General features: G+C 70.5%; 49 protein-coding genes (2 of these 49 only partly in view). 24 read left to right on the forward strand and 25 right to left on the reverse strand.

The window, feature by feature from the left end; all coding sequences use genetic code 11:
- Positions 1-923: the final stretch of a Xaa-Pro dipeptidyl-peptidase gene (locus tag Mth01_RS05790; protein WP_239089397.1), read on the forward strand. It extends 985 nt beyond the left edge of the window; only the last 923 of its 1,908 coding nucleotides appear in the window; its start codon lies beyond the left edge, outside the window; its stop codon occupies positions 921-923.
- A gap of 61 nt (positions 924-984) precedes the next feature.
- Here Mth01_RS05790 and Mth01_RS05795 read toward each other — a convergent pair whose 3' ends face one another.
- From Mth01_RS05795 to Mth01_RS05830, 8 genes are all read right to left on the reverse strand, one after another.
- Positions 985-2,397, reverse strand: a complete 1,413-nt coding sequence (locus Mth01_RS05795; protein ID WP_239089398.1) for a TIGR02679 family protein — start codon at positions 2,395-2,397, stop codon at positions 985-987.
- Positions 2,390-6,580 (reverse strand): TIGR02680 family protein, encoded by a 4,191-nt coding sequence (locus tag Mth01_RS05800; protein WP_204012419.1) that lies wholly within the window; start codon positions 6,578-6,580, stop codon positions 2,390-2,392. The genes Mth01_RS05795 and Mth01_RS05800 overlap by 8 nt, the downstream gene beginning before the upstream one ends.
- Complete coding sequence (locus tag Mth01_RS05805) at positions 6,577-8,049, reverse strand: TIGR02678 family protein (RefSeq protein ID WP_204012422.1); 1,473 nt, start codon at positions 8,047-8,049, stop codon at positions 6,577-6,579. The genes Mth01_RS05800 and Mth01_RS05805 overlap by 4 nt, the downstream gene beginning before the upstream one ends.
- Positions 8,046-9,713 carry a TIGR02677 family protein gene (locus Mth01_RS05810; RefSeq protein ID WP_239089399.1) on the reverse strand — a complete coding sequence of 556 codons (1,668 nt, stop codon included), beginning with the start codon at positions 9,711-9,713 and terminating at the stop codon, positions 8,046-8,048. Before Mth01_RS05810 ends, Mth01_RS05805 begins: the two co-directional genes overlap by 4 nt.
- On the reverse strand, positions 9,652-14,325 hold the full coding sequence (locus Mth01_RS05815; RefSeq protein ID WP_204012436.1) for a DEAD/DEAH box helicase: 4,674 nt from the start codon (positions 14,323-14,325) through the stop codon (positions 9,652-9,654). Before Mth01_RS05815 ends, Mth01_RS05810 begins: the two co-directional genes overlap by 62 nt.
- Positions 14,326-14,385: 60 nt before the next feature.
- Complete coding sequence (locus tag Mth01_RS05820) at positions 14,386-16,572, reverse strand: hypothetical protein (RefSeq protein WP_204012437.1); 2,187 nt, start codon at positions 16,570-16,572, stop codon at positions 14,386-14,388.
- A gap of 102 nt (positions 16,573-16,674) precedes the next feature.
- Positions 16,675-17,526, reverse strand: coding sequence for a PhzF family phenazine biosynthesis protein (locus Mth01_RS05825; RefSeq protein WP_204012439.1), 852 nt, complete (start codon positions 17,524-17,526; stop codon positions 16,675-16,677).
- 10 nt (positions 17,527-17,536) lie between these two features.
- Positions 17,537-18,271 carry a PP2C family protein-serine/threonine phosphatase gene (locus Mth01_RS05830; RefSeq protein ID WP_204012441.1) on the reverse strand — a complete coding sequence of 245 codons (735 nt, stop codon included), beginning with the start codon at positions 18,269-18,271 and terminating at the stop codon, positions 17,537-17,539.
- A 58-nt stretch (positions 18,272-18,329) separates the two neighbouring features.
- On the opposite strand from Mth01_RS05830, the gene Mth01_RS05835 reads away from it, so the two are divergent.
- Positions 18,330-20,510, forward strand: a complete 2,181-nt coding sequence (locus Mth01_RS05835; RefSeq protein ID WP_204012447.1) for an N-6 DNA methylase — start codon at positions 18,330-18,332, stop codon at positions 20,508-20,510.
- 40 nt (positions 20,511-20,550) lie between these two features.
- Positions 20,551-21,447, forward strand: coding sequence for a serine/threonine-protein kinase (locus tag Mth01_RS05840; RefSeq protein ID WP_204012450.1), 897 nt, complete (start codon positions 20,551-20,553; stop codon positions 21,445-21,447).
- A gap of 161 nt (positions 21,448-21,608) precedes the next feature.
- Here the strand turns inward: Mth01_RS05840 and Mth01_RS05845 are convergent, their stop codons facing one another.
- Positions 21,609-22,238: a hypothetical protein gene (locus Mth01_RS05845; protein WP_204012453.1), complete on the reverse strand. Its 630-nt coding sequence runs from the start codon at positions 22,236-22,238 to the stop codon at positions 21,609-21,611.
- A 388-nt stretch (positions 22,239-22,626) separates the two neighbouring features.
- Here Mth01_RS05845 and Mth01_RS05850 point away from each other — a divergent pair, with 388 nt between their 5' ends.
- A complete protein-coding gene (locus tag Mth01_RS05850; protein ID WP_204012462.1) occupies positions 22,627-22,869 on the forward strand; it encodes a type II toxin-antitoxin system HicA family toxin in 243 nt (80 codons plus the stop codon).
- Complete coding sequence (locus Mth01_RS05855) at positions 22,859-23,476, forward strand: Rossmann-fold NAD(P)-binding domain-containing protein (protein ID WP_204012465.1); 618 nt, start codon at positions 22,859-22,861, stop codon at positions 23,474-23,476. The genes Mth01_RS05850 and Mth01_RS05855 overlap by 11 nt, the downstream gene beginning before the upstream one ends.
- 65 nt (positions 23,477-23,541) lie before the next feature.
- On the opposite strand, the gene rodA is transcribed toward Mth01_RS05855, so the two are convergent.
- The 10 genes from rodA to Mth01_RS05905 all read right to left on the reverse strand — a co-directional run bounded on the left by rodA (position 23,542) and on the right by Mth01_RS05905 (position 34,823).
- Positions 23,542-24,768, reverse strand: coding sequence for a rod shape-determining protein RodA (gene rodA, locus Mth01_RS05860; RefSeq protein ID WP_239089400.1), 1,227 nt, complete (start codon positions 24,766-24,768; stop codon positions 23,542-23,544).
- The gene (gene mrdA / locus Mth01_RS05865) at positions 24,765-26,822 is read right to left on the reverse strand and encodes a penicillin-binding protein 2 (protein ID WP_204012475.1); all 2,058 of its coding nucleotides are present in this window, start codon (positions 26,820-26,822) and stop codon (positions 24,765-24,767) included. Before mrdA ends, rodA begins: the two co-directional genes overlap by 4 nt.
- Positions 26,815-27,414, reverse strand: a complete 600-nt coding sequence (locus tag Mth01_RS05870) for a rod shape-determining protein MreD (RefSeq protein WP_204012476.1) — start codon at positions 27,412-27,414, stop codon at positions 26,815-26,817. Before Mth01_RS05870 ends, mrdA begins: the two co-directional genes overlap by 8 nt.
- Positions 27,411-28,193, reverse strand: a complete 783-nt coding sequence (gene mreC, locus Mth01_RS05875; protein WP_204012479.1) for a rod shape-determining protein MreC — start codon at positions 28,191-28,193, stop codon at positions 27,411-27,413. Before mreC ends, Mth01_RS05870 begins: the two co-directional genes overlap by 4 nt.
- Before the next feature lie 10 nt (positions 28,194-28,203).
- Positions 28,204-29,229, reverse strand: a complete 1,026-nt coding sequence (gene mreB, locus Mth01_RS05880; protein ID WP_204012483.1) for a rod shape-determining protein — start codon at positions 29,227-29,229, stop codon at positions 28,204-28,206.
- 220 nt (positions 29,230-29,449) lie between these two features.
- Positions 29,450-30,463 carry an agmatinase gene (speB, locus tag Mth01_RS05885; protein ID WP_239089401.1) on the reverse strand — a complete coding sequence of 338 codons (1,014 nt, stop codon included), beginning with the start codon at positions 30,461-30,463 and terminating at the stop codon, positions 29,450-29,452.
- 76 nt (positions 30,464-30,539) lie between these two features.
- Positions 30,540-32,159 carry a PH domain-containing protein gene (locus Mth01_RS05890; RefSeq protein WP_204012500.1) on the reverse strand — a complete coding sequence of 540 codons (1,620 nt, stop codon included), beginning with the start codon at positions 32,157-32,159 and terminating at the stop codon, positions 30,540-30,542.
- Positions 32,156-32,611, reverse strand: coding sequence for a PH domain-containing protein (locus Mth01_RS05895; protein WP_239089402.1), 456 nt, complete (start codon positions 32,609-32,611; stop codon positions 32,156-32,158). The genes Mth01_RS05890 and Mth01_RS05895 overlap by 4 nt, the downstream gene beginning before the upstream one ends.
- Positions 32,612-32,704: 93 nt before the next feature.
- Positions 32,705-34,150, reverse strand: coding sequence for an MFS transporter (locus Mth01_RS05900; protein WP_204012511.1), 1,446 nt, complete (start codon positions 34,148-34,150; stop codon positions 32,705-32,707).
- A 118-nt stretch (positions 34,151-34,268) separates the two neighbouring features.
- Positions 34,269-34,823, reverse strand: a complete 555-nt coding sequence (locus Mth01_RS05905) for an ATP-binding protein (protein ID WP_204012514.1) — start codon at positions 34,821-34,823, stop codon at positions 34,269-34,271.
- A 145-nt stretch (positions 34,824-34,968) separates the two neighbouring features.
- On the opposite strand from Mth01_RS05905, the gene Mth01_RS05910 reads away from it, so the two are divergent.
- The 5 genes from Mth01_RS05910 to Mth01_RS05930 all read left to right on the forward strand — a co-directional run bounded on the left by Mth01_RS05910 (position 34,969) and on the right by Mth01_RS05930 (position 36,826).
- Entirely contained in the window at positions 34,969-35,820 is an 852-nt protein-coding gene (locus Mth01_RS05910) for a helix-turn-helix domain-containing protein (RefSeq protein ID WP_204012517.1), read from the forward strand.
- Entirely contained in the window at positions 35,817-36,038 is a 222-nt protein-coding gene (locus Mth01_RS05915; protein WP_204012519.1) for a DUF397 domain-containing protein, read from the forward strand. The genes Mth01_RS05910 and Mth01_RS05915 overlap by 4 nt, the downstream gene beginning before the upstream one ends.
- Before the next feature lie 127 nt (positions 36,039-36,165).
- On the forward strand, positions 36,166-36,306 hold the full coding sequence (locus Mth01_RS05920) for a hypothetical protein (protein WP_204012520.1): 141 nt from the start codon (positions 36,166-36,168) through the stop codon (positions 36,304-36,306).
- Positions 36,307-36,321: 15 nt separating this feature from the next.
- A complete protein-coding gene (locus tag Mth01_RS05925; RefSeq protein ID WP_204012522.1) occupies positions 36,322-36,552 on the forward strand; it encodes a DUF6158 family protein in 231 nt (76 codons plus the stop codon).
- Positions 36,553-36,568: 16 nt separating this feature from the next.
- Positions 36,569-36,826: a helix-turn-helix domain-containing protein gene (locus Mth01_RS05930; protein WP_204012524.1), complete on the forward strand. Its 258-nt coding sequence runs from the start codon at positions 36,569-36,571 to the stop codon at positions 36,824-36,826.
- Between the two features lie 203 nt (positions 36,827-37,029).
- Here Mth01_RS05930 and Mth01_RS05935 read toward each other — a convergent pair whose 3' ends face one another.
- On the reverse strand, positions 37,030-37,179 hold the full coding sequence (locus Mth01_RS05935) for a hypothetical protein (protein WP_204012526.1): 150 nt from the start codon (positions 37,177-37,179) through the stop codon (positions 37,030-37,032).
- 19 nt (positions 37,180-37,198) lie between these two features.
- Between Mth01_RS05935 and Mth01_RS05940 the strand changes: the two genes are divergently transcribed.
- The 11 genes from Mth01_RS05940 to Mth01_RS05990 all read left to right on the forward strand — a co-directional run bounded on the left by Mth01_RS05940 (position 37,199) and on the right by Mth01_RS05990 (position 50,818).
- On the forward strand, positions 37,199-37,801 hold the full coding sequence (locus Mth01_RS05940) for a hypothetical protein (protein ID WP_204012528.1): 603 nt from the start codon (positions 37,199-37,201) through the stop codon (positions 37,799-37,801).
- Between the two features lie 94 nt (positions 37,802-37,895).
- Complete coding sequence (locus Mth01_RS05945; protein ID WP_204012531.1) at positions 37,896-38,591, forward strand: response regulator transcription factor; 696 nt, start codon at positions 37,896-37,898, stop codon at positions 38,589-38,591.
- Positions 38,592-38,631: 40 nt separating this feature from the next.
- Positions 38,632-39,966, forward strand: coding sequence for a sensor histidine kinase (locus Mth01_RS05950; protein ID WP_204012534.1), 1,335 nt, complete (start codon positions 38,632-38,634; stop codon positions 39,964-39,966).
- Between the two features lie 136 nt (positions 39,967-40,102).
- Positions 40,103-42,430: a malto-oligosyltrehalose synthase gene (treY, locus tag Mth01_RS05955; RefSeq protein ID WP_239089403.1), complete on the forward strand. Its 2,328-nt coding sequence runs from the start codon at positions 40,103-40,105 to the stop codon at positions 42,428-42,430.
- 54 nt (positions 42,431-42,484) lie between these two features.
- Positions 42,485-44,317: a malto-oligosyltrehalose trehalohydrolase gene (gene treZ / locus Mth01_RS05960; RefSeq protein ID WP_204012547.1), complete on the forward strand. Its 1,833-nt coding sequence runs from the start codon at positions 42,485-42,487 to the stop codon at positions 44,315-44,317.
- Between the two features lie 289 nt (positions 44,318-44,606).
- Positions 44,607-45,593, forward strand: a complete 987-nt coding sequence (locus Mth01_RS05965) for a transporter substrate-binding domain-containing protein (RefSeq protein ID WP_204012550.1) — start codon at positions 44,607-44,609, stop codon at positions 45,591-45,593.
- 2 nt (positions 45,594-45,595) lie between these two features.
- On the forward strand, positions 45,596-46,603 hold the full coding sequence (locus Mth01_RS05970; RefSeq protein WP_204012553.1) for a hypothetical protein: 1,008 nt from the start codon (positions 45,596-45,598) through the stop codon (positions 46,601-46,603).
- Between the two features lie 59 nt (positions 46,604-46,662).
- The gene (locus Mth01_RS05975) at positions 46,663-47,724 is read left to right on the forward strand and encodes an AAA family ATPase (RefSeq protein ID WP_204012569.1); all 1,062 of its coding nucleotides are present in this window, start codon (positions 46,663-46,665) and stop codon (positions 47,722-47,724) included.
- Between the two features lie 84 nt (positions 47,725-47,808).
- Positions 47,809-49,578 carry a vWA domain-containing protein gene (locus Mth01_RS05980; RefSeq protein WP_239089404.1) on the forward strand — a complete coding sequence of 590 codons (1,770 nt, stop codon included), beginning with the start codon at positions 47,809-47,811 and terminating at the stop codon, positions 49,576-49,578.
- Positions 49,579-49,748: 170 nt separating this feature from the next.
- Entirely contained in the window at positions 49,749-50,528 is a 780-nt protein-coding gene (locus Mth01_RS05985; RefSeq protein WP_204012573.1) for a helix-turn-helix domain-containing protein, read from the forward strand.
- Positions 50,519-50,818, forward strand: coding sequence for a DUF397 domain-containing protein (locus Mth01_RS05990; protein WP_204012575.1), 300 nt, complete (start codon positions 50,519-50,521; stop codon positions 50,816-50,818). The genes Mth01_RS05985 and Mth01_RS05990 overlap by 10 nt, the downstream gene beginning before the upstream one ends.
- A gap of 176 nt (positions 50,819-50,994) precedes the next feature.
- Here the strand turns inward: Mth01_RS05990 and Mth01_RS05995 are convergent, their stop codons facing one another.
- The gene (locus tag Mth01_RS05995; protein WP_204012577.1) at positions 50,995-51,750 is read right to left on the reverse strand and encodes a hypothetical protein; all 756 of its coding nucleotides are present in this window, start codon (positions 51,748-51,750) and stop codon (positions 50,995-50,997) included.
- A 299-nt stretch (positions 51,751-52,049) separates the two neighbouring features.
- Between Mth01_RS05995 and Mth01_RS06000 the strand changes: the two genes are divergently transcribed.
- On the forward strand, positions 52,050-52,934 hold the full coding sequence (locus Mth01_RS06000) for a hypothetical protein (RefSeq protein WP_204012579.1): 885 nt from the start codon (positions 52,050-52,052) through the stop codon (positions 52,932-52,934).
- Between the two features lie 87 nt (positions 52,935-53,021).
- The gene (locus tag Mth01_RS06005; RefSeq protein ID WP_204012581.1) at positions 53,022-53,441 is read left to right on the forward strand and encodes a hypothetical protein; all 420 of its coding nucleotides are present in this window, start codon (positions 53,022-53,024) and stop codon (positions 53,439-53,441) included.
- Positions 53,442-53,493: 52 nt separating this feature from the next.
- Here Mth01_RS06005 and Mth01_RS06010 read toward each other — a convergent pair whose 3' ends face one another.
- Positions 53,494-54,831, reverse strand: a complete 1,338-nt coding sequence (locus Mth01_RS06010; RefSeq protein WP_204012584.1) for an aminotransferase-like domain-containing protein — start codon at positions 54,829-54,831, stop codon at positions 53,494-53,496.
- A 143-nt stretch (positions 54,832-54,974) separates the two neighbouring features.
- On the opposite strand from Mth01_RS06010, the gene Mth01_RS06015 reads away from it, so the two are divergent.
- A complete protein-coding gene (locus Mth01_RS06015) occupies positions 54,975-55,697 on the forward strand; it encodes a LysE family translocator (protein WP_204012717.1) in 723 nt (240 codons plus the stop codon).
- Positions 55,698-55,715: 18 nt separating this feature from the next.
- Here the strand turns inward: Mth01_RS06015 and Mth01_RS06020 are convergent, their stop codons facing one another.
- The 3 genes from Mth01_RS06020 to Mth01_RS06030 form a co-directional block, all read right to left on the reverse strand.
- The gene (locus Mth01_RS06020; RefSeq protein WP_204012588.1) at positions 55,716-56,063 is read right to left on the reverse strand and encodes a hypothetical protein; all 348 of its coding nucleotides are present in this window, start codon (positions 56,061-56,063) and stop codon (positions 55,716-55,718) included.
- Between the two features lie 25 nt (positions 56,064-56,088).
- Positions 56,089-56,778, reverse strand: coding sequence for a uracil-DNA glycosylase (locus Mth01_RS06025; RefSeq protein WP_204012591.1), 690 nt, complete (start codon positions 56,776-56,778; stop codon positions 56,089-56,091).
- Between the two features lie 103 nt (positions 56,779-56,881).
- A protein-coding gene (locus Mth01_RS06030) for a carbohydrate ABC transporter permease (RefSeq protein ID WP_204012594.1) crosses the window boundary here: on the reverse strand, positions 56,882-57,671 show its 3' portion. The gene runs 104 nt beyond the window's last position; 790 of the gene's 894 nt are visible here — the last part of the coding sequence; the start codon falls outside the window, past its right edge — the gene reads right to left on this strand; the stop codon is at positions 56,882-56,884.

Genomic DNA, 57,671 nt, shown 5'->3' on the forward strand with positions numbered 1-57,671 from the left:
ACCAGCATGTCGACCCCTTCGACTTCGAGGGGCGCCGGGACATCTGGGTCGACACGCTGCACCGCTGGTTCGACCACTGGCTGCTCGGTGTGGAGAACGGCATCATGCGGGAGCCGCGGGCCGACGTGCAGATCGGCCCGGATCGGTGGATCACCCAGCGAGACTGGCCCGCGCCGTTCACCATGAAGGTCCCCTTCCGGCCGGCGGCCGACGGCTCGCTCGGTCTCCTCCCGGCCAGGAAGGGGCAGACGGCCACGTTCACCGATATCCGGCAGTCCGAGGATGCGATGATCGCCGACGTCGGTACGGCCAAGCCGGGGCGGATCGCGTTCACCACCGGAGCCCTGCCGCTGGACCTGCGCCTGTCCGGCTCGCCGGTCATCGACCTCCGCGTGGCTCTCGACAGGCCGACGGCCAACCTGACCGCCCTGCTCGTCGATTTCGGAGAGGACGCCCGGGTCGACTGGCGGCGCGGACAGGGCATCACCACCGTCGCCGAGGAGGACTGCCACGGTGAGAGCACCGCCGCCGACGACGCCTGCTACAAGAAGGTGGTCACCAACCTGGCCACCCGGCCCCTCGAGATCGTCGGCCGGGGCTGGATCGACGTGCAGAACCGCGACTCGCTCAGCGAGCCATCGCCGCTGCCGGCTGGGACGTACGGCAAGGTCACGTGGGAGGCACTGCCGCAGGACTACGTCTTCAAGAAGGGCCACCGGCTGGCCCTCGTGATCGCCGGCACCGACTCGACCTACGGCGACGAGGCGGCCACGGGCGCGAACGTCACCGTCGACCTCGCCAAGAGCAGGGTGCTGCTGCCGCTGGTGCTCGCCACGCAGCTCGGTTACCTGCCGAAGGACAAGGCCAGGTGGCACGGCCCCCGGCGGCTCGATCTGCCGGTGCCGGACAACCGTTTGTTCTGATCCCCGCACTGAGGAGCGGCACGCGCCCGGCACCGCGCCGGGCGCGCGGCCGCCGAGGTGATCATGTTGACCGCCGTGCCGTACTGACCGACGGCGCGTCCGATGCCAGGTCGGCGAGGAGGGGCGGGATGAGGCGTTCCTCCATGACCGTCTGACCGCGGGAAGTCATCAGGGCGGCCAGCGCCTCGTCCCAGGGGCTGTCAGCGGGTGGGCCTGCCAGCGGGGTGGACTCGCCCTCCGCCAGGCTCGCCGCGTAGTCGGCCGCGCTCATCCGCCAGGGCTCCGCGCCGTACCGGGCGATGGCCCGACCGACGATGCGCAACCCCGTCCAGTCGAAGTCGGCGCGCCATCGCAGGCGCACGCCCCCGGCCACGGCCGCGTCGAGCAGACGGTGGCATGCCGCCGACGGGATGCCCTCGGTGCAGACCAGCGCGGCGCAGCCGGCCCCGAGCTCGGCCGAGGCGGCACGCAGGACCGCGGGGTTCTCGCATACGAAGATCTCCTCGGCTGCGCAGATCACGGGCGAGACGGCCTGCTGGTGAAGCGTGAGCCGGTACGGAATGCCATGACGAGCTGCCTCGTCGAGCCAGCCGGAGACGACGCCCTCAGACCGGGTCCGGATGTTCAGCACCAGGACCTGGCTGGCCAGATCATCGACGATCGCCCCGGCGGACTCCCACAGCTCCCGCTGCCCCGCCCGGTTTCCCGGCACGGTGGGCAGCCCGGTGCGCAGCGCCAGCGCTCGCAGGACGAGTAGCGCCAGCGGAGATCCGGGCATCAGCGCCTTGGTGTCACCGGTGGCCCGCTCGGCCAGCATCGGCAGAGGAACGGACTGTCCGGGGAGTCCGGTGGAGACGGCGGGCAGGCCGGGGACGGGAATCTCGGGGAGGCCGAGCGTGGGGAGGTGAGCGAGCACGGCGATCGCGCATCCGAGCAGATGCCCGTCGCCGCGCCGGATCAGCCGGGTCAGCGTGCCGTCCGAGGCCAGGCCGTCCAGCCATGCGGTGAACCACGGCTCGGCCGCATGCCGGCTGGTTCCGGCCGTGCCCAGCAGACGTTCCCGTTCCAGATCGAGAGCCGCACGTTCGGCGGCGCGGTCCCGGATCGGGCCGCCCAGCCTGGTCAGCATCTCCCGCAGGCCGATGCCGTACCGCGTGGTCAAAGCGGCGTCGAGCTCGGCCAGCGACACGGTGAGCCGCCGCACCGACTCCGGACGATATCTGCCGGTGAGACCGATGACGACGCGGCGTTCGGATTCGGACGGGTCCTTCAGCCCGATGGAGCCGCCATCGTCGCTGTGACCGTTGACGCTGCGGCCGTCGCCGCCGCCGTCGCGTTCCAGCTTGCGCCGAGCGGCGGCGAGCAATCGGGTCCAGCCCTCGCCGCGCAGCTCGTCCATGGGCAGCTCGTCCATGGGCAGCTCGTCCATGGGCAGTTCGTCCATGGGCAGCTCGTCCATGGGCAGCTCAGCCATTCAGGGCGGCGGCGTCGAGGATGGTGGCGTCGACCTCTTCCGTCCGGATCCGTCTGGTGCCGGGCGACCCCAGCGCGGCGGCGAGCTCCCCCGCGTCGTCGGCGAGCAGTTCCCCGCCGTCCCAGACGAGCAACAGGGCGCTCACCGTGTGTTCCACGGGGGAGTGGGCCAGGTCGTAGTGGGATGCCGCGGGGACCGCCGCGTGGGTCGCCCACAGGTCGTAACCCGTCATGAACAGGTCGAGATCGAACTGGGCGGCCAGGGACATCAGCTCGCCACGGCCGGTGTCGTCCACCCCGGCGAACGCCTCGTCCAGCGCGAGCAGCCTGGGCGCGTCGGGGCGGGCCGAGTTGAGCATCGCGTGGGCCGCCGCGAACAGCGGCAGGTGCAGTGAGACCGACTGCTCGCCCCCGGACAGGCGGCTGTGCCTGGCCCGGGTCAGCCGCTCCTCCGGCCCACCCGGTCGGACCAGTTGGAAGGCGAACTGCCGCCAGCGGCGATAGTCGAGCACTTCAGCCAGCAGCTCCCGGTAGGGCCTGTCCCGGTGCCGAGCTCGGGCGTTCTTGATCTGGGTGGCGAAATGGGCGCGCATCCGGCCCAGGGCGTCCGGGCCCAGGCGGGCGGCGTCGCCGTCGAGCAGGGCGCACACGGCTCGCTGCTCCTCCTCCAGCTTGTCGGCGAGCACCCAGCCCACTCCGACAGTGGTGCCGGAGGACATGCGACGTGACCGCATCTCGGTGTTCATCCGGCGGATCAGGTCCCGGGCGTCCACGGTGCGGTCGTGGATCTGCTGGGCGAGGCGGGTCAACAGCGCGTCCTCCAGGATCCGCTGCTCGGACTCCGACAGCAGCTGCTGCTGGTCCCGGCGGCTTGCCGCGATCTTCGCGGCGAACGCGCCGACCGGCAGCGGCCCCTCCTCGTCGGCGATCCGTACCACGATCACGCCGTCGGCGCCGTCCCATTCCGGGCGGTAGTCCTGATCGGCGGCGGTGAGCTGGGCCTGCAGGTCGTCCAGGGCCTTGGTCAGACGGGTGGTCGACTGCTTGAGCGAGATCTCGGTCGGGGTGAGGTCGCGGGTGACGGAGAGGATCGCCTCGTGGACCGCGCGCACCCCGGCGGGCAGCTCCTCGCCCAGCCAGTCGGCCTCCTGCGCGGGCCAGGCCGGGACCGGCGGGCAGCGCAGGACGTCGAGCAGCTCCCGCCGGGCGTACGGGCCCAGCTCGCGGGCGGTCGCCCGCTCCTCGCGCAGTGCCACCCCCAACGCCTCGCGGGAGGCCTCCAGGCGGGCGCGGGCCCCCGCCGCGACCGACAGCGCCTCGCGCTCGGCCGTGCGGGCCGCGTCCACCTCCCGCTCGGTCACGCCGATCGCGGTCTCCGCCTGCTCGACCTCGGCCAGCACCTGGCTCGCCTCCGCGCCGACCGTCGACCGCAGGGCCTCCAGCTTGGCGGCCTCCTCCGTGTGGCGGCGGCGTGCCGCCTGTTCGGTCTCCGCGGCGGTCGCCTCGTCCTCGGCGGCCTCGGTCAGCCGGTCGGCGGCGGTCTCAACGGTCGCCCGCTGCCGTGCGGCTTCCCGGCGCCGCCCGGTCAGCGCCCCCGCCATGCGCTCGAAGCGCCGGACGGCGCCCGCCACCTCCTCCACCACGTCGGGGGACAGTCCGCGTTCGGCCCCGGTCCTGCGCAGCGCACGCTCAGCCGCGCCGAACGCCGCGACGCCCTCGTCGTGGCCGCGCCGGGCGGCGTCGGCGCTCTCCCGGGTGGCGCGCAGGCGCCCGGCCGCCTGCTCGCGCTTGCGTAGCGCCGCCACGATCGCCCCGGTCCTGGGCAGTGCTGCCCGCGCCTCGGTGAACGCGTCGAGCCTCGCCTCGGTGGCCGCGGCTCGCCGGTCGAGATCCTCGATCACCTCGAAGATCGCGGTGAGGCGGGCGTCGCAGTCGGCCAGGCGGGCCGCGCGGCGGCGGGCCCGGGCGGTGGCGCCGATGTACTCCGCCGTCTGCTTGTGATGCGCGCCGAGCTGGATGCCCTGGAAGAACCGTCCTCCGCCGGTGATCACAGGCAGGGCCGGCGCTCCGGGGTCGGTGCTTAAAACAGCACCATCACCACCGACACCGTCCGCGTCGTCGTCATCGTCTCGGAAGGCGACCGCACGCAGGATGCCGGTGATCCGCTGTGCGGGGACCGGGGTGTCCTCCTCGGGCACGAGCAGGTCGGCCAGGCTCGCCCCCGGCTGCGCGCCGCCGCCCTCGACCGGTTGGGCGCCCTCGACCAGATAGGCGTCGGAGTCGCCGACGCGCACCGGCTCCGGCGTTGGGGTGACCCAGGCGTCCAGCACGCCCGCGGCCTCCAGGGCCGCCTCGACCGAGGCCGCCGTCCGTTCCGGCACCTCGTCCCGGAACCTGACCAGCCGCCACAGCGGCGCGCCCGCCCTGCCCTCGCGTGACGCGGTACGCGCCGGATGGGCGGGCGGCGCGTCGTCGCGTTCCGCGGCGATCAGCCGCCGCTCCTCCTCGACGGCGGTCCGATCCAGCTCGGCCCGGCGCCGCTCGCCGCGCAGCCGCGCCTGCTCCTCGCGCAGTTCCTGTACGGCCGGCGCCGTGATCTCGGCGAACACCGCTTCCAGGGGCGGGGCGTCCGGCTCGCCCACCTGTTCCAGCGCGGTGGCCAGCGCGTCAGGACCCGCCTGGGCGTCGGAGCCGGCGAGGAGATCCCGGTGCCGTGCCAGCCAGGCCGAAAGCTGGTCGCGTGCGTCCGCCCTGGCCTGTTCCACCTCCGTCTCGGCGGCCGCGGACTCCCTCTCGGCCGCCGCCATGACCTCCAAGGCCCGGTCCAGCGCCTCGCGGGCCAAGTCACGGGCCTGCTCGGCCTTGCTAACGGCCGCCAGCGCGGCACGCACCGCCCTGACATCGTCGTCCCTGGTCGCGATCCGGGCGGAAACCCGGGCGGCGAAGTCGTCCTCCGCGGCGTCGGCCGCGCTCCACGCGATCCCGGCCGCGGACGCCACGTCGGCCAGCTCCGTCGCCGCCCGGGAGACCGCGGCGTCCAGCTCGGTCAGGCTCCGCCGGGCGGCGTCCAGCTCGCCGGCCGCCCGGGCCTTCGCGGTTGTGCGGCGCGTCAACTCGCCCCGGGCCGTGGCCTCGGCGTCCGCGCAGGTCCGCACCAGCCGCTCCAGGTCGGCGAGTTGCTGCAGCGCCTCGTAGGCCGCGCTCGCCTTGAGCTGCTCCAGCCGGGCACGCAGTCCGGTCAGCTTGTCCTCCGCCGTGGCCAGCCGCGCCTCGGCCTCGGCCCGGGTCTGGTCGGCCGCTGCGACATCCTCGGCCGCCTCACCCTGGCCGGTACGGCGATCCGCCACCTCGTCGCGGCGACGGGTCAGCGCGTCGGCCGCCCAGCGGGCGTGTGTACGAAGGTAGGTGGCGTAGCTGGACAGGAAGGCGCCGGTCGCCTCGTCGGCGGCGACCAGCCCCTCCAGAGTGCGCTGCACCGACTCCATGTCGTCGAAGGACCGGGCGGCCTCGGTCACCAGGTCGTCGTCGATGGGGCGGAGGCCCTCGGTGAGGGTGTCGGACAGCTTGGCCGGGTCGAGGTTCTTGGCGAGCTGGGGTCGGCGCAGCGTGAGGATCAGGGTGATGAGCTGCTCGTAGCGCTCCCGGCCCAGGCCGAACAGCCGCTGGTCGATCGCGAGGCGGTAGTCGGACGGCGTGGCGAGCAGCGCGTGCTCGCCCAGCTCGGCGGCCAGCTGCTTGCGGGTCATCGGCCGGTCGTCCGCTGTGAGCAGGGAGAAGTCCACCCCGACTCGGCCTTCGGCGACGAAGTGCCAGCGCACCGGGGTGTCGCGGTGCCGCTGGGCGTGCAGTCCGATGCCCACCGTGACGGCCTGGCCGGTGTCGGCATGGCGGAACTCCAGCCACACGTAGCCGAGCCCGGTCTCCTGTCCCCGGAAGAGCAGGTTGGACTTCATGGTCCGGTCTTCCGACGCGAACGGGTTGAGCCGCTTGGGATCGATCCGGCCGTCGAGCACGAACGGGAAGAGCACTTCGAGTGCCTTGGTCTTGCCCGAGCCGTTGGGGCCGCGCAGGATCAGCCACCCGTTCGCGAAAGTGAACTCCTCATCGCGGTAGTCCCACAGGTTGATGATGCCCGCCCTTGTGGGCACATAGCGGCTGCTGCGCTGGGTGGCTCGCTCGCTCACTCAGGAGATCCTTCGAAGAGGGTGGGTTGGGAGAGTTCGGCGGCCCGGGTGGGCGCCACGGTGGGTTGAGCGCGGGGTTGAGTGTGGGGTTGAGCGCGGGGCTTCACCTCGGCGGTGACGCCCCGATATCTGGCCAGCAGGGGCAACGCGAGCACGCCGCCCTCCACCACGGCCACCAGGCGCAGCGCGGCCAGCAGCGCCACGGCCTCGTCGAGCAGCCGGTCGGGGTCGGCGCGCCAGTTCGCCCCGAACGCGCTGCCGTACTCACCGGTGATCTGACGCATCGCGCCGCGCAGCCAGGCGTCGGGGAGGAACGGATGGCCCGCCGGCTCCGTCTCCGGCGCCCGGTCCGATGCCCGGTCCGATGCCGGGTCCGGGATCCGTGCCTCCGCCGCCGGGCCGGCCGGGCCGGCCGGATCCTCCAGGGCGGCCAGGACGCCGTGGTACGGCAGTGCCGAGTCGATCCGGGCGGCCGACTCGGCCAGGCGTTCGGCGGCGGTGGGGGCCGGCAGCCGGGCGGGCCTGCTGCGCCGATTGCTCGGCCCGCAGTAGGTGGCGATGCGCGCGGCCAGCAGCAGCGCGGCCTGGGCGATCGTGCCCGCACCGGGAAAGCGGACGTCGGACAGGCGGCCGGAGGTGTCGATGATGGCGACGCCCTCGGCACGCCGCTCCACGCCCAGCCCGGTCAGCCGCTCCAGGTCCTCGATGAGGGCGGGGGAGCGGAGCTGGCCGCGCAGCGACTCGTCGACGTCGGCGTAGTAGACGACGGGCTGTTCCAGCACCAGCCGCCGCGCCCTGCGCGCCGCGGTGCGGCGCATGGTCGCCTGCCCCTGGGCCAGGCCGTGATCGGTGTCGAGTAGGGCGGTGACCGAGCGCAGGTGCTGCAGCACCCGGCTCGGCCGGTAGACCACGCCGACGATCTCCCGGTCGATGTCGTAGAGCGCCTCGGCCCGGTCGGGGTTGTTCACCCAGTCGGCGGCGGAGCCGTCGGCCAGGGCCAGCGCGCCGCGCTGCTCCAGCCAGGCCACCGCGTCGACGAAGGCGTCCCGGTCGGCCTTGCGCTCGGTGTCCATGCCGAGACCGTCGATCCGTACGGCGTCGGCGGCCACGGCGTCGGCCAGCTCGCCCAGCGCGATCTGGGCGCCCGCGCGGCCCAGCGCCGCCAGGGTGAGCATGAGGTAGGCGTAGCGCCTGCGGTCGAACGGCCTGCCGGTCCTGGTGAGGGCGGGCCTGGTGGCGTCGAGTTCGTCGTGGACCCGAAGCAGCCGGGCGGTGTCACCGGTGGTCAGCAGCCGGTAGCCGAGCACCTCGAACAGGTCGGTGCGCAGGTGCGCCGCCCACCGCCGGACCAGCGGCAGCGCGCCGCGGTCCGGGTAGGCCGCGGTGATCAGCGGGTGCCGCAGCAGCAGCCGTACCGCGCGCTGGTAGTCGGCCAGCTCCAGCGTCCCCACATCGGCGGCGACCCTCACGAGGCGGACACCTCCAGACGCAGCCCGGACAGGTGCAGCCGGCCTCGGACGGTCCTGACCGTGGTCGACCCGTCGCAGGGACGCAGCGTCAGCCGGGCGCCGTGCGCCGACCCGCTGGCGCTGCGGCTCACCGCGACCCGCGCCGACAGAGCCAGGTCGAGCAGGCTCAGCAGAGCCTGCGTCTCCGGCTCGTCCAGCGTCCGCTCGTACACCCCCTCGGCGGCCAGTGCGTTCGTGGCGGCCCGCCGCTCGGCCTGCGCCTTGAGTTGCTCGGCGCGCAGCCGCTGACGCTGCGCCTCGTTGCGCTCGATCCGGCCCACGCCGTGCAGCCGAGGCGCCCGGCCCGTCTGCACCAGTGTCCGTGCCACCCGCACCGGCTCGGCCTCCCACCACGAGAGCCGGCTGGGGATCAGCTCTGGCTCCTCGTACGGCACGGCGATGTGCCGTGGTGAGCCGAGGTCGAAGGTCACCTGGAACAGCGCGTGCGCGTCCTTGTCAGAGGGGCAGGAGACGAACCACTGGGCCAGATGGCGTAACTGGCTCTCCCGGCTCACCCCGCCCCGCCGTGCCTCGGTCACCCGGCGCAGCAGCGCCAGCACGCCGGCGATCGCCGTGACCGTGGCGTTCTGCAATCGCTCGGCCTCGTTGTGCGTCTCGGCCCCGAACCAGTGGGTCAGCCCCGACCAGCGCTGCCGCCAGTCGTGCTCGCGTTCCTCCGCCGAGCGGAACAGTCGTTCATCGGCCCCGGCGGCGGCGGCGATCATCCGATCCACGCCGGTCTCGGCCACCTCGGCCACCGCGGCGGCGAGCAGCGGCTGGTAGCGCGCCAACTCGGCGGTGAACTCCCGCATGTGGGCCAGCAACGCGTCCTTGTGGTTCAGGAACACCTCGGGCCGGGCGTCGTTGGTGCGGGCCAGGTCACCGAGCATGAGATAGAAGCGGGCGGCCCGCATCGCCATGTCGGACAGCACCTGGTCGAGGCGGCCGAGCTTGCGGTAGACCTCTTCGCCGTCACCAGCCCGGTTCGCCTCGGCCAGCGCCTTCAGGTCGGTCAGGATGTCGGGGAACACCAGCCGGGAGAGCTGGGCGTCCTCCAGGCCCGCGCCCAGCACCTCCTCCACCGCCTGGTAGGCCCGGTAGCCCGCCTGGGTGAACTGGTAGACGTAGTGACGGTTGCGATATTCGGCCAGGTTGGCCGCGCGGGTGCCGTCGTAGCTGCGGTCCAGCAGTCGCCAGTCGGTCAGGGAGTCCAGCAGCGGCTGCACGTCGACGGCCTCGGGGCATCCGGGATGTTCGGCGCGCAGCGCTTCGAGCAGCTCCCGGGCCTGGGAGGCGTGCAGCAGGACCTGGTAGTTGGCCCGGCCGCGGTCGAAGGCGCGCAGCAGCCACAGGTACTCGTGGCGCTTTTCCGCCGCGGCGAAGTGGAACAGCCGCAGCCGGTCGTCGAGCGTGAACGCGTCGATCCCGAACGCGCCCGGCTCGGCGTCCGTCTCGGCGTCCGTCTCAACAACCGTCTCAACACTCGTCTCCGTGCCCGTCTGGGGTTCTACCGTCATCACCGTCTCATCCATCTCGTTCAGGATGCCGCATAACACGGGCGGATCATGACAGTTCACCCAGACCGCGGAGAACGCCCAGGGCCGCGCCGCGGCTGAGCTGATCATGATAGGCCTCGTTGCGACGCGTCCGCAGGCAGCCGTAGCAGGAGGTCTCCTCGCCGCAGTCACACGACGCGACCCGGCGCAGGGCGGCGTCCACGACCACGTCCAGCGCGCCGGCGACGCGCAGCACGCTGCCGGCCCCGCCGGGCACGGTGTCGAAGAGCACCACGCCGGTACGGCCGTCCGCGCCGGGGTTCACCGTGCCGTCGATGTCGTCCCGGTTGATCTCCAGCCCGTCCGCTGCCCCCTCCAGCAGGGCGTACAACGCGGACCGCCACGCGCCGTGTCCGGACAGTCCGGGCGCGTCGAACCGGAGCTCCAGAATGTCGGTCTCGTAGCCGTGGGCCAGCGAGCGCCAGCGCAGCGGGCCGGTGCACGGGCTGCGGCGCAGCGGATGGACGTGCGATTTCGGCGTCCTGCCGAGGTTGGGCGCGCCCCAGCCGCACCAGTCGCAGATCAGGAAGCCGCCTCCCCCCGGTCCCTCGGAGATCGCGACAAGCCGGCCCCGGGACCCCGACCGGCACCAGACGGAGGCGCCCCCCGGCGTCGCCCAGCGGCGCTCGGCCAGCTCCACTCCGAGCGACACGACATGCGTGGAGCCGCGCCACACCGCCTTCGGTGGGGCCGCCGCGGGCCTGGCCGTACGGTGATCGGCGACGAAACCGAACTCTGGCACGTAGTATTCGCGCAGCGTTCCCCGGCCGGCAGCGCCGCACGCCGGGCAGGCGACTTCCAGGGTCTCGTCGCCCTCCCGGTAGTGCTGACATTCCCGGCAGACCGTGTAGAAGCGGCTGATCAGCTCGCGTCCGGGCAGCCGATAGACGCCCGCCGAGCGCCACAGCACCCCGCCCGCCACGACCTCCGCCCCCGGGGCGTACTCGTAGATCGCCGTGGTCAGGTCGCGTGACAGCTCGAGGCGGGCCCCGACCTGGCTGTCACAGTGCGCGGTGCGCAGCTCGACCGTGTCCACCGGAAAGCCGTACTTGGGCAGGACGTTCCGGTTGGCCAGGTACCCGATGAGAGACCGCCTGGTCAGCGTGTTCACGGTCCGTTCGAACCGGGCGGCCAGATCGCTGCGCCGCTGCTCGAAGGCGGCCGTCCGCCGTTCCTCGAACGTCTCCACGTCCTGGCCGAGCTCCAGGCGCACCTTGTCCAGGTGATCGCACAGCTCCAGCGCCCACACGCCCTCGCCCACCCCGAGCTCGGCCTGCGCGGCCGGGGGCAGCACGGCACGCAGCGAAGCGGTCACCTGCGATGGGATCGGGGACAGGAAGCGCCGCACCCGCTCCGGGCCGTCGCCGAGGAAGAAGTCGCCCGCCGTCTTCCACACCGTGCCCGAGGTCTGCTTCGTGTGCCGGAAGAAGGCCGCCAGCGCCACCGAGTGCGCGTGCCTGCGGTCGATCCGCGCGTTGCCGAGTGGCACGTACGGCGCCCGCAGCCGTCCGGCGATCATCGTCTCCGGCTCCTGGTAGCGCGACAGGTCGTGGGAGCGGCGCTGGGCATAGGTGACCACCAGCGCGGCCGAGTCCGCGCGGCGGCCCGCCCGTCCGGCCCGCTGGATGTAGTTCGCCGTGCTCGGCGGCATGTTGCGCAGCAGCACCGCGCTCAGCTCGCCCACGTCGACGCCCAGCTCGAACGTCGTGGAGCACGACAGCACGTTCACCTCGCCGCGGACGAAGCGCTGCTGGATATCGGCCGCCTCCAGGCTCGTCCACTGCGCGGTGTGCTCCCTCGCGACCAGCGGCGCGGGCGACATTTCCTGATAAAGGGCCCGATAGTGATCAGAATCGTCCAGTACGGCGGGGCGCAGCGTCCCGGAACAGCCCATCGTGGGGCAGACCCCGCGCAGTGAGACCGCGGTGATCCGGCGGCACAGATCACAACGATGGATGGCGGGATCGGCCGACAGCACCAGCCAGGTGTGGTCCACCTGGTACACCTGACCCAGCTTGGGCAGCGCTGCCGCGGTCAGCCAGCCGTCACGGTGGGCGGACAGGAAGCGCCAGCAGCCGTCGAGCACCCGCCTGGCGTCGATGTCCGGACCGAAGAGGCGGCGGAGGTAGTCGAGGCGACGGTTGGCTCCCTTGGTCGGCAGCCAGCTCAGCACCTTGAGCTTCGCCTCGGAGCCGTCCCTGCGCACGTGGATCGGGCCGCGCCGCGGATCGAAGATCTCATCACGCGGGTCGACCTCCTCCGGCATGCTCAGCACGCCCTGCTGCCGCAGCGAGCCGGCCAGCTCGCCCAGCAGCAGCCACGACTCCTCGGCCGTGAGCCCCAGATCCAGCAGCGGCTCCGGGGCGGCCCAGGCGGGATCGACGTCGAGGGCGACGCGCATCAGGCCCACGCCCTCCAGGGACTGCCGCTCGTCCAGGGCGACCAGCTCGCGCAGCACCCAGCGGGCCACCTCACGCCGCCGCTGCTGCCGCGAGTCGCGCCGCTGGAAGACGCCCGCCTCGGTCGCCGCCCTCGCCGTCTCCTCGATCAGGTCGTCCACCGTCGCCGTGGCATCCCTGGCGGTGGCCCGGCGCAGACCCGTGAGGATCAGGCCGCGCCGCTGGATGGCGGCGTGACTCGACTCCAGATATGGCGCGAAGAACGCCGCCGCCTGTCTGCTGTCACTGAAGGCCAGCAGCTTGCGGCCGCCGCCCGGCCGGTCCGCGTGCTCCTCGGCGGACGGCAGCGCCTGGTAGAGGGTGCTCGCCAGCACGGCGGCCGACGCCTCGTTGCCGCTCTCGAACTGCCGGATCATCCCGGCGCCGCGGGCGCCACAGGCCAGGCACCCGCTCGGAGCCCCCGCTCTCGTGGTCAGCCGCCGTACGGCCCGCCGAGCGTCCGCCGCGCCGCAGCGGCACCGCGGCTCCTTTTCAGCCGTCCCTTCGGCCTGGTTGTGCGAGGTCTCGCGCAGCGCGCCGCACCGGCCGCACAGGAACGCGTCCACGGCGGTGGTCTCCGGAGCCTCCGCGAGCAGTTCGTCGTCCTCGTCGGTCACCTCCGGCGCGCCGTCGCCGAGAAGCAGCCAGACCCGGGCCTCCTCCCGGGTGAGGCGCGGGGAGAAGACCTCGCCGCCACCCGAGGACTCGATAGCGCCGATCAGGTGGACGGCCCCGCAGCGCTTGCACGCCGCGAACTCGAACATCGTCCCCGCGCATCCGGGGGTCGTGCAGACCTCATGGCGCCCGAGCGACACGTGCGGGCCGAGCAGGCAGGTGAACGCGCCCTCGGTGGCCCGGACGAACAGGTGGTAGCGGGCCGACAGCACCGGCCTGCCCCCGTGATGAAGCCGCCCGCCCAGCGCGACCAGGGCCGTCAGGGCGAGCTCGTCCCCGTCGAAGAGGGCCGCCGCCAGCTCGGCGAAACCGCGTGGGCCGCCCGACAACATGCCGCGGAGCGTGGCCATGGTGTGCTCGTGGGCCAGTGCCGTGCCTGCCATGCCGGCCGCGTCTGCCGCGTCTGCCGCGTCTGCCGCGTCTGCCGTACCGGCCGTGCCGCTGGCATCGGCCTCGCCGTACCCTCCGCCCGCATGGGCCGCCAGCTCCTTCTCCGGAGCGGCGCAGGCCGCCAGCTCGCGGTAGTCCGCCGCGGTGAGCGGCCCCCAGAACGGCCCGCGCGGCATGTCCACCCGGCTTGCCCCGACCAGGTCCTGGCGGCCGGGGTCGCCGGGCACCCACTCGAACGGCGCGTCGAACAGCTTGCCGGCGAAATCCATCACCGCCTCCGGCCGGTCGCCGACCGTGGCGCTGGTGGCGATGCACCGCAGGTCGCGGCCCGGCGCGACCCGGTCACGCAGCCGGCGCAGCAGCATCCCGAGCTCCTCGGCCTTCGCGCCGTCGTAGACGTGCGCCTCGTCCAGCGCGACGAACCGCCACGTCGACCCGTCACCCGATCCATCAGCTGGGGGCGTCTCGAACAACTCCAGGTCGGCCGGGCGGAGCAGCAGATATTCCAGCATCGCGTAGTTGGTGACCAGCAGGTGCGGCGGGGCCGCGCGCATCTCCTCGCGGCTCAGCAGCTCGTTCGGCAGCCGCTCGGCCCCCGGGTTGAGCTCCTCGAACAGTGCCGCGCCCTGGGCGGCACGCTCGGGGGTGTCACCCGTGTAGCGGCCGAACGTGATGTACGGCACGGCGGCCAGCAGCTCGCGCAGCCGTTTGAGCTGGTCGTTGGCGAGCGCGTTCATCGGGTAGAGCAGCAGGGCTCGCACGCCCGGGCCGAGTCTCCCCCGTGAGCGCTCGGCGGCCAGCGCGTCCAGGATCGGCAGCAGGAAGCTCTCGGTCTTGCCGGACCCGGTCCCGGTGGCCACGACCAGGTTTCGCCCGGCGGCGGCCTTGCGCAGCGCCTGCTCCTGATGGAGGTAAAGCGGCCGGTCCAGGGGGAGCGCGGGACCGCCGAGCTGCGCGAAGGCGGGGTCCAGCACCCCCTCGGAGAGCAGCTCGCGCAGCGTGGCCCCGGTCTGGTACGGCGGGGTCGCCTCCAGCAGCGGACCCTTGCTGAGCAGTGGGCTGGTCGCGATCTGCTCGGCCAGCGCCGCGCCGATCGCCGGGTCGCGCACCGGCAGCAGCGAGCTCAGATACCGCCGGTAGGCTCCGGTGATGCGCGCACTGGTCTCCAAAGGGTCCACGCGGGCTCCGTTCGATGCTTGGCAGGTACTTCGATGCTTGGCAGGTACTCGGTCAGGGGCTTACGGGGTGGTCGCAGGGCCGGGGTTCGCGCAGACGAGTGGGTCCGGCGGCCAGTTCGGGCCGGTCCACGGATCCGGTACGGCCAGCCGTACGTGCAGCGAACCGGCGGCGGCCAGTCGTCGCGGCAGCGTCAGCACCCCGTGCGGCGGCACCGGCACGATCTCGGCGGAGCCCCCGTCCAGGTCGCAGCCCGGGCGGATCTCGGCCACCAGGCCCTCCAGCCACACCAGGTCCGTCAGGAGCAGCCGATCCCCGAGATGCGTCACACCGGAGACGGCGCCGGCCGGCCGGACGTACGCCACCGGCACGTCAGGCGGGAGGATCAGGTCGGCGCCCTGACAGGCGGTGACCGTGTCGAGCGCCCGCCGCAGGCTGTAGCGGCCCCGGGCCGAAGGGGTCAGCTCCTGGACGGCGCGGCCGTCGGCCCGAACCTCCAACGGGCCGGCCTCGGCGCCGTCGATCCGCAACCACTCGATCGTCTCGAGTTCCTCCACGGCCAGGCGGAGCGGGCTCGCCCGCCATTCGTGACGATCGGTGGCGACGCGCATGTGCGGCGGGGTGAGGACGAGCCGTGTGCCGCCATAGGTGAACACGTGCGCGGTCTCGTCGGCGGCGAAACTCAGCGTGGCGTTCCCCTCGGACCCGCTGATGTGGGCCCTCGCCGGCGCCAACCCGTCCGGGGCCAGCGGCCGCGGTTGCGGATCGTGCCGTACGGCCAGGCCTCCGGCGACCATGACCTTCCTGCGGGAGGCGAGCCCGATCGGCCCGCGCACCATGACGGTGATCTCGCCGACCCCATCCCACAGATCAGTGATCTCGACGGGCTCGCCTGGTGTGAACGAGTCGCGGAAGACGGACCGCCCGGCCTGCCGTACCTCGACGGACCAGGTCAGCCCGCCACCGGGAAGCCAGACGGAGACACCGGTGAAGACCGGGGCGTCATCGGGAGTGGTGACACCGGTGATCGCCGCGCCCGTGCGCACACGCGGACGGTCCTTGCCGCGGATCTGGCGACGCGGCCCCCCTGATCCGGCTGCTCCGCCGTGGGAGTCACTCAGCGCGATCCACGTGGCCTGCCCGGGGGAGATCTGGACCAGTCGCCAGCCGGACCAGCCGACCGGCGGCGGGCTTTCCACGATGATCCGCAACGGTCCGTCCGCCGTCGGTTCCCGGTCCTTTGGAAACATGCACCACACGGCGTCGGCGGGCAGCGAACGACCGGGAGGAAGATGACGGCCGTCCTCGGTGAAGACCAGCAGCGGGTCGGCTGGATCGACGATGTCCAGCCGGATCTCGCGGGTCCCGGCACGCCAGCTGACGCGGGCCGACCGAGTGGGTCGGACGATCGGGACGAGGTCGCCGGGCCGGACGTCGATCGTCTCTTCGCCGGTGCCGGTGCCGGTGCCGGTGCCGGTGTCGGTGTCGGTGTCGATGGTCACGGCCGCCGGGCCGATCGCGGCCGGCAGGCGCAGCCGTACGCCCTGTCCGAGCGGGGTGAGCAGGAGTTCCGGGCGCTCCTCGTCGGGGGTGGGATCCAGCAGCCGGTCACGGACCAGAGCCCGAGCGTGGTCCATGATGCGGGCAGGCAGTGTGAGACCCGCCAGATCGGGTTCTGGGGAACGTAGCCGGTCGAGCAGATCGAGGCAGCGCTCGGCCAGGTCGGCGGCGTAGTCCCCGCCGTGCTCCAAGAAGCGGCGCACCGGCTCGTCGAGAGCGTCGGACCGGCCGTCCAGTAAGAACCGGAAGAACCCCAGCAGACAGGACGTGGGAACACCCGCGTGCATCAAGATCTGACTGATGTGCCGATTCGCGCCCGCCTGTTCCGGGAGACGGGGGAGGCCGAGCCGGTGCAGCGCGGACAGGAACGCCTCGCCGAACGCGGCGGCATCCGACGTCCTGCCCCGGAAACGGGTGGCCGCCCACCATGAGGGCCAGCAGGACCCCGACCGGTAACCGGTCGCGGCCACGCCCGACAGGGCCACGACAAGGCAGGCGGGCCAGCGACGGGCGAGCTCGAGATGACGCCCGCGCCGTAGTTCCCGGTACATCTCGCCCAGCGCGCCCGCGGCGGCCTCGACCATCGTCTCGTCCGCATTGACCTCGGCCGCCAGCGACACCTGGCCGAGCCGATGCGCCCAGTCCCGCTCCAGCAGATCGAGGAGCGATGCCGCGTGACGGGTGAACATGTGCGGTGCCGAATCCAGGGGTTTGGGGAGGACTTTCCAAGATTACCCACTCGGCCGGGCTACTCGGCCGGGCACCCGCCCGCAGTCGGAAGATCGGGCCGGTCAGACGTGCAGCTCGCCCGACCAGATGGTGACGGCCTGACCGGCCAGCTCCACCCGGTCGCCCCGCAGCGTGGTCCGGATGGTCCCGCCCCGCTCGGAGAGTTGCGCGCCGACGAGCGCGTCCCGGCCGGACTTCGCCGACCAGTACGGCGACAGCACGCAGTGGGCGGAACCGGTGACCGGGTCCTCGGGGACGCCGACCCTGGGAGCGAAGAATCGGGACACGTAATCGGGACGTCCCCCGTTCCTGTTGTCGTCCCTGTCCCCGTCGTCGTCCCCGTCGCCGTCCCTGTCCCCGTCGTCGGCGGTCGCGGTCACGATGACGCCGCGGGCGTCGACGGCGGCCAGTCGTTCGAAGTCCGGCGCCGCAGACCGTACGGCCTGTGCCGACTCGACCTCGACCAGCAGGTCGAACCGGCTGCGCCCGACCCAGACGGGCTTGACCCCCAGCGCCTCGACCAGGCCCTCGGGGGCGTCGACGGCCGTGGCCCGGGTGGCGGGGAAGTTCATCGCGATCAGCCCGTCGGCGGTCTGCTCGGTGGACAGGACGCCGCTCCTGGTGGAGAACTCGAGCCGGCCGGACCCGCCGAGGGAGTAGAGAACGTGTGCCGCGGCCAGTGTGGCGTGTCCGCACAGGTCGACCTCGACGGCCGGGGTGAACCAGCGCAGCGGGCGCGGCCCGTCTTCCTGATCATCCCTCGGTGCGGGGACGAAGGCGGTCTCCGAATGCCGCATCTCGGCGGCCACCGCCTGCATCCATTCGTCCGGCACGGTCTCGTCCAGCAGGCAGACCGCGGCGGGATTGCCACGGAAGGGCCGGTCGGTGAAGGAATCGACGGTGAAGATGCGCATACCGCGGATTTTAGGAGGAGCCGGCCTCGATGTCGGCGACGATGCAGGAGATGTTGTCGGGGCCGCCGCCCTCGTTCGCCAGGTCGATCAGGCGACGCACCGCCTCCTCCGGATCGTCGACCGTCGTCAGCACCTGGTGCAGCGCCTCCGGATCCAGCACGGCCGTGAGCCCGTCGGAGCACAGCAGATAACGATCCCCCGGGCTGGCGTCCCGCAGCGAGAGGTCGGGATCGGCGGTGCCGCTGGTCTCGAGAGCCCGCAGCAGCAGCGAGCGGCTCGGGTGCCTGGCCGCCTGATCCGCGCTCATCCGTCCGTCGTCCACCAACGACTGGACCAGCGTGTGGTCTCTCGTGATCTGGTAGAGGTTCCCCTCGCGCAGCATGTACGCCCTGGAGTCGCCGACGTGCGCGAGCGCGAACCTGTCCTGGCCGTCCCACAGCATGGCCGTGACCGTCGTGCCCATCCGCTCCATCGCGGGATCACGCTCGGCCAGCTCGCTCAGCCGTCGACCGGCCTCCAGCACCGCGCCTTCGAGGGCGGCGACGGGGTCCTCGGGCGGCTGGCCGTCTTCCAGAGTCGCCAGAGCACCGATGGCGACCGCACTGGCGACGTCCCCGTGGCCGTGTCCGCCCATGCCGTCGGCTATGGCGAGAACGCGCTCGCCCACGTGCACCGAATCCTCATTCTTGCTGCGGGAGCGCCCGACATCAGTGCCGGCGGCGTAGCGGATGCGGTTGTGCGTCATAGTTTTGAGTAAACCACTGGTTGAATCACTTCACAAGTATGATGCTAGCCTGAGCCTCATGAGCCACGAGATCCCGGCTGCGCGTGAGGCCTCGGTTCCTGAGGCCTCGGTTCCTGAGGCCACGATACGAGAGGCCACGGTGAACGCCGGCGAGATCGCCCGCCTGGCCGGTGTGGGCCGGGCGGCGGTCAGCAACTGGCGTCGCCGCTATGAGGACTTCCCGCAGCCGGTGAGTGGCACCGCCTCCAGCCCGCTCTTCTCCCTTCCCGAAGTAGAGGCGTGGTTGCGCCGCAACGGCAAGTCTTTCGAGCTGTCCATCGGCGACCGGGTCTGGCAGCGGCTGCGGGCAGCGGCCGACGACCTGAGGCTGGGGGAGATGGTCGGCCACGCCGGGGCGTTCCTGCTCTACCTGAGGCGTGATCCCGCCGGATGGCGGCGGCTCGCCCGCGATCCCGGTGGCCTGGCCGTACGGCTCGGGCCCGCAGTCGAGGCCGCGACCGGCGATCTCCCGGCCAGGATGGCGGGCCCCGGCCTCATCGATCCGGAACTGATCCGCCTGATCGCGGAGATGGCCGAACGGCAGGGCGACGCGGCCACGTTCGAATTCCTGTGCGACCGCTACGCCGAGGCGCACAGCCGGCGGCTGGCCGTCACCCGGGCCGACCTGGCCGAGCTGATGACGCGGCTGGCCTGCGCCGACGCGAAATCCGTCCTGGACCCGGCCTGTGGCATGGGAACCCTGCTGCTCGGCGTGCCCGAGCAGACCCGGCCGCTCGGCCAGGAAGTCAACGAGACCGTGGCCGTCCTGACCGCCGTACGGCTGCTGCTGCGCGGGCACAGCGCGCGGATCGTCGCGGGCGACACGCTCAGAGACGACGGCTTCCTCGAGGAGCGGGCCGACGCCGTGGTGTGCGACCCGCCGTTCAACGAGCGGGCGTGGGGACACGAGGAGCTGGTCGGAGATCCCCGGTGGGGGTACGGCATGCCGCCGCGGGGCGAGTCCGAGCTCGCGTGGGTCCAACACTGTCTCGCCCATGTGCGGCCGGGCGGGCCCGTCGCCATTCTGATGCCGGCGGCCGCCGCCGGGAGGCGCTCCGGGCGGCGGATCCGGGCGAACCTGCTGCGCGGTGGGACGCTGCGTGCCGTGATCACGCTGTCCGCCGGGGGCCCGGATCTGTGGCTGCTTCGCCGTCCGATCCCCGGCGAGCCGCAGCCCGCGACGTTCCTCGTGGCCGATGCCGCCGACGACCTGTCGATCGTCGAATCGGTATGGCGGGCCTGCCTCGCCGGGGCCGAGCCGCCCGGGTCGCCTGAGCTGCCCGGGTCGTCTGAGCCACCCGGGTTGTCTGAGCCACCCGGGTTGTCTGAGCTGCCCGGGCTGTCTGAGATGCCCGGGTTGCCTGAGCTGCCACAGGGCGGCCGCACCGTCCGCATCATCGACGTTCTCGATGACGAGGTGGACGTCGGCCCCGCACGGCATCTGTCGGCGCCAGGCGACGCCCGGAGGTTCCCCCTCGTGCGCGACCGGTTCCGTACGGCGGCGGCCGCGCTGGCGGACGCCGTGCCCGACCTCGTCCTGCCCGACCTCGCCCTACCGGACCTCACCGGGTCCGGCGAGGCGAGCGCGCAGGGCCCGGGTGGGACGCGCGGCGCCGACGCCTGGGACTCCTCCTCCTCTGCCACCACCACCGTCGCCGAGCTGGTCAGGGCGAGGATGGTGACGGTCCGCCACTCTTCGCTCAAGGCGCTGCCCGAAGCCCATGGGCGGGTCCGCGTGCTCACCGTCGACGACCTGGCGACGGGCGGGCCGCCGTCCGGATCGACCCCGTCCGCGGACGGCCTGGTGACGATCCGACCCGGGGACGTCGTCGCGTCCGCCATCACAGCGCGGGTCGCCGACGTCGAAGGCGTGGTGCTGGGCCCGCACCTCAGCGTCTTCCGAGTGGACCCCGCCAAGCTCGACCCGGAGTTCCTCGCCGGTCTCCTGCGGTTCGCCGCGAGCGGGCCGGGAACGGGGACGAGCCGAGTCGGCGCCAGCAGAGTCGGCGCGAGCAGGGTCGACGTTCGCCGCGCCCGCGTGCCACGGCTGCCCATGGCCCGTCAGCGGGCGTACGGCAGGGCCTTCCGGCAGCTTCTCGCCCTCGAGGACGGCCTCAGGGAGGTGACCGCCGCGGGGGAGAAGCTCGCCCGCGCCGGGGTCGAAGGGTTGATCGCCGGCACTCTTCTTCCACCTGTCTGAAGGTGTAGTTTTTTCCGGTACAGGCCGACGGGAGGGTGCATTGGTCATCGGTGACCGCTATGAGCTTGACGACCTTCCCCTGGGCCAGGGCGGGATGGGTGCGGTCTACGGCGGTCATGACCGGCATCTCGACCGCAGGGTGGCGGTGAAGTTCCTGCGGCTCCCCGGCGGTCAGGACGAGGAACTGGAGCGCAGGTTCATCCGGGAGGCGCGGATCCTGGCTCGGCTGGAGCACCCGGGAGCGCCGGTCCTCTACGACTTCGGCACGTACGAGCAGCGTCTTTTCCAGGTCATGCAGTTCATCGAGGGAGTGACGGTCGCCGACCTGCTCGGCGAGCACGGCCCGCTTCCCGTGCCCTGGGCCGCCGCCATCGTCGCCCAGGCATGCGCCGTACTGACGGCGGCGCACAAGTTGTCGATCTGCCACCGCGATCTCAAGCCGACCAACCTCATGCTCTGCCCCGACGGCAGCGTGAAGGTCCTCGATTTCGGGCTCGCCATGCTGCGGGAGGGGGAAACCCGTCAATTCACCAGGATCGGGCAGATCCTCGGCACCCCCGCGTACATGTCGCCCGAGCAGATCCAGAGCGGGATCGCCGGGCCGGAGAGCGACCTGTACGCCCTCGGCTGTGTCCTGCACGAGATGCTGACCGGCAGGCAGCTGTTCACCGGGCCGACGGAGTACGCGGTCTTCGACAAGCAGGTGAAGGCGCGACCGCCGCGGGTCCCGAATGTGCCCGCCGCGCTGGACCGGCTGATCGCCGAACTGCTGGAGAAGCAGCCGGAGAACCGGCCGGCCGACGCCTGCGAACTGTACGAGCGGCTGCAGCCCTTCGCGGTCGACCTTCCCACACTGCCCGGCTTCCTCAACCCCCCGTCCCTGCCGAGCCCCGGCCGGATGTACGCCCGCATGGTCGGCCGCGTCGGAAAACAGTAGTTCGGGCGTCTCGAAGGAGTCGTCTGGCCGTCCTGTCTGGCGCTGCTCGCGGCGACGGCGAGATCGCTGGAGACCGGCCGGCCCATCCGCGGCCGGTGCCCGCCCGTGGAGAAGGGCGATTTGGAATGGGAGAGCACCTGTTGACGGCGGCGACTTTGCCGTCATGCGTGCCCCTGCCCTCTGTTCAGTGGAAACTTCACCGACCCAGCAGCCCGATCCGTTTCGTCGAGGTCTCCATCTTGGCGTAAGCGGAGTTGTCGCCGGCATTCATCGGCGAGTTTGGGGTAGGCGCGAGCGATGGCGGCGTAGATGCGCCCTCTCAGTAGTCGTTCTCCTTCCGCACGGCCGACCTTGCCGAACAGGCCTTCCAGCTCATCGTCATAGCCTGTGAGTGCGTGACGCAGGTAGTTGACCACCCACCTCTGCAAGGTCGGCTCGTCCACCTCCTCCACTCGAGCCGATGCCGGGATGTGGTCCAGCCGATACCGCGCCCGCTCTGCGTCGATACGGTTTCGATGAGCTACCGCCTTACGGGCCAGTTCGTTCCAGTCGAGGACGGGCACCGTGATCCGCATGCGGTTGACATGTTCGAGCGTTTCGCCGCGCCTGCGCTCGACAGCGGCCAGCGCCGACCGCGATCTCCGCTCTGCCTCGCCGCGCAGCACCGCGAACGCTTCCGAATTCTCGGCGAGAACCACCCTGTCCACCTCGTACAGGCGCATCGGTGACGCTGAACGGAAAACCGGATTGGGCGCCAGCCGATCTGGCGGCCCGAGGAGCACCCGGATCATAGCGGGGCTCCATCCCCTCTCCCGCAACTCCGCCGCCGTGAAATGTCCACCGGCCATGCCACCCCTATCTGTCATGGAGCCAGCGTGGACGAGCACGGCGGGCCCACCTGGACCCGAAACACGTTCTGTGGATAACTCGGGGGATGCGCACGAAGAAAACTCTTGAATATCTCTTCTTGATCGCGTGTTGGTCAGGGTCCGAGAGAAGCTCGTGGTTCACACGTCCCAGGACGTGGGGCCCACGGGTGGAACCGTGAGCGGCCTGGGCCGCAAGTATGTGCAAGCGGTCCCCTCGATCGGAGACCATGAGAGACAAGGTCAGCGAACTCGACGCCATCGATCTTCAGATGGGCCAGGATAGATCCCTCATCAGGAGGGAATCAGACGAGTGCCCAACCCGTTTCCGTCGCTGAAGGCGAAGCAGATGCTTGCTGTCCTCCTCAGCCTTGGTTACGAAGAGCGGGCCCGCCGGGGGTCGCACCGTAAGCTCGTCTGCGAGGGACGACCGCCCCTCACCTTCGCGTTCCACGACGGGGTCAGCCTTGCACCGGGGGTGGTTAAGGACATACTAGTCAAACAGGTGGGATTGGACATCGAGGAGGCGTTGAAGGTGGTGCGTGGTGACGACTGAGGCCATCAACGTGATCATACGCTCGGATGGGAACGACCCAGATTTTTACGCCACATCCCCCCAGGCGCCTGGCCTTGTCTTTGGCCGCCGAACGACGCAAGACCTTCGAGCCGAACTTCAAGACGTTCTGAGCTTCCATTTTGGTCGGCCTGGCCCGTTTGACATGGTGGTGCATCACGAACGGCACTTCGAGATCGCCGATGGCGAACTGGTTACACGAATGGCTCTGGACGGGCACGCCGAAGACCGGCGCGCCGTCTACATGGCACTGGGCCGCGCCGCAGGTTATGAGGACCAGGCAAGCGGTCTGCTGGCGGCTCCCCCCAATATGCTCGGGGAGGTGGTGTATGTTTGCACAGTAATGTCAGATACTCTCGGATGGATCGTCAATCAATTGGATCCCCGCGGTGACACCATAAACATCGCGGTTTCCGTAGCCGACATCATGATATTTACAACATCATTTACCTATAACCAACACCGCGAAGGCATGGTCGCGATCAACACCAAGTCGTATGACTTCGATACCACCATCTCTCAGGTTGTCAGAGAGATAGGAATCGTTAAGCCGACAAGCAGGGCAGAGGAGCCGCCTATTTGCGTCTGAACCCTTCCGTTGACGGCAGGCAGCCTGAGCTTAACGGCCCGCTGGTGCTTGTCCGCGGGCGACGCTCAGCCGGGCAGAGCCGTACGGCGCCGGACGGTGCTGAGGAAGCCGACGGCGGTGAGGGTGGAGATGGTGGCCGAGCCGCCGTAGGAGACGAACGGCAGCGGCAGCCCGGTGATCGGCAGCAGTCCGATGGTCATGCCCACGTTGACGAACGTCTGGAACGCCAGCCAGCAGACCACGCCGCCCGCCAGCACCGTGCCGTACGGCGTGGCGCTCCGCGCGGCGATGAGCAGCCCGCGCCACAGCAGGAACAGCATCAGCAGCACGATGAACGCGCAGCCGAGGAAGCCGAGCTCCTCGCCCGCGACGGTGAAGATGAAGTCCGTGTGCTGCTCGGGCACGAAATGTCCGGCGGTCTGTTCTCCCTGGAACAGCCCCTTGCCGAGCAACCCGCCGGAGCCGACGGCGATCCGGGCCTGGGTGGCGTTGTAGCCGAGGCCCATCGGGTCGGCGTCCGGGTCGGTGAGCACCATCAGCCGTTGGATCTGGTAGGGCTGGACGAGGTCGAGCAGCCACACCAGGAGGACGGCCAGGCCGCCGGCCGCGGCGAGCCCGGCCAGCCAGCGCTTGGGCGCCCCGGAGACAAGGATCATCCCGGCCGAGATTGCGGCGAAGACGAGGATCGTGCCGTAGTCCGGCTGGAACATGATCAGGCCGATCGGCAGGCCGGCGAGCGCCAGGGCGAGCAGCACCGCGCCCCGGCCCGGCCGCCGTTCGCCCTCCCGCAGTTCCCCGAGAGCCGCGGCCAGCGCGAGGATCAGCGCGATCTTGGCGAACTCCGACGGCTGGAACTGCAGCCCGGACCCGAGGAAGATCCACGCGTGTGAACCGTTGACGGTACGGCCCAGCGGGGTGAGCACGGCGACCAACCCGGCGAGCGCGATCAGATACAGCACCGGGACGTACGCCCGCAGGACCCGTGGGTCGCGGCGGGACACGAGCCACATGAGCGCGAGGCCCAGGCCCACGCTGAGGGCCTGCCGCGTGAGCAGGGAAGAATCCGGCTCATTGCGGGTGGCCGACCAGACCAGCAGCAGGCCGATCCCGCACAGGACGGCGGCCGGGATCGTCACCCACCAGTCGAGGGAGGCCGCCGCGGACCGCCGGGCCATATGCGCATCCGCCCGGCGGGAGAGGACGCGGCGGGAGAGGACGCGACGCCAGAGGGGGCGGCGCGAGGCGGCCCGGCCGAGCGGAGGCCGGGTGGCAAGGGGGCGCGGGATCGTCATCGCTCACCACCACGGCGACGCGAGCTCGCCTTGGAAGACGGTTTGGCGGACGCCTTGGCCGGGAGGCGGTAGATGCCCTCCCAGATGTCGCGGGCGGCCGGGGCGGCGGTCGACCCACCGGTGCCGCCCTGGGACACCACGACGACCACCACATACTTCGGGTCCTTGGCCGGGGCGAAGGACGCGAACCAGGAGGTGTCCTGCCTGCCGTACGCCTCGGCCGTACCGGTCTTGCCCGCCACGGCGAGCCGGTCGAACGGGAAACCCGCGAACGCGCCCGCGGCGGTGCCCGCGCGGGGGACGTCCGCGAGCGCGTCGCGGATGTAACGCAGGGTCTTACGGGAGACGTCGACCTTGCCCACCACGGACGGTTTGATCTTGCGGACGACCGTGCCGTCCGGCCGGACCACGGCCTTGCCGATGCGCGGGCGCAGCAGCTTGCCCCCGTTGGCGAGCGCGGCGTAGCCGCGGGCGAGCTGCAGCGGTGTGACCAGCACGTCACCCTGGCCGATCGCGAAGTTCGCCGCGTCGCCCGCCCACCAGACGCCCCCGCCACGGCAGTTGTCGGCCGCCAGCGCCTTGAGATAAGCGGCCCGCCGCCGGTCGGACTCCTCCGGGTAGCCGGTCTTGGCCCGGCGGCAGGTGTCCGCCTTGGTCCGCTCCCAGAAGGCCCTCTTCCAGGCTCGGTCGGGCACGCGACCGGCGGCCTCGTTCGGCAGGTCCACCCCGGTGCGTTCGCCGAAGCCGAACTCTCCGGCCATCGCCTGCATCGGGTCCTTGGGGCGGCGGACGGGCTTCACCCCGCCGTCGCGCCGCCACATCTCATACGCGAAGCGGTAGAAGATCGTGTCGCACGAGACGACGAGCGCGCGGTGCAGGTCCATGGGGCCGAGCGCGGCGCCCTCGAAGTTGCGGAACGAGCGCCCGCCCACCTGGTAGGAGCCCGGGCAGTCGTAGGAGGCGCCCGGCCTGCGGCCGGCCTTCACCGCCGCCGCCGTCGAGACGATCTTCCAGGTGGAGCCGGGCGGCCACTGTCCGAGCACCGCGTTCGAAGCCAGCGGCAGCGACTCGAAGTCCTGCTGGGACAGGTCGCCGCCCCACACCTTGGGGTCATAGCTGGGATAACTGGCGAGCGCCGTCACCCGCCCGGTCCTGGCCTCCAGCACCACGGCCGCGCCGATGTCAGCGGGCTCGCCCCGCTTGCGCGCCTTGGCGATCGTTTTGGCCAGCGCGCGCTCGGTGAGCTTCTGGATCCGCGCGTCGATGCTGGTCACCAGGTCATAGCCGGGTTCCGGATCCCGCTCGCCGAGCACGCCGGTGACCCTGCCCGTGCTGTCGACGGCGATCTCGCGCACCCCCGCGTGGCCGGCCAGCACGTCGTCGTACTCTGCCTCCAGCCCGTCGCGGCCCACGAGCTCCGCGCCCCGGCCGCCGCCCGGCGCCGCGGTGGCGCCGGCCGCCGCCGGCTGCAGGTAGCCGAGCAGGTGGGCGGCCGCCGTCCCGAGCGGGTAGGTCCGGACCGGGCGCATCGTCGTACCGACCCCGGGGAACTCGTCGTGCCGTTCGGCGATGGACAGCGCCGTCCTGGCGTCGACGTCGTCGGCAACGATGATCGGCTCGTACGGCGAGCCGGGCCAGCAGGGCCGTGGCACGTCCCTGCCGCACAGCCGCGCCCGGTTCGCGATCTCCTCGTACGGCCGGCCGAGGGCCTTGGCCAACCGGGTCAGCACGGCCCTGCCTCCGTCGGGTTGGTGGCGGAGGGCCATGTAGTCCACCGAGACCTGTGGCCTGGTCCGGTTGGTCACCAGGGGACGGCCGTGGACGTCGAGGATCCGGCCGCGCACCGGCGGAAGGGAGACCGTCCGGACGCGCGCCTCGGTGGCCGCCCTGGTGTACTCGGGACCGGTGATCATCTGCAGGTACCACAGGCGGCCGAGGAGCGTCAGCATGAGCGAGGTCACGATCGTGAACACGACCGCCAGCCGTCCCCTGGGCCCCTTGGGACCCCTGGGTCTCTTGGGCCCGCGATAGGTGCCGTGCGTCCGGTTACGCATGGCGGCTCCGGAACGGTGACCGTCGACGCCGGGGGAGCAGGGCGATCGCGGCCGAGACGGCGACCGCGCCGAGGACGGTCCAGACGAGCGAGCCGGGCAGCGAGGCGAGGACCGAGGCCTTCGGCTCGTCGCCCAGCAGCACGGCGAGCAGGGCGTCGAGCAGCGCGGCGCCGAGGGCGACCGGCGCCGCCATGATCGGGGCCATCATGCTCGGGGCCGTAATGACCGGGCGCGGTGCCGTACGGAACCCGGCCCGGCCCGTCCCGCCCGCCCACGCTGTCCACCCTGTCCGGCCTGTCCGGCCTGCCGTGCCGAACCCGGTCGGCCTCTCCGGCGGGATCCTGGCGAGGAACCATCCGGCCAGGCACAAGACGAGCGCGTGGCGGCCGATGGTGTGGTCGGCCGGCGGCGCGATGTCGGCGGCCAGCCCGGCGGCGAACCCCAGCAGGGCGCCGTGGCGGGTCAGCGGGGCGAACGCGACGACGCCGATCAGGACGAGGTCGGGGCCGCTCCACGGCAGCGCGTTCACGACGGCGGCCTGCACGACCGGGGCGAGGATGACGAACACCGCCGCGAGCAGGAACGCCCTCACAGGGCCTCACTCCCCAGCACGACGGTGACGAGGTCGAGGGCGCTGAAGCGCGCGAACGGCCGGACGAGCGCGGTCCGGGTCGGCCCGCCGGACGCGTCCTCCACCGAGACCACGCTGCCGATGGGAACGTCGGGGACGTAGGGCCGCAGGTTCGGCGATCCCAGCGTCACCACATGGTCACCCGGGGAGACGGACGCCTCGGGGTTCAGGAGGCTGAGCCGGATCAGGCCCCCGTCGGCACCATGGTCGGCCACGCCCTTCACCACCCCCACCTCACGCGAGCCGGCCAGTCTGGCGCCGACCGAGGCGGACGGAGAGGTGATGAGCTGCACGGTCGCCGTCGCCGGTCCGGCCTGGATCACCCGGCCGATGAGGCCGTCGGAGTCGAACACCGTCATGTCGCGGGCCACCCCGGCGGCGCTGCCCACGTCGATCGTCACGGTCCGGTCCCGGCCGAAGCCGATGGCGTGGGCGGGAACCACGCGGTAGCGGTCCATCGGGCTTTTGTCGCCTTTATCGTGCTTGTTCTTTTTCGGTCCGGACGGACGCCCGGTGGCGAGCAGCGCCGCGCGCAGTCTGGCGTTCTCCCGCTCCAGACGCTCGATCCGCCCCGTGTCTGCGGGCCACCGCGTCGCGGAGGAGGCGACGCTCTCCAACGAGCCGAAGACCGCCGACCCGAGCGCCCGGAGCGGGGTCGGCGACGCCCACCGGTCGGCCGCGATCAACGCGACGGACAGGACGACCAGCAGCATCGGCAGCCGTCGGCCGAAGGACCTCATCAGCAGGTCCTTATCGGCGGGTTTCGGGAAGGAACGCGTCGCGCATCTCGTCGAACTGCTCGACGCAGCGCCCGGCGCCCAGCACGACCGAATGCAGCGGCTCATCGACCACATGGATCGGCATGCCGATCGCCTCTCTCAGCCGATCCGGCAGTCCGTCGAGCAGCGAGCCGCCGCCGGTGAGCACGACGCCGTTGTCCAGCAGATCACCCGCAAGCTCGGCGGGGCACTGGTCGAGCGTCGTCTGCACCGCGTCGACGATCGTCTGGACCTGGTCCTCGATCGCCTCCCGCACCTCGGCCCGGGAGATCGTGGCCGTCTTCGGCAGCCCGGTCACCAGGTCCCGGCCGCGGATCGGGATCGTGGTGTCGTCACCGCCGGACCCGGTCGTGCCGAGGGTGAGCTTGATGTGCTCCGCCGTACGCTCGCCGAGGAGCAGGGAGTGCTGCTTCTTGACGTGGCCGACGATCGCCTCGTCGAGCTCGTCGCCGCCGACCCGGACCGATTTGGACACCACCACGCCGCCCATGGAGACGATCGCGACCTCCGTCGTGCCGCCGCCGATGTCCACGACCATGTTGCCGGTCGTCTCGCCGATGTTCAGCCCGGCGCCGATCGCGGCGGCCATCGGCTCCTCGATGAGCTCCACCCGCCGGGCCCCGGCCTCGTAGGCCGCCTCCTTGACCGCGCGCTGCTCCACGCTGGTCGTGCCGCTCGGCACGGCCACGACGACGCGGGGCTTGGCGAGGTAGCGGTTGGGATGCGCGAGCTGGATGAAGTGGCGGAGCATGCGTTCGGCCGCCTCGAGGTCCGCGATCACACCGTCTCGCAGCGGGCGGAGCGTGGTGACGTGGGGCGGCGTGCGCCCGATCATCTCGCGGGCCGCCTTGCCCACCGCCATCATCTTGCCGGTGTGCAGGTTGATCGCCACCACGGAGGGCTCGTCGAGGACGATGCCCTTCTTCCGTACGTATACAAGCGTGTTCGCCGTACCGAGATCCACCGCGATGTCCCGGCCGAGGAACGCGAAACCCATCGGCGACCAGCTTTCAGTTGAGGTGAGCACGGCTCGCCGCTGCCCGGCGCCTGAGCCACTTAAACAACCATGAGTCCCCGAAACCCATAATGATCAGCACGTTGCCGATCATTCCAGTAGTGTGAAGCACCGAGCGGCTGAAATCAACCGGATCAGGGCTCTCCGTGATCGATCGGATACCCCCTGACACACCCACCCCGTAAGGTGTCGGGGGGTGAGGTCAGCGGTTGTCGAGGAGGGGCTGGGAGGGATCCCAGCTGGTGCCTTCGGCGGCGTCCTTGCGGCGGCGGGCCATGGCCGAGAGCGCTTCGAGGACGACCCGGTTGCCGAGATACGCGGTGATGTCCGCGTGGTCGTACGGCGGGGCGACCTCGACGATCTCCACCCCGACGACGGGCAGCTCGTAGCAGGTCCGGCGGACCGCGTCGAGAAGCTGACGGGCCGACAGGCCGCCGGGCTCGGGCGTGCCGGTGCCGGGCGCGTGTCCGGGATCGCAGACGTCGACGTCCACCGACAGATAGACGCCGTCGCAGTCGTCGAGGGCGATGCCGTACGCCTCGGTGAGGCACTCGTCGAGGCCTCTCGTCACGATCTCGGTCATCTCGTACGACCGCATCCGCTGGCCGGCCATCCAGTCCAGGGTGTCCGGCTCGGGCCAGTAGCCGCGCAGGCCGATCTGCAGGAACCGGTCGCCGCGGACGGCGCCCGACTCGATGAGCCGCCGCATCGGCTGCCCGTGGCCGTACAGGTGGCCGAACTCGATGTGCCCGGTGTCGGCGTGGGCGTCGAAGTGCAGCATGGAGATCCGGCCGAATCCGTGGTGGCGGGCGACTCCGGTCGCGTCGGGCAGGGCCACGGTGTGGTCGCCGCCGAGCACGATGGGGATCGCGCCGGAGGCCGCGATGCGGGCCACCGCATCCTCGATGGCCCGCAGGCTGCCCTCGATGTCGCCGGAGTACGTCTCGACGTCGCCCGCGTCCAGCACGCGCAGGTCCCGCAGGGCGTCGACGCGCATCGCCAGGCTGGGGCGTGATCCGTCGTGTGGCAGATAGCAGGTCTGGCGGATGGCGTTCGGCCCGAAGCGCGCCCCGGGCCGGTGCGAGGTGCCGCCGTCGAACGGCGCCCCCAGGATGATCACATCGGCGTCCGCGTAGCCGGCGGGATCGTCCAGATCGCAGCGGTCCACGCCGAGGAAGGTGATGTCGGGGCCGAACATCTGGCCGTAGCGGGTCAAGCCAACTCCTTTGGGCGGCGGTGGCCGCGCCTCACAGCGCGCCTGATATGCCCAGTCCTATCGTAAGGAGGGCAATTTATGCCATTTCCCACGAAAAGCCTTCGGGGATGATGAACGGGTCGAGCAGCCCCGGTGACCCTTCGGCGGCCAGTCGCAGCGCCTCGGCGAGGTCGACGTCCGATACGTGGTAGCCCTGGCGGCCCGCCGCCGTCGTGGCGGTCAGCGTCACCAGCCCGGCACGGCGCTGGAAGAACGAACGCCGCACGTTCCACCCGATGATCCCGTCGCATTCCAGCATCACCCGCCGGCGTACGAGCGACCCCCAACGGGTGACCAGATGGCCGGAGACGAGCGTGTGCCCGAGGGAGCGATAACGGTCGGCCGCCAGCAGCGCCGTGACCGGAAGCAGTGCGAGAGCCGACACCCACGGCCACGACGGCAGGTCCGCCCATCGCCCCAGGGCGAAGAGCGCGGCCGCGAGCAGCGCGTTGACGCCCAGGGCCCGGGTGAACCGGCGGCGCAGGGCGGCGGGTCCGTGCGGCATGAGAGGCGCCGTGGTCGGCGGCGGCCCGGGGCGCGGCGGCGAGCCTTCCGCCGTGAGCACGAGACCGGCGACCGTCTCGGCCTCGCCCCGCGGCGCGGGCGGCAGCAGCATCGACCCGCCACGCTGGGCGCCCTGGCCCACGCGCAGCCCGGTCGTCACCGCGATGAGCCGCGCCCCGCGCACGGCACGCAGCAGCAGCGGCTCGCTGATCTCGACGCCGCGCAGCCGCCGCTCCTCGATGGTGGTGGCTCTGGTGGTGATCAGACCCCGGGTGACGTGCAGCGTTCCGCCGTGCCTGCTGAGCCGGAAGTTCCAGAACGCGAACACATATCCGAGCGTGGAGGCGACCGCCACGAACACCACCAGGATCAGCACGACGGTCGCGACCTGCAGCGGAAGCGACAGCGTGCCGAACCACCGCCATCCCTCGCGCAGTAGCCGGAACCGGCCCAGGTCCACGTTGCCCTCGGAGGCCAACCGCGAGACGAAGCCCGCGATGACACCCACCGTGATCAGTCCCGACAGCGTGAACGGCCCGAACCCGATCCAGGCCGGCCGCAGCGTCGCGAGCACGATGTCCCCGGGCGCATTATCCCCGGGCGCGACATCCCCGCGTGTCGCGTCCGCGGCCTGGGCGTCCGCCGTACGGCTCGAGCGGTGGAGGAGCTCGACCCGCAGGCGGGCCGCCTCGGCGCCGCCCAGCGCGTCGAGCCTGAGACCGCCGCCGCCCGCCTTGTCGGACGTGCCGGTGCCCACCTCGACACGGGCGAGGCCGAGCAGGCGGTGCAGCACGTGGGAGGTGACGTCCACGGTACGGACCCGGTCGCGCGGCACCGTGAGCACCTTGCGCTGCAGCACGCCCTTACGTACCTGAACGTGCTCGGAGGTGATCCGGTAGGTGGTGGTGAACCAGCGCAGGATGCCGTACACCACCATGAGGCCGACGGCGGCGAGGCTCCACAGGTGCCCGCGCCCGCCGCTGCTCGACCCGGCCACCAGCAGACCGAGCAGGGCCGGCGCCGCCCGTACGACCTCCTGGACCGGGTGGACCAGCAGCATCCGAGGGCTCAGCCTCCGCCAGACCGGCTCCTGCTCCGGTTCGGCCGCGCCCGCCTCAAATCCACGCGGGCCGATCTCGCCGGTCTCGGTCATGTCGCGTCACCTGCGGTGGCCTGGGCGGTCGCCGTCAGTTCGGCGACGAGTCGCTGCGCCGTGTCCTGGCCGAGCCCGCTGATCTTCAGTGGTCCGGCGGCCGAGGCCGTGGTCACCGTGACGTTGGCCAGTCCGAACAGCCGCTCCAGCGGCCCGCGCTCGCTGTCCACGGTCTGGATCCGCGAGACCGGGGCGATCCGCCATTCCTGCTTGAACCAGCCCGACTGGGTGTACACGGCGGTGGGGGTGGTCTCCCAGCGGTGGACCCGGAAGCGCCACTGGGGCATGACGGCCAGATGCGCCGCGGCGACGACGACCGTGATCACGAGACCGGAGACGCGCACGCCGAGGTAGTCCCCCTGTGCGACCAGCCACCCGACCTGGGCGGCGATGAGGATCAACCAGCCCAGGGCGGCGCGCACGGTCCAGTACCAGATGGCGGTACGGCTCACACGATGCAGGGGAGGGCGCAGGGTCGGGGTCTCCACATCTCAACTCTGCACCATCGACGCCGGCCTGAAGCAGTGGCATCGCTCCGGGGTCGCCTACGACGAATGTCGTACCTCGTGGACGCTCAGCGGCGCGGCGATGTCCTCCAGCGACCGCCGGGCCGCCTCCACACCCATGAACCACTCGATCAGGCCGGCGAGGATCATGAGCGTGGCGCCGATCGCGTATCCGACGACCACGTTGCCGACCACCTGGCTCTCGACCAAGCGGCCGAACAGGACCGGCCCGATGATGCCGCCGAGGCCGGTGCCCACCGCGTAGAACAGCGCGATCGCCAGGGCCCGGGTCTCCATCGGGAAGATCTCGGAAACGGTCAGGTAGGCCGAACTGGCGCCGGCCGAGGCGAAGAAGAAGACCACCATCCAGCAGACCGTGAGCGTCCCGGCCGACAGGACCCCGCTGTTGAACAGGGCGGCCGTGCCGAGCAGCAGCACCCCGGACAGGATGTAGCAGCCAGAGATCATCGCCCGGCGGCCGATCGAGTCGAAGAACCTGCCCAGCAGCACCGGTCCGCAGAAGTTCCCGATGGCGATCGGCACGAGGTACCAGGGGGTGCTGCCGTCGGGCACTCCGAAGAACGTCGACAGCACCAGGGCGTACGTGAAATAGATCGAGTTGTACAGGAACGCCTGGCCGACGAACAGCGCGAGGCCGACGAGCGTCCGTTGCGGATAGCGGCGCAGCAGGGCGGCCGCCACCTCGGTCAGCGGGGTGTGCCGCCGCTGGTTGATCCGGATCTCCCGGCCCGGCGGGTCGAGCGGCCGGCCACCGGTCTCCTCCAGGACCTGGGTCTCGATGTCGCGGACGATCTCCTCGGCCTCCCGCTCCCGGCCGTGGATGAACAGCCACCGGGGGCTCTCCGGCACGAGCCTCCTGACCAGCAGGATCCCGATGCCCAGCACCGCGCCCATCCCGAACAGCACCCGCCAGCCGACGTCGACGGCGAGCACGTCGGGGTCGAGCAGCGGGATCGCGATGGCCGCGCCGATCGCGGTGCCCAGCCAGAACGAGCCGTTCACCACGAGGTCGACCGTGCCGCGCACCCGGGCCGGGATGAGCTCGTCGATCGCCGAGTTGATCGCGGCGTACTCCCCTCCGATGCCGGCCCCGGTGAAGAAGCGGCACAGGTAGAAGTACCAGACCTCGGTAGAGAAGGCCGTGGCGACGGTCGCGACGAGATAGACGACCAGCGTCGCCAGGAAGAGCTTCTTGCGACCGAAACGGTCGGTCAGGTGGCCGAAGTAGAGGGCGCCGAGGCAGGCGCCGGCGACGTAGACGCCGGCGGCGACCCCGACCTGGCTGTCGGTCAGTCCCAGCCCGCTGAGGGGGTCCGTGACCCGGGGACCGATGACGCCGACGATCGTGACCTCGAGTCCGTCGAGGATCCACACCGCGCCGAGCCCGATCAACACCAGCCAGTGCCAGCGGGCCCAGGGCAGACGATCGAGGCGGGCCGGAATATCGGTGCTTATTTGCGCCATACCGTCCCCTTCTTAGTCCGATATGGCGGCGTCTACCCGAAATCAGCCCTAATAGCGGCCAAGGGACGGTATTACCGTCTCGATGGCCCCGAGTGGCCGGGGCGGCCCCCCGGTAGGGTCAGCGCCGTCGGGGTTCTCCGGCGACTCGCTCGGTACGGACGTTGTCCGTACCGGCGTTGCCCGTACTGACATGGTCCGCTCCCGCCCGGTCAGGGGGCGCGTCGGAGGCGGCGGCCGAGGGGGCGTTCTGGTGTCCGAGCTCGAACCAGACCGAGACCCCGCCACGGCTCGAGGTGACGCCCCACCGGGCGGTGAACAGGTCGACGAGGTGGACGCCCCGGCCCGGCGTCAGCTCGGGGGTGGTCCAGCAGCCGCAGGCCTGCGTGGACAAGGTCACCCGGGTCCAGTCCGCGGTGGCCTCGACGGTCACCGTGTAGCCCGGACGGCTCCCGCAGACATAGGCGTGGCGCAGCGACTCCGCGATCAGTTCGCCGATCAGTTGTACGGCGTCGTCGCGGCAGGGGTGCCCGCCGAACTTGCGGGCCTCCCCGGTGGATCCGCCGGGGGAGTCAAGGTGGTCGGCGACGAACCGACGGGCCCGGCCGGCCTCCGAGGGCTCTCCCGCGTAGGGCCGCGAGATCGCGATTCTCCCCGGGAGGTTGAGAATTGTCATCCTGCGATAACTCCCTGTATACCCGCCTGCCTACGACCGATCGCCGTCCGTGCCAGACTTCATTCATCCTGCACTTTGGAATTCGGCTACGCAATAGTGCGAATGCACCATTGCACACTTCCTGACAAAGGGGGTATTCGGTCTCATGCGGACAGGACGAAGTCCGACCGTACGGCTGCGCCGGCTTTCCGGTGAGTTGACGCGCCTGCGGCGTGAGGCGGGATACAGCCGCGAGGACGTGGCCCAGCGCCTGGGCATGGCGGGTTCCACGGTGTACCGGATCGAGACCGGACACACCCGGCCGCAGGGCCGGACCATGCGCGACCTCCTCGATCTCTACGGGGTCGACGGCACCGAACGTGAGGCGCTTCTCGCCCTCGCCAGGGATGCCGGTCGGCGAGGCTGGTGGCACGCCTTCGGGGACGTGCTCCCCGGGCCGTACGTCGGGCTCGAGGCGGAGGCCGCCTCGGTCCGGAACTACGAACCCCTCCTGGTGCCCGGGTTGTTCCAGACCGGGTCCTACGCCCGTGCGGTGGTCGGCGCCGCACTGGTGAAGGACCCGGCGGAGACCGAGCGGCGGGTCACGGCCCGGATGGAGCGGCAGCGCCGCCTCACCGGACCCGACGCCCTGGAACTGTGGGCCGTCCTCGACGAGGCCGCGCTCCGCAGGCCCGTGGGCGGCCCGCCGGTCATGGCGGAGCAACTGCGCAGGCTCGGGGAGCTCGCCGTCCAGCCGAACGTCACCATCCAGGTGCTTCCGTTCGACGCCGGCGCCTACCTCGGGATGGGCAACTCCATGGCGATCCTCACCTTTCCCGACCCGGAGGACGCCGACGTGGTGCTGCTGGAGAACATGGGCGGCGAGCTCTATCTGGAGAAACCAGAGCACGTCCGCGGATATGTCCAGGTCTTCGATCACCTTCGTGCCGCCGCGCTCGGCCCGGAGAAGTCCATTGGAAAAATCGAGTCGGTCGAGAAGGAGATGGCAGGAAGATGAGGGGAACCCAGCCGGCGGACGACCTGGCCGGAGCCACCTGGCGCAAGGCGACGCGTTCCAACACCGTGGGCAACCAGTGCGTCGAGGTCGCCCGCCTGCGGAGCGGCATCGCCGTACGGGACTCCAAGAACCCGGAGGGCCCGAAGCTGCTGTTCACCAACGGTGAATGGGAGGCTTTCGTCGACGGCGTCAAGGGCGGCGAGTTCGATCTGTCCTGATGTGCCCAGGTCGTGCGGCTCGCGCTCGTGACGTGGCGCGGGCCGCACGGCACTGACGATTTCGAGGATTTCGGCCAATGCTCTCCATCTCGTGCATGGTGGGTCGGCAAGGGGGCAGAAGTCCGGCATGCGACGTGAGAACGATCCGGACATCGAGGATGAGCCGGACTTCGCTGAGGAGCACACTCCGTCGGCGACCGATCCGCCCATCGCGCAGCCCGATGACGGAAATCCCGACGAGCGGTGGGACAAGCCGACAGAGGTCTGAGGGGGAGGACACGCGATGACGACAATGGGCGTCGACCCGCGCGCGCTCGAGGACGAGGACCTGTTCCGTGAGCTGCGCCACATCCACGAGACGCGGTCGGAGGCCCTTTTCCACGGCTCCGACGACGCGCTGGAGCGGCATACCTCGCGGACGGAGGAACTGGAGCGGGAGTACCTCGAGCGGTTCCCCGAGCGCCATATCGACCCCGAGCGCCTGCGCAGCGGGGCGAGGATGCGCGGCCTGTAACGGCCGGTGATGCCCCGTGCGTGAGCGAGATCGTGATGATGAGAGCCTCGAGGACACCCAGGAGATGTCCGGGACCGACCTGGCCGTCTACGAGGCCGCCGCCGCGCTGAACGTGGCGGACCGGCCCGCCACGGTCGGCGAGATCACCGGAATGACCGGCCTGCCGGAGGAGACCGTACGGCACTGCCTCGACTCCCTTGTCGGCGGCGGGCGCCTCGTACCGCGTGGTGAGGCCTACCAACTCGGCCCGCACGACTGGGGCCTCAGCTACTGACCTGACCATGAAGTCGCAAGGGAGTGCTCCCAGGTGGGTTTTGCCCTGACGTCGAAACGGATGCCGGCAGAGGCACCACTCCCACCCGTGATCTTGCAGTAGAGACTTACTGGTAAGTGCGAGAAACTGCAAGATCACGAACGGGCTTTTTCCCGCTCAGGGCATGTGGCCGCGAGAGTTCGCAAGATCACGGCGGGGTCTGTTCAGTTCTCGTAGGTGTCGAGCCGGGGCGGCAGGGCGTTCCAGGTGCAGAACGCGGACGATTCACTCGATCCGCGCAGGAAGGTGACGCGCAGCCAGTACGGATCCTCCCAGACCTTCACCTCGTAGCCGTCGTTGGGTGACGCGGTCACCACCCGGCAGTCTTTGCCGGTGACCGCGATCGTCGCGCGTCCGCCCCTGAGCGAGAACGTGTGCAGGGTCTCGCCGTTCGAGGCGGCGGCCGGTGCCGCGACCGCTGTCGTCGGTCCCTTCGTCGTGGCCGTGCTCGCCGTCGTCGGTCCGTACGCCGTCGTCGGTCCGTGCGCCGTCGCCGGGTTCTTCGCCGTCGTCGGGTTCTTCGCCGTCGCCGATGTCGTCACCGGTTTGGGGCGCAGTCCGATGACGCGCGGCGGCCGAGGTGAGACGGGAAGCGCCTTCCGGGTCCGCCCGTCGGTCGAAGCGGCCCTACCCGTCCGCCGAGCGGTCGGGGCGGACCCGTTCACCGCGGGTGTCGCGTTCGCCTGGGCGTTCGAGGCCTCGGGCGAAGCGGGTCCGCCGGTGACGAATCCCGTCGGAGGCGGACCCGGTGAGATGGGGCCCGGTGAGATGGGGCCCGGTGAGGCGGGGAACGGCGAGGGGGTGCCGGATCCGGCCGCGGCCACCACCGGTGCCAGGGGTGCGTCGTCCAGGATCGTGCTGTACAGCACGTCGCGTACTCCCAGCCAGGACACACCTACAGCCAGTGCGGTCGCACCGCACCAAGCAAGCGCGTAGCTCAAGGGCCGTTTCATTACCCGATGATTTTAACTTCAACTGCCCTAGCAGATACCACTGCACCCCATGTAACACAGGTGTACCGTTCTGCCCCATGGCGACCGTTTTGGTGGTGGAGGACGACGAGTTCGTCCGCTCCGCGATCATCCGTGATTTGGCCGGCCGAAGCCATGCCGTACGCAGCGCCGGCCGGGCGCTCGACGCACTGCGCGAGATAGCGCAATCCGCCCCCGACGTGGTCATCCTCGATCTCGGCCTGCCCGATCTGGACGGCGCCGAGGCGCTCAAGATGCTCCGCGCGATCTCCAACGTGCCCGTCATCGTGGCCACGGCACGTGACGACGAGGCCGAGATCGTGAGGTTGCTGCGGAGCGGAGCCGACGACTACCTGGTCAAGCCGTTCTCCGGAGACCATTTGAACGCTCGGCTGGAGGCGTTGCTGAGGCGGGCCAGATCGGGGACCGTCGCGCCCGCCACCGTCATCAGCGTGGGCGGTCTCGTCATCGACGTCGACGGCCGGGCGGCCCAGCTGGACGGGGTCGCGCTCGATCTGACGCGGCGGGAGTTCGATCTGCTGGCCTACCTGTGCGCCAGGTCCGGGCGGGTGATCCCACGCAAAGAGCTGCTGGCCGAGGTATGGCGGCAGTCCTACGGCGACGACCAGACGATAGACGTCCACCTGTCGTGGCTGCGCCGCAAGCTCGGGGAAAGCGCCTCCCGGCCGCGCTACCTGCATACAGTCCGGGGAGTCGGCGTACGGCTCAGCCCACCCGGCGATCCCACGCCATGACTCCTCGCACGACTCCCCCCACGATGGGGTGGCAGCGGCGGTGAGACGCAGCCTGGTCCTGGTGGCGCTGGCGGTGACCGCCATGGTGGCGCTGGCCTTCCTGATCCCACTGGCCGTCGCGGTAAAGGAGATCGCCGAGAGCCGTGCGCTCGGCGAGGCGGAACGGCAGGCCAGCATGATCGTCCCCGCTCTGGTGGTCACCGATGACACGACCGCCCTCGAACGGGCGCTGGCCAGCACCCCGGCCGGGACCGGCCGGCTCGCCGTGCATCTGCCCGGCGGAGGCGCGATCGGTTCGTCGCGAGTTGGGACCGTCGATATCGCCGCCGCGTTCGAGCGGGCCAGGACCGTGCATGTCTCGGATGGCTACGTTCTGCTCAGACCGGTCGCGCTCGGCGGCGGGCGGCGAGCGGTCATCGAGGCGTACGCCCCTGATTCGAACGTCACGAGAGGCGTCACGACGTCCTGGGCCGTGCTGACGGCCGTGGCGCTCGCCCTGGTCGCCGCGTCGGTCGTGGTGGCCGACCGGCTGGGAGCGCGGGTGGTCCGGGCCGCCCGCCGCCTCGGTGAAGCGGCGACCTCTCTCGGATCGGGCGATCTTTCCGTACGCATCAAGCCGGACGGTCCGCCCGAGCTCGTCATGGCGGGGCAGGCGTTCAACACGATGGCCGACCAGGTGGCCGGTCTGCTCGCGGCCGAGCGCGAGCTGGCGGCGGATCTGTCTCATCGGTTGCGCACCCCGTTGACCGCGCTGCGGCTCAACATCGGCGGCACCGGGCCGGAGGCGGAGCAGCGTCAACTCGCGGTCGAGCGGCTGGAACGGGCGGTGGACGAGATCATCCAGGCGGCTCGCAAGCCGTCCCGTCCGATGCCGGGCGGCTGTGACGCGGCCGACGTCCTGCGGGAGCGGTTCGTCTTCTGGTCAGCCCTGGCCGAGGACCAGGGACGCCCGTGGCAGTTGGTCGGCGCCGACGTCCCGGTCCGCGTCCCGGTCACCGCGGCCGATCTCGGCGCGGCCCTCGACGCGCTCCTCGGCAACGTCTTCCGGCACACGCCGCAGGGGGTCGCGTTCCGGGTCACCCTGCACCGGGGCGCCGGCACAGTCGGCATCCTCGTCGCGGATGCGGGGCCGGGCATCGACGATCCCGAAGGCGCCCTCAGGCGGGGGCACAGCGGCGCGGGCTCGACCGGCCTCGGTCTCGACATCGCACGTCGCCTGGCCGAGTCGACCGGCGGCGGAATGCGGATCGAGGGGTCCGCGCTCGGCGGCGCGTGCGTGCAGATGTGGCTGCGCAGCGGCGGCGTCACGTTGAACCGCACCCCCCGCCGCCTGCTCTCCAGGCGCCTGCTCGGCCGGCGCCTGCTCGGCCGGTGAACTCGCGCCCACCCGGCGGGTGGCGGGAATGTCGTTGCCGCGCAGGAAGCCGCAACTGGCTACCGGCACTCCCGGGAGGCAGTATGGAATCGGCCGGAGCGTGTCCCCCACCGAATCCGTGAGGAAGGACGGTGCCGTGACATCCACCTACCGCGTGCAGCTGACCCCGGACTTCGGCTTCGCGGAGGTGGCCGGGCTGGTGGGATATCTGCGGGAGTTGGGGATCGGTCATCTCTACCTGTCGCCGATCCTCCAGGCGGTGCGCGACTCCCGGCACGGCTACGACGTGGTGGACCACGGCAGGGTGCGGGCCGAGTTCGGCGGAGAGCAGGGGCTGCGCGAACTGGCCGCGGCCGGGCTGCCGCTGGTCGCCGACATCGTGCCCAACCACATGACGATCCCGGTCCCGGAGTCGCGCAACGCCCAACTCTGGTCGGCACTGCGGGACGGCCCGCGATCCCCGCACGCCCGGTGGTTCGACTTCCGGTGGCCGGTCGCCTTTCCCATCCTCGACCCCGGCGACGATCCGTACGGCACGACGGTCAAGGCGGCCGACGGGGTCCTGCGCTATCACGATCACGTGTTCCCGATCCGGCCCGGTACGGAGCACCTCCCGCTGCCCGAACTGCTGGAGGCGCAGCACTATCGGCTCGTCGGCTGGCGCGAGAGCCCCGGCTACCGGCGCTTCTTCGACGTGTCCTCGCTGATCGGCCTGCGTGCCGAGGACCCGGAGGTCTTCGCCGCCACCCACGCCGTGACCCTCTCCCTGATCGAGGACGGGGTGCTGGACGGGCTGCGCGTCGATCACCCCGACGGGCTGGCCGACCCGTGCGGCTATCTGAGGCGGCTGCGACCCCACGTGCCCGGGCCGCTGTGGGTGGAGAAGATCCTCATCGACGGTGAGCGGCTGCCCGGCGACTGGCCGTGCGACGGCACCACCGGCTACGACGCGCTCAACATGATCACCCGGCTGTTCGTCGACCCGTCCGGCCGGGACGCGCTGGTCGAGACGTTCGGCCGGATGACAGGGGTGTCCGACGACTACGAGGCCGTGCGGTACGAATCGAAGAAGCACGTCATCGAGCTGTTCTTCCGGGGCGAGGTCGACCGGCTGACGTCGGACCTGGGAGACGCGGACCTGGGAGACGCGGACCTGGGGAAGACAGGGTTGCGCGACGCGGTCGTCGAACTGCTGGTGGCGATGCCCGTCTACCGGGCGTATGTCAACCCCGGCGAGCGGCCGCCGGACGAGACGGTGCGCATCATCCGGGGCGCCGCACGCGAGGCCGCCGCCCACGCCGATCCCGACGCCGTCGCCAAGGCCGCCGACCTCGTCCTGTACGGCCCGGCCGAGGCGGTCACCCGGTTCCAGCAGACCTGCGGCCCGGTCATGGCCAAGGGGGTGGAGGACACGGCCCTCTACCGGTGGTACCCGCTGGCCTGCCTGAACGAGGTCGGCGGCGAGCCCGACAGGTTCGGGGTCTCGGCGGCCGAGTTCCACGCGTTCTGCGCCGGTCTGCCGCCGAAGACCATGACCACGCTGTCCACCCATGACACCAAGCGGTCAGAGGACGTACGGGCTCGCCTGGCCGTACTGTCCGAACTGCCGGGGGAGTGGGCGGAGGCGGTCGGCTCGTGGACGGCCGAGGTGTCGTTCGACCAGAGGCTCGACTACCTGGCCTGGCAGTCGCTCATGGCGGCGTGGCCCATCTCGGTCGAGCGGTTCGCCGACTATCTGCTCAAGGCGGCCAGGGAGGCCAAGACGGCGATCTCCTGGATGGAGCCCGACCCGCGGTACGAGTCGGGGTTGCGGGACTTCGCGCGGCGGGCCGTCGAGGTCTGCGGCCCCTCTGTCGCCTCCTTCACGGCTCTCGTCGACCGGTATGCCCGGGTCAACTCCCTCGGGCAGAAGGCCGTCCAGCTCCTGATGCCCGGCATTCCCGATGTGTACCAGGGCAACGAGATCACCGACTTCTCGCTGGTGGACCCCGACAACCGGCGGCCGGTCGACTTCGAGCGGCGGCGCCGGCTGCTGGCGGCGCCCGACGACACGTGGGACGGTCAGAAGCTGCTGGTCACGACCACCGCGCTCCAGTTGCGGCAGCGCATCGACCCGGCCGGGCCGTACGTGCCGATCGCGACGGGGGAGCATGCGGTCGCCTTCGCGCGGGGGATCAACGCGGAGATCAACGCGGGGACCGGCGTCTCGGGAGACACCTCGGCGGCCGTCGTGGTCGCCACCCGGCTGCCCGTGAAACTGGAACGGCGGGGTGGGTGGGGAGGCGAGACGATCACCCTGCCGCCGGGCCGCTGGCGCGATCTGCTCGGCGGAAGCGAGCACACAGGCTGGGAGCACACGGGCAGGGAGCGAACAGGCTGGGAGCACACGGGCGGGGAGTACACGGGCCGCGTGCCCCTGGCACACCTGCTGTCGCGCTGTCCGGTCGCGATTCTTGAGAGGTGATCCCGGCGGTTCGCGGGGAAAGGTCCATCGTGACGACACCCGGGAGGACATGTAGTGAAAGGCACCTTCGAGGGCTGCGCTGTCGAAGCCTGGGCTGTCGAAGTCTGGGCGCCGAAGGCGGCGCAGGTCGAGGTCGAGTTCGGTGGGGCCAGGCACGGCATGTCGCCGATCGGGGGCGGCTGGTGGCGTCATCCCGGCACCGGGCTGCTACATGGCGTCGACTATTCGTTGTACGTCGACGGCCACGGGCCGTACCCCGACCCGAGGACGCGGCGGCAGCCGTACGGGGTCGAGGGGCCCAGCCGGGTCTACGAGCACGAGAGGTTCACCTGGGGCGACCATGGCTGGCGTGGCCGTGACCTGCGCGGGTCGGTCATCTACGAGCTGCATGTCGGGACGTTCACCCCGGAGGGGACGTTCCTGGGCGCGGTGCGCAAGCTCGACCACCTGCTGGATCTGGGCGTGGACTTCGTCGAGATCATGCCGGTGGCGCCGGTCCCCGGCAGGCGCAACTGGGGGTACGACGGCGTCGATCTCTACGCGGTCAACGAGGAGTACGGCGGGCCGGACGGGCTCAAGACCTTCGTGGACGCCTGCCACCGGGCCGGGCTCGGGGTCATCCTCGACGTGGTCTACAACCACCTCGGCCCTTCGGGGAACTATCTGGCCAAGTTCGGGCCGTACTTCCACGACGCGAAGGGGTCGTACTGGGGCGACGCGGTCAACCTGGACGGGCCGGGGTCGGACGAGGTGCGGCGCTACTTCATCGGCAACGCGCTGCAGTGGCTGCGCGACTACCACGTGGACGGGCTGCGCCTCGACGCGGTCCACGCGCTGCACGACAAGCGCGCCGTGCACCTCCTCGAGGAGCTGGCGGCCGAGGTGGACGCGCTGGCGACGGTCGTCGGGCGGCCGTTGACGTTGATCGCCGAGTCCGACCTCAACGATCCCCGCATGATCACGCCGCGCGAGGCCGGCGGTCTCGGCATGCACGCCGCGTGGAACGACGACGTCCACCATGCCGTCCACGCCGCCGTCACCGGCGAGACGGGCGCCTACTACGGCGATTTCGGCCCGCTGTCGGCGCTCGCCAAGGTGCTCACCCGCGGTTACTTCCACGACGGCACCTATTCGACGTTCCGCGGCCGATCGCACGGCAGGCCGGCGGCTCATGTGCCGGCCCATCGCTTCGTCTGCTGTGTACAGAACCACGACCAGGTGGGCAACCGCCCCGAGGGCGACCGGATGGAGCCCGACCAGCTGTGGATCGCCGCCGGGCTGCTGCTGACCTCGCCGTTCACGCCGATGCTGTTCATGGGGGAGGAGTGGGGGGCGAGCACGCCGTTCTACTTCTTCACCGACCACTTCGAGCCCTCACTGGCGGAGGGCGAGGGGGAGCGGCGCAGGCGGGAGTTCGAGGGCTTCGGCTACGAATGGAAGGCGCCCGACCCGCAGGAGGAGGCCACGTTCCTGCGGTCGAAGCTCGACTGGGGTGAGCTGGCCGAGGACGGCCACGCCTCACTGCTCGGCTGGTACCGCGACCTGATCGCGCTGCGCAAGACGTGTCCCGACCTCACCGATCCACGGCTCGACCGAGTGCGGGTCGACTTCGACGAAGACGGGCGAAGCCTGGTGATGGAGCGCGGCTCGCTGCGGGTCGCCGCCAACTTCGGCGCGTTCCCGGTCTCCGTACGGCTCTCGCCCGCCGCGAGCACAGGCGTTGAGAGCACAGGCGTTGAGAGTACGGGAGCCGAGAACGCGGGTGCCGGACGGATCCTGCTCGCCTCCACGGAAAGCGCCCGGATCGCCGGCGGCGACCTCCATCTTCCCGCCCAGTCCCTGGTCATCGCCCAGCTCCCCCCTTCTCCCTCCACACCTCCCGGGTGATCTTGCAAATACTCACAGAGGGTGTCGCTTCGGATCGCGCACGGCGCACTGATGGCCGTCGGCGGTCTCTGGCTCGCCGCGGACCTGTGGCGGGCGGGCCGCGTCGGCTCCGTCGAGGCCCTTCGCCGATGAGGGTGTCGCACCGGGCGTGGCGTCGCTAGCCTGCCATCAATGATCCAGATTTGGCGGAGGCGAGCGGACGTCGATGGGTGACAGCCGGATGGACCGGATGAAAGCGTGGCGATTATCGCGCAGGCCGAAGGTGGCACCTACGGCCGAGGACGCCGACGTGACGGAGGATGAGCCACCGCTGGATGTCGACCCGGTGGTGCCGCCCGAGGAACGCGGTCGCACCCTGCGTCTGGCCGGGTGGCTCGCGGCGGTCACCCTGGCCGGCGTGGTCGCGGCCTGGACGATCTGGGCCACAGGATCGCCCACCGAAGCCGACCTGCGCGAGGAGGCCCGTCTCGTCGGCAAACAGGAACTGCTGATCGGCGTGAAGGACGACTCGCCCGGCGTCGCCCTGCTGGACCCGAAGACCGGCCGGTATGAGGGCTTCGACATCGAGATCGCCTACATGGTTGCGGCGGAGCTGGGTTTCTCTCCCCGTCAGGTGAGGTTCCTGGCGATCGAGACCGAAGACCGGGGCAGGATGCAGGCCATGGACCGCGATGGCCGGTTCGCCACCGTCGATCTCGTCGTGGCGACGTTCAGCGTCACCGCGGAACGGACCGCCCAGATCTACATGTCCGAGCCGTACCTGGAGACCGAGCAGACGGTGGTCACCCGTCGCGACCATGAGGACGTGTCCTCACTCGGCGACTTGGCCGGTGAGAAGGCGTGCACGCTCGCCACCTCGACGTCGGAGGGCAAGCTCAGGGAGGCCAGGGCGACCCCGGTGAGCAAGAACAGGATCAGCGAGTGCGTCGCCGGCCTGCGTGCCGGCAAGTACGACGCGGTGACCACCGACGCGGCCATCCTGGCGGGCTTCGTGGCGAAATACGCCAATGAGCTGCGCGCACACGACATCGGGCTGACCACCCCCGAGCGGTGGGGGATCGCCACCGGACGCAACCGCGCGCTGCGCACCCTGGTGAACCTCGCCCTCTACCGCTCCTACGCCAATCCGCAGGACCGTCGCTGGGAGAAGGCGTTCGACACCTACCTGGCGCCGTTGCAGCAGGCCAACGGCAGGCAGCAGGTCGCCATGGCCGAGCAGCCCTTGATCGACGAGCCGGACGTCCGGCGCTGGCCGTGGGAACGAGACGTCCCCTGACGATGGCCGACGGCTCCGACGACTCCCAGGACCGCCGAGGCGGTCGCGCCAAGTCGAGCAACCAGGAGTGGCTGCTCGCCGTGCTGCCCGCCTTTCCGCTGGTGCTGCTGGTGTTGCGGCTCTGGTACGCGGGCCGCCAGGACACCCAGACGCTGCTCCTGCTCGTCCAGCACGTCAGCCCGCTCGGCCTGCTCAGCTCGGTCCTGATCCCCGGGCTGTGGATCATTCCCGCGGTGGTGCTGCTGATCCGCGTGCTCAGCGCTCTCTACGTGGTCAGTGCCCGCCGCTCGTCGCTGCTGGTCCGGGCAGCCGACCGGATCCCCGACTGGGTGCTGGTCGTGGCCGTCGCGGTCGCCCTCCTTGCCTGGCAGCTGCGGTTCCTGCCCACGCTGCTGATGCTGACCCTCGCCGTCCTCGGGCTGACCGTCCGCGAGCGCGGCCACCGTCGCTCCGCCGTACGGTTCGTCGGTGCGGTGCTGCCCCTGCTGGCCGCCGTGGTCTGCTACGTGCTGCTGGCCCCGGCGATCGCCGACGCGATGCACGAGGGGGATCGGGTCACCCTGCTGCTGCTCGCCATGCCCCCGGGCCTGAGCGCGCTGCTCACCGGTCCTGTCCCGCGGGCATTCGCATGGGTGATCAGCCATGGTGTCGCTCTCCTGGTCGCCCTGGTGCTGCCCGTCGTCGTGGGCGTGGTCTTCCTCCGGGTTCCGGTCATGCCGCTGGTCGCCGTGGAGACGACGGGGGAGGACGGCCTCCCACCGGTGATCGTGGGGTACACGATCACCGTGGATGACCGGATGACCACGTTTCTGTCCACCGACGGCATCGTGCGGTTCGTCGACAACGATCACCTTGGCGTCCAGACGCTCTGCCCCGATCCCGCGGAGATCCCGAACAGCCGCGTCGACCTGCGCGGATGGTACGTGGAGGAGAGCATGATCTCCTGGCTCGCCCCCGAACGCGCCACGACCCCCGACGACCCTCGCTGCCAGGGCCGCCGCGCCGGCTGACCCGTATCCGAGCGTAATCGAGTGGCGAGGCGCCTGCCGTCTTTGCGAACCTTGTGCCCGTGCAGGCGATCATGACAGTCACTCCGGCGCGCCTCCCCGAGGTGCTGCTTCACGTCGCCGTCGTGCGGCCGGTGTTCCTCTGGGGCGCCCCGGGCATCGGCAAGAGCTCGCTCGTGCGGTCGTTCGCCGAATCCCTCGGTCTGCCCTGTGTCACGTTGCTCGGCACCCAGCTCGCGCCGGAGGACCTCATCGGCGTGCCGCAGATCGTCGGCGACCGCAGCAGATTCGCCCCGCCGGAGACGATCGCCAGGGCCGAGCCGTACTGCCTGTTCCTCGATGAGCTCAACGCCTCCTCGCCCGAGGTGCAGAAGGCCTTCTACTCGCTGATCCTCGATCGGCGGATCGGCGCGTACGAGCTCCCGGAGGGGGCGGTGGTGATCGGGGCGGGCAATCGGGCGACCGACAACGCGCTCGCCAGGCCGATGGCGTCCGCGCTGGTCAACCGTATGATCCACATCCACCTTCGGGCGTCGGCCGACGACTGGCTGACGTGGGCCGCGAACAACGGCATCCACCCGTGGGTGGTCGACTACCTCGTCCAGCGGCCCGACCACCTGTGGAGCCCCCCGCCCAAGACCGAGGAGCCGTTCTCCACTCCGCGCGGCTGGCACATGCTCTCCGACGCGATGCACTCGTACGGCGAAGGCCTCGACGACGAGACGCTGGCCATCCTGGCCACCGGCACGCTCTCGGCGAGGCACGCGTCGGCCTTCCGCGCCTACGTCAAGACCGTACGGCACGCCTACGACCTCGACGCGGTCATCAAGGGCGACGCGGCCTGGCCGCGCGGACCGGAGGACCGCGACCTGCTCTACTTCCTGTCGGAGACCTTCCGGGCCAGGCTCGTCAAGGGGCTGCCCAAGTCGAAGGAACACGCCTCCCCCACCGGGAAGCAGCTGGCCTTCCGGGCGAAGACGCTGCTCACGGAGTTGGCGGAGATCTCGCTCGAATGCGCTCAACTGGTCATCGCGACGGACGACGACGGAGCCCCGGTGCTGCCGTCCTGGTTCCTGGTCGAGGTCAGCCGGGACCTGCCGCGCCTGGCCGCCGCCCGTGGTTGACATGGCCCGAAACCGACACGACGCGGGGTTGACATGAAACGGCGCGGTGGCGGCAGGCGGAAATCCGATCCATGGCGTGACGCCGTGAACCAGGGATGGGAGCGGGTGCGGTCGCAACCGCTCTTCCAGCACATCGGCGGATACCTCTACCCGGCCCGCGACGGCGAACTGCCCAAGGACCGGTGGGCGTACATAACTCCGAGCGGCAGCGTGTATCACCATCCCCGCCTGCGGGGCGAGGCCGCCGAGTGGGCCTGGGCGTTCGCGCACTGCCTGCTGCACGCCGGGTTCGGGCATCTCGATCCGGCGACGGCGACCCCCGACGATCTCGGTCGCGAGGAGGCGCCGGGCCAGGGGGAGCCGTGGCGGTCCCCGGGGCATGCGTATCTCGCCGCGTGCTGCGTGGCCGTCGACAGGTTCCTCACCACGCTCAAGATCGGCCGACCGCCTGAGCGGCTGCCGCATTTCCCCGCCGAGAACGAAGGGACGCTGGCCGGCCTGTGGCGGAGCTCCGGTGTGCCGACCGAGTTCGACGTGCCGTCATTCCCGGACTTCTTCGTCGGTTCGGCGGAACTGGCCGCGCGGGTCGACCATCAAAGGGCCTTCGCCATCGGCGTCTCCGCCGCGGCCACGCTGGCCGTCGAGATGGCCGGGGGCGCGCACGGCTCGCTCAAGAGCCACATCAAGAAACCCTGGGACCTCGCCCTCGGCTGGTTCGTCTCGTCGTACCCGCTGCTGGGCGCCCTCGCCGCCGGGATGACGATCGTCGCGGACGCCGATCTGGCCCGCGGCTGGGACATCTCGATCGCCGCGGTCAACGCGCAGTCGGCGGAGATATACATCAACCCCCTCGCGGGCCTGACGGAGCAGGAGTGGCGGTTCGTGCTGGCACACGAGATGCTGCACGCCGCGCTCCGCCACGGCGACCGGGTCGGCTGGCGGGAGCCGTACCTGTGGAACGTGGCCTGCGACTACGTCGTCAACGGGTGGCTGGTCGAGATGGGCGTCGGGCAGATGCCGGAGGGCCTGCTGTACGACCCGGACCTGCGCGGCCTCTCGGGAGAGGCCGTGTACGACCGGATCGCGGGCGACCTGCGCCGTCTGCGCAAGCTCGCGACCCTGCGCGGGCGGGGCCGTGGTGACGTGCTGGGCGAGCCGCTGCCGCGCCCCGGGGCTCCCGGCCGTTACGTGGACCTGGACACCTACTACCGGAACGCGCTGGCCGCCGGTCTCGTCTACCACCGCGACAGCGGACGAGGTGACGTGCCGGCCGGCTTGGAGCAGGAGATCAGAGCCCTCGATCAGCCGCCGCTGCCGTGGGACGCCCAGCTGGCGCGGTGGTTCGAGGAGCACGTTCCCACGATCGAGCGGTGCCGCTCGTACGCCAGGGCCTCCCGCCGGCAGGCGGCCAGTCCTGACATCCCCCGTCCCGGCTGGGTGCGTCCGGAGGAGACGACATGGCGGTCGACCTTCGGCGTCGTGCTCGACACTTCAGGCTCCATGGACACGAAGCTCCTGGGCAAGGCGCTCGGTGCGATCGCCTCCTACGCGGCGGCCCGCGACGTGCCACGCGCCCGAGTGGTGTTCTGCGACGCGGCCGCCTACGACGCGGGATATCTGCCCGTGGCGGACATCGCCCAGAAGGTGCGGGTGCGGGGACGCGGCGGAACGGTGCTGCAGCCCGGGGTCGACCTGCTCGAACGGGCGGACGACTTTCCGCCGGACGGACCGATTCTGATCATCACCGATGGCGAGTGCGATGTCGTCAGGGTGCGGCGTGAGCACGCGTTCCTGATTCCGGCGGGCGGGCATCTCCCGTTCCGCCCCCGTGGACCGGTCTTCCGCATGCGGTGAACCCGGCCTGACGGGATTGCGGCTCTCCTGCTGTCGATTTTCGGCCACGGACGGCTCCAACTTGACTACTCTCTGTTTGTAACCCGTCACGGACCGGAATTTCACCGATCGCGGGCGTGGTCGGACCCTGTCGTTGGGCCCTGCCGTCAACTCCGGGCGAAGGAGGCGTTGTGGTCGATGCCTATTCACCACAGGCGATCTGGGGCAGGGAGCTGCGTCATTACCGTCAGGAGGCGGGGCTGACCCAGGCGCAACTCGCCCAGAAGATCCACTTCAGTGAGTCCCTGATCAGCGGTGTCGAGACCGGTCAGCTTCCGGCCAGTCCGGAGTTCGCCCAGTGCTGCGACGACGTCCTGTCCACGGGTGGCGCGCTGCAGCGACTCCTCGACTGGCGGAAGGGCCAGGTCTTCCCCTCCTGGTTCGGTAAGTGGCGCGACAAGGAGCAGGAGGCCACGACGCTGCGGACGTACGAGCCGCTCGTGATCCCCGGACTGCTGCAGACCGAGTCGTACGCACACGTGGTCCTGCGAGGCAACGAGACGGCCGTGGCGGCTCGGCTGCACCGGCGGCTCATCCTCACCCGGGAGGATCCGCAGCCCCCGATCTTCCGCTGTGTCCTCGACGAGGCGGTGCTGTACCGGCCGATCGGTGGGCGGGAGGTGATGCGCGAGCAACTCGATCACCTGATCGCGATGGCCGGTCCACGGCTGAGCGTTCAGATCGTCCCGCAGGGCATGCATTCGGGGCTGCTCGGCGGGTTCGTCATAGCCACGCTGGATGACGGATGCGACGTTCTGTACGCGGAGACCGCCATCCGCGGCATCACGACGAGCGATGCGGGCGACGTCTCGGCGGCGATCGAGCGTTTCGAGGCCATCCGGACCGAGGCGCTTCCGTTGAACATGTCGCTTGAATTGATCAAGAAAACGATGGAGGAGAGATGGACCTGAACAGCGCGCTGTGGCGCAAGTCAAGCTTTTCCGGCGACAACGGCGGCAACTGCGTCGAAGTCACCGAGCTCGAGCACGTCGCGCTGACCCCTCATCACATGAGCGGGCAGCACGTCGACGGCACCGCCCACAAGGCCGCCCACAAGGCCGGTCACGGGAGGTTGATCGCCGTACGGGACTCGAAGGACCCCGACGGCCCCAAGCTGTTCTTCACCTCCGACGAGTGGTCCGCCTTCCTGCAGGGTGTGAAGGCCGACGAGTTCGACCTCACCTGTGGCGACGTGCACTGACCCTCGGTCGGGTACTGCCCTGCCCGGTCTTCGGTATGACTCGATCTCGGGGATGTCGCCGACAATGTGAGTCGGCCGGGCTCGACGATCTCGTGGCGGCGATGGAGGGACAGACGCCGCCACGACGAGCGTCCCTCGGCGGATCAGCCCGTCGTCGTTGCCGGGCGGGACACGACCTAAGCCATCTTCTTGAAGAAGGTGACCGGGTTCGCTGTCTCGCTCCGGCAGCCGAGCCTGATCGCTTTGAAATCTCCCCCATATCGGATATCGACCTCCTTGAGCATATAAGCTTCTCGCCGTCTCGCGTCATCCGCTAACTTGCCATGTACCGTGCCAAGTGCCATGTAGGCGACATAGTTGCAGAATCCTTCGATGGCTTCCTTGCCATCATTTCCCGTGCGGTAGGCCCAGACGTGGGTGAGTTCGTGTGCCAGGGTCTCCAGGAAAGGCACCACCCGCAGCTTCCGGATGATTTTGATCTGAAAATCGGTTGAGCCGCGTGTCCATATCGCGCGGCCCAGGATGGTGCCTTTCTCTCCATCGCCGGTCGCGAGTGTCGCCGCGTCGACGAGGGTGACGGAGATGGAGAGCTTGGCAAGGATCTTCTCCTCCTCGCCGTGACGGGCGAACCACTTGTCGAGCCAGTTCCTCGTCGAGTACAGCACCTTGTCGGCCGCGTCCTGGCTCTCGACCAGGCTGGGGGAGGCGCAGTAGGAGCAGCGGTAGTCGCGGTCATCGACCTTGACTGTGCCGCGCAGCAGGCGGCCGTCCGAGAATGCCGCACGGACCTGGCATGAATAGCATCGAATGTCTGCTTTGATACATTCGTCGCATAAGTTGAGTCTTGAATAGGCGGACGGTGCGTACCTGCTCTGCCGTCGCGGCTCCCTGATGCAGCTGTCGCACGTAGGGGGGGTTTCCGGCGGGTACATGGTCTTGTTCCTCCAGAATCTTTTCCGTCTCCCGTATCCCGGGACGCGTCTGCTTCTGCAGCGTATATCAGGCGAGGAATCCAAGGAAGAGATCTTTTTCTGTGATTTTCGTCCTATTATCGGCCCGTCCGGAAATGGTAATAAAATCAGCTTGGGAGTCCTCGACCTGCCTCTGACTCCCCTCTGACTCCGCATGATCTGTGGATAAGCGCCCTTGTCCACAGAACGGCGTTCGGCGGAGATTTTCTGGACGTGATCGGCGCAGGCTGGGGACCTCCAGGCGTTCTGAGGAGGAACCCATGAAGATCACATATCCGGTGCCGGCCGAGACCACGAGCGTTTTCGTCGTCGTGACCGACCGCACCCCGACCGAGCTGTCCTCGATCGTGCCGTGGCGGATGGGGCGGCCGCACCGGCGCACGGCGATGGAGGCGCTGGGCACGCCCCGGCTCGAACTGGAGGCGTTCCGGGCCGCGCAGTCGCCGTGGCGGCGGATGGACCTGGACGGTGACGACATCCGCAAACAGGTGCGCAGGGCCCGCCACCACATCGTCGTCTCCAGCATCGCACCCGTGACCGCCCAGCCGGAGGCGGCGCAGGTCGCCCGGGCGGCCGCTCGCGGGGTGGCCGAGGCCTACCACGGAGTGATCGTCGACCCGCTCACCGGCACCGCCTTAACCCACTGCCCCCAATGCCCCGGGGAGCGGCAGGAGTTCCGGCTCGGCGACGACTGGCTGGGCTGGACGTCGGAGGTCGACGAGACCGGCTCCTGCCCGCCGTGGGAGCCGGCGGCCTCCGGGCTCTGCTCGTGTCTGCGGGTGACGACCCGAGGCCTGCGCCGGTTCGGCCTACCTGAGATCATGCTGGACGGCGCCGCGTGCGCGCACAGCCTCTGCACGGTCGACATCCTGCGCGCCGTCGCCGATCGGCTGCTGCTCGGGCATCTCGACTGGATCACCGGTCACCCGGGTGCCCCATGCCGGACGATCGGCGAGCACCTGCGGATCGGCCAGGCCGACTTCGCGGTGTTCTCCGGCAGCCCCGATCTCGATGACGAGCCCTTCCGCGTACGGCTGACGCGGGACGCCGCCGACCGGTCATGCCTGCGGATCGGCCCGCCGGACGGCTTCGACGGCACGGTCAACGACTGGCTCTGCCGCACCCCCGGCATCCTGGCCGCCTGACGACAAAGATGTTCAAATCTTGACTAAATTGGTCGAGTGGGTGACGGTGGCGCTTAAGGGATCTTTCGCTCAGGATCGGAGGAGATCATGAGAAGGTTCAGAACATCCGTCGCGGTGTCGGCGATGCTCGCCGCCGCACTGGCCGTGATAGCGCCGGGCGGCGCGGCCAACGCCGACACGACGATGACGAGGAACGACGTCCCGGAGTGCGTGGTCAACGTCACCGAACCCGTGTCGAACGGCGAGACCATGACCGTGAACGGGAGCGTCATCTGCCCGAAGGGATCCGTGGACCACGGTTGGATGCTGCTCTGGTTCAACGGGTCGGAAGGGGTGGAGAACGGCGTCGCAGAGCTTCAGGAATCCGGCCCGACCTTCCAGGCGACCGTCGTCGCGCCGTGCGTCGAGGGGACCTTCCGAGGTGAGCTGTTCATCAGCCTGCACCGGACCTCGGGGGGCGGCGGTTTCAACGTAGGAGTTTCCAAGCTGGTGACCATCACCTGCTGACCACCGTCCCGGCGCCCCCATCCCCGGGCCTACCTGGCACGGTGCCCTGCCCTCAATCGGTCAGGAGATCGTCCGGGGAGGAGCGGGCGAGGCCGCTGAGGGTGGCCAGAGCGCGCGCCAGCGTTTCGGCGGGGGGCGACGCGAGGCCGAGCCTGACGGCGTTCGGCGCACGGTAGTCGCCCACGGCGAAGGCCGCCGCCGGAGTCACGGCGATGCCGTGCCGTGCGGCGGCCGCCACGAACGTGTCGGCCCGCCACGGCGGCGGGAGCTCCCACCAGCAGTAGTAGGAACGCGGATCGCTGCGCACCGAGAACTCGCCCAGGTGGCGGGTGGCGATCTCCTGCCGGACGGCCACTTCTCGCTGCTTGCCGCTGGTCACCGACCGTACGACGCCGTCCGTCCACCACTGGGCAGCCGCCTCGAGTGCGAACCGCATGGGCGTCCAGGCCCCGGAGTGCAGCGCCGCGGTGACGTTCGCGACCGCCGCCTCGGGAACGACGGCGAATCCGACGGTCAGCCCGGGCGCGAGCCGTTTGGAGAGGCTGTCGATGAGGATCGTGTGCTCGGGCGCCCAGGCGGCGAGTGGTGGCAGGTCGTCCCGGAGGAACGACCAGATCGTGTCCTCGATCGCGTGGACGCCCAGCCGCGTGAGCACGCTCGCGAGCTCGGCCCGGCGTTCGACGGGCATGCTGAGCGACAACGGGTTGTGCAGCGTCGGCTGGAGATAGATCGCCTTCAGCGGAGCCTTGCGTGCCGCGGCCGCCACGGCGTCGGGGACCAGCCCGGCCTCGTCGACCGTCAAGGGGACGAGGGTGACCCCGAGCCGGGCGGCGATCGCCTTGAGCACGGGATAGGTGAGCTCCTCGACTCCCAGCCGCGCGCCCGGAGGAACCAGCGCGGCGATGGCGGCCGCGATCGCCTGACGGCCGTTGCCGGCGAAGAGCACCCGCGCCGGGTCCGGGCGCCAGCCGCCGCGTGCGACCAGATCCACGACGACGTCGCGGGCGAGTGGCGTTCCGGCCGCACCCACCGGCCGCATGGCCGACAGCAGGACGTCCGGGCGGAGCAGCGGCTTCATGGCGTCCCCGAGCAGGCGGGCCTGTTCGGGCACGACGGGATGGTTGAGCTCGAGATCGATTCTGCTGTCGCTGGGTTCGGCGAGGGCGGTTCCGAGCTGCCGGGCGGAGGCCCGTACGAACGTGCCGCGGCCGACCTCGCCGACCGTCAGGCCGCGGCGGCCCAGTTCCTTGTAGACGCGGACGGCTGTGGAGTTGGCGATGCCGCGCCGCCGGGCGAAGTCCCGCTGTGGAGGCAGCCGGTCTCCCGGTCGTAGCCGTCCGGCGGCGATCTCCGCGGCCACCTCGTCCGCGACCAGCCGAAAGCTCTCCATCGCCGTCTCCTCTCGCGGGGGCCCGTGAAGACAATCCAAACAGAGAATTGCACCGAGTGCAATATTAATATTGCACTCGAATATGCTCGCGGAATACGCTGAGGAGGTCGTGATGAGAGCGTCATGGAAAGGGGGTGGCATCGATGGTGGAGCAGGGCGCGATTCTGGGCGTCGTGTCCATCTCGCTCGGCATGGTGCTGTCTCCCGGTCCGAACATGCTGTACCTGGTCTCCCGGAGCATCGGTCAGGGACGCCGGGCCGGAATCATCTCCCTGTGCGGTGTCGTCGCGGGATTCCTTGTCTATCTGGTCGGCACGAACCTCGGGTTGGCCGCGCTGATCACCGCGTTTCCCGGAATCCTCACGGTGATCAGGCTGCTTGGCGCCGGTTACCTGCTGTGGCTCGCCTGGAAGACGGTCAGGCCCGGTGGCGTATCGGTCTTCACGGTGCGGGACGTGCCTGACGATCCTCCGCACCGGCTTTTCGCGATGGGCCTGATGACGAATCTGCTGAACCCGAAGATAGCCATCCTGTACATCTCCGTCATTCCGCAGTTCATCGACCTGGGAAAAGGAAACGTACTGCTTCAGGGGATCGTTCTCGGCGGTTTCCAGATAATGGTGGCGGCCTCGGTGAACCTGTCGATCGTGCTGGCCGCCGGTGGCATCGCGGGCTTCCTGTCGCGACGGCCCGGCTGGTTGCGCGCGCAGCGGGCGGTGATGGGGGGCATGCTCGGAATGCTCGCCGTCTTGCTCGCCTTCGACACCGGCGGAAGCGTTTCGCACATGGCCGGCCGCGCCGGAGCGGAACCGGGTCAGGCGGGATTTGTGGGCGGGGTCGTGCTGGATTCGCCGCCACGCCGGTGAACGTGGCGGCGAGGACGCTCAGAGCAGGTGGTCGTCGGGGCCCTCGTGGTCGTGGTCGCCTTCTTCCTCGAGGATGCCCTCGGACGGCTCGACGCCCAGCATGGCCTCCCTCGGCTCCACCTCCCGGACGTGCTCGACGAGGCCGAGCACGTGGTCGGGCTCGATGAGCCACTGCAGCGCCGAGGCGCCGGTCTCGTCGGCGCTCACCAGCTCGATCTGCTCCTGGCGCTCGGCGTCGTCCAGCTCCGCCTCCGGGCTGCGGATCTCGGCCAGCGCCGCCGCCTGCAGGGCGTCCACGTCGAGGACCTCGACCACCAGGTCGACGGTGAGGCGCAGATAGCGTCCCGTGTCCGTTGCATCGCTCATGCTGACTGATCCTATCGGTCAGGCGTCAGGGTAGTTTCCACTCGACCGGCGCGGCGCCCTGCCGCTCCAACAGCTCGTTGGCCCGGCTGAACGGCCGGGATCCGAAGAACCCGTTGCGCGCGGACAGCGGGCTCGGGTGCGCGGACTCGATGCATGGTACGGCGGTGTCCCCGGAGCCGAGCATCGGTCGCAGGTTGCGCGCGTCGCGACCCCACAGGATGGCCACCAGCGGGCCGCCACGTGTGACGAGCGCCTTGATGGCCTGCTCGGTGACCTCCTCCCAGCCCTTGCCACGATGGGAGGCGGGCTTGCCCGGCATCACCGTCAGCACCCTGTTGAGCAGGAGCACGCCCTGCTCGGTCCAGGGGGTGAGGTCGCCGTTGGACGGCGCCGGATGGCCGAGGTCGGCCGCGTACTCCTTGAAGATGTTGACCAGGCTGCCCGGCAGCGGGCGCACGTCGGGGGCGACCGAAAAACTCAGCCCCACGGGATGGCCGGGGGTGGGATAGGGGTCCTGTCCGACGATCAGCACGCGGACCGCGCTCAGCGGCTGCTGGAACGCGCGGAGCACCTGGGACCCGGCGGGGAGATACTGGCGGCCTTCCGCGATCTCCTGCCGCAGGAAGTCGCCCACGGCGGCGATCCGCCCTGCGACGGGTTCGAGTGCCTGAGCCCAGCCGGCTTCCACGAGTTCGTGCAACGGACGTCCTGCCATGGTCGGGCACTCTATCGGCTTTTCGCGTGCCGTACGGCAGGCATGGCAGATGAAGATCGGATGCCCGCTCACCCCCGTGAAGCGGGCATCCGACGTTCCGAGGTCACTTCACCGAGCCCGCGAGCAGGCCTTGGACGAAGTACCGCTGGAAGGCGAAGAACAGGACCAGCGGGATGATGAGCGACAGGAAGGCCCCGGGAGCGAGGATGTCCACGTTGGTGCCGAACTGCCGCATCTGAGATTGCAGCGCCTTGGTCATCGGCTGGTTCTGGGTGTCGGCGAAGACCAGGGCGACGAGCAGGTCGTTCCAGACCCACAGGAACTGGAAGATCCCGAGCGAGGCGACCGCCGGCTTGGCCAGCGGGAACACCACGGTGGCGAAGATCCGCCATTCCGGTGCGCCGTCCATCCTCGCCGCCTCCAGCAGCTCCCGTGGGATGCCCACGAAGAAGTTGCGCAGCAGGAAGATGGCGAACGGCAGGCCGAACGCGACGTGGAACAGGACCACGCTGACGATCGAGCCGAAGATCCCGAATGTTCCGTACAGCTTGGCGATCGGGATCAGCGCGATCTGGATCGGCACCACCAGCAGGGCGATGACGAGCAGGAAGACCGTGTCCCTGCCGGGGAACTCGATCCAGGCGAACGCGTAGGCCGCCATCGCCGCGATGAAGATGATCAGCAAGGTCGCCGGGACCGTGATCAGGATAGTGTTCCAGAACGACGAGGTGAAGCCGGAGGTCAGCAGGTTCGAGTAGTTTTCGAAGGTGATTTGGGCCGGTTTGGTGAAAAACGTCCACCAGCCGCTCGAGTTGTTGGCGGTGTCGTCGCGCATCGACACGACGAGCAGCCCCAGCGTCGGCACCAGCCAGAACACCGCGACGAGGACCAGG

This window comes from Sphaerimonospora thailandensis, assembly GCF_016863115.1.
In the GTDB taxonomy this organism is placed as follows: domain Bacteria; phylum Actinomycetota; class Actinomycetes; order Streptosporangiales; family Streptosporangiaceae; genus Sphaerimonospora; species Sphaerimonospora cavernae.

Excerpts from the sequence above, each read along its gene's own strand:
- Mth01_RS06025 (WP_204012591.1), bottom strand. The coding sequence starts at position 56,778 with ATGGCAGGACGTCCGTTGCACGAACTCGTGGAAGCCGGCTGGGCTCAG.
- Mth01_RS05830 (WP_204012441.1), bottom strand. The coding sequence starts at position 18,271 with ATGACGCACAACCGCATCCGCTACGCCGCCGGCACTGATGTCGGGCGC.
- Mth01_RS06020 (WP_204012588.1), bottom strand. The coding sequence starts at position 56,063 with ATGAGCGATGCAACGGACACGGGACGCTATCTGCGCCTCACCGTCGAC.
- mrdA (WP_204012475.1), bottom strand. The coding sequence starts at position 26,822 with ATGCGTAACCGGACGCACGGCACCTATCGCGGGCCCAAGAGACCCAGG.
- Mth01_RS05795 (WP_239089398.1), bottom strand. The coding sequence starts at position 2,397 with ATGGCTGAGCTGCCCATGGACGAGCTGCCCATGGACGAACTGCCCATG.
- Mth01_RS05995 (WP_204012577.1), bottom strand. The coding sequence starts at position 51,750 with ATGTACCCGCCGGAAACCCCCCCTACGTGCGACAGCTGCATCAGGGAG.
- Mth01_RS05915 (WP_204012519.1), top strand. The coding sequence starts at position 35,817 with ATGAGGGGAACCCAGCCGGCGGACGACCTGGCCGGAGCCACCTGGCGC.
- Mth01_RS05845 (WP_204012453.1), bottom strand. The coding sequence starts at position 22,238 with ATGATCCGGGTGCTCCTCGGGCCGCCAGATCGGCTGGCGCCCAATCCG.
- Mth01_RS05835 (WP_204012447.1), top strand. The coding sequence starts at position 18,330 with ATGAGCCACGAGATCCCGGCTGCGCGTGAGGCCTCGGTTCCTGAGGCC.
- Mth01_RS05910 (WP_204012517.1), top strand. The coding sequence starts at position 34,969 with ATGCGGACAGGACGAAGTCCGACCGTACGGCTGCGCCGGCTTTCCGGT.
- Mth01_RS06005 (WP_204012581.1), top strand. The coding sequence starts at position 53,022 with ATGAGAAGGTTCAGAACATCCGTCGCGGTGTCGGCGATGCTCGCCGCC.
- Mth01_RS05990 (WP_204012575.1), top strand. The coding sequence starts at position 50,519 with ATGGACCTGAACAGCGCGCTGTGGCGCAAGTCAAGCTTTTCCGGCGAC.
- Mth01_RS05945 (WP_204012531.1), top strand. The coding sequence starts at position 37,896 with ATGGCGACCGTTTTGGTGGTGGAGGACGACGAGTTCGTCCGCTCCGCG.
- Mth01_RS06010 (WP_204012584.1), bottom strand. The coding sequence starts at position 54,831 with ATGGAGAGCTTTCGGCTGGTCGCGGACGAGGTGGCCGCGGAGATCGCC.
- Mth01_RS05970 (WP_204012553.1), top strand. The coding sequence starts at position 45,596 with ATGGCCGACGGCTCCGACGACTCCCAGGACCGCCGAGGCGGTCGCGCC.
- Mth01_RS05900 (WP_204012511.1), bottom strand. The coding sequence starts at position 34,150 with ATGGCGCAAATAAGCACCGATATTCCGGCCCGCCTCGATCGTCTGCCC.
- Mth01_RS05905 (WP_204012514.1), bottom strand. The coding sequence starts at position 34,823 with ATGACAATTCTCAACCTCCCGGGGAGAATCGCGATCTCGCGGCCCTAC.
- Mth01_RS06000 (WP_204012579.1), top strand. The coding sequence starts at position 52,050 with ATGAAGATCACATATCCGGTGCCGGCCGAGACCACGAGCGTTTTCGTC.
- Mth01_RS05825 (WP_204012439.1), bottom strand. The coding sequence starts at position 17,526 with ATGCGCATCTTCACCGTCGATTCCTTCACCGACCGGCCCTTCCGTGGC.
- Mth01_RS05920 (WP_204012520.1), top strand. The coding sequence starts at position 36,166 with ATGCGACGTGAGAACGATCCGGACATCGAGGATGAGCCGGACTTCGCT.
- Mth01_RS06015 (WP_204012717.1), top strand. The coding sequence starts at position 54,975 with ATGGTGGAGCAGGGCGCGATTCTGGGCGTCGTGTCCATCTCGCTCGGC.
- Mth01_RS05820 (WP_204012437.1), bottom strand. The coding sequence starts at position 16,572 with ATGTTCACCCGTCACGCGGCATCGCTCCTCGATCTGCTGGAGCGGGAC.
- mreC (WP_204012479.1), bottom strand. The coding sequence starts at position 28,193 with ATGAGGTCCTTCGGCCGACGGCTGCCGATGCTGCTGGTCGTCCTGTCC.
- mreB (WP_204012483.1), bottom strand. The coding sequence starts at position 29,229 with ATGGGTTTCGCGTTCCTCGGCCGGGACATCGCGGTGGATCTCGGTACG.
- rodA (WP_239089400.1), bottom strand. The coding sequence starts at position 24,768 with ATGACGATCCCGCGCCCCCTTGCCACCCGGCCTCCGCTCGGCCGGGCC.
- Mth01_RS05890 (WP_204012500.1), bottom strand. The coding sequence starts at position 32,159 with ATGACCGAGACCGGCGAGATCGGCCCGCGTGGATTTGAGGCGGGCGCG.
- Mth01_RS05810 (WP_239089399.1), bottom strand. The coding sequence starts at position 9,713 with ATGATCAGCTCAGCCGCGGCGCGGCCCTGGGCGTTCTCCGCGGTCTGG.
- Mth01_RS05925 (WP_204012522.1), top strand. The coding sequence starts at position 36,322 with ATGACGACAATGGGCGTCGACCCGCGCGCGCTCGAGGACGAGGACCTG.